This is a genomic window from Pseudomonas sp. McL0111 (assembly GCF_052567255.1).
In genome coordinates, this window is the sequence record NZ_CP199585.1 from 3077710 (window position 1) to 3132384 (window position 54675).

Here is a 54675-nt window from a genome sequence, read left to right on the forward strand (position 1 = left end):
CAAGGATTCCGGCGCCCGGGCGCTGGTGTACCTGAACATGTTCGGGCAGAAAGTCCAGGAAGTGCTGCCCGACACTGACATTCAATACCTGATCGAAGCGAAGATGGGCGACATGATGCCCACCGCCAAGGGCTGGCTGGTCAACACCGTGATCAGCAAGGTCAAAAAACTGGTGCCGGACTATTCACTGCCGCAAGCGATCTCGTTCAAGAGCGCGTTGCGCATGGGCCGTGGTCTGGGCATCAAGCCGCTGAAGGTCAGTCTCGACGACGTCGCCGTGCTGCAATACACCGGCGGCACGACCGGTCTGGCCAAGGGTGCGATGCTGACCCACGGCAATCTGGTGGCGAACATGCAGCAGGTGCGCGCCTGTCTCGGCCAGTTCGGCGACGACGGCCAGCCGCTGATTCGCGAAGGGCAGGAGGTGATGATCGCGCCGCTGCCGCTGTACCACATCTATGCATTCACCGCGAATTGCATGTGCATGATGGTTTCCGGCAACCACAACGTACTGATCAGCAATCCGCGTGATATCGCCGGATTCATCAAGGAACTGAAGAACTGGCGGTTTTCGGCGCTGCTGGGGCTGAACACCTTGTTCGTCGCACTGATGGATCACCCGGACTTCAAGACCCTGGATTTCTCCACCCTCAAGCTCACCAACTCCGGCGGTACCGCGCTGGTGAAGGCGACGGCAGAGCGTTGGGAGCAGATGACCGGTTGCCGCATCACCGAAGGTTACGGCCTCACCGAAACTTCGCCGGTGGCCTGCACCAACCCGTATGGCGCCTTGTCGCGGATCGGCACGGTCGGCCTGCCGGTGCCGGGCACCACGCTGAAAGTGATCAGTGATGACGGCGTCGAGCAACCGGCGGGCGAGCGCGGCGAACTGTGCATCAAGGGTCCGCAGATCATGAAGGGCTACTGGCAGCAACCGGCGGCCACCGCCGACGTGCTGGATGCCGAGGGCTGGTTCAAGTCCGGCGACATCGCGGTGATTGATCCGGACGGTTTTGTACGCATCGTCGATCGCAAGAAGGACATGATCATCGTCTCCGGTTTCAACGTGTACCCGAACGAGATCGAAGACGTGATGATGGCCCACCCGAAAGTCGCCAACTGCGCGGTGATCGGTGTGCCGGACGAGCGTTCGGGCGAGGCGGTGAAGCTGTTTGTGGTGGCGCGGGAAACCGGGGTCAGCCTTGAAGAGCTCAAGGCCTACTGCAAGGAGAACTTCACCGCGTACAAAGTGCCGAAACACATCGTGTTACGAGACTCGTTGCCAATGACGCCGGTGGGCAAGATCCTGCGGCGCGAGTTGCGCGATATCGCCTGATCTGTTGAATGGCCGCGCTTTGCGCAGATCGCGGGCAAGCCACGCTCCCACAGGATTAGCGTAATCTCTGTGGGAGCGGGCTTGCCCGCGATGCTTTTGGAAAGCAAAAAGCCCCGAGTTACGGGGCTTTCAGGGTGTCTTAGGATTTTTGCTCTAAAATGACTGCCAGAAAGTCTTGAGTCATTAAAGTGACCATTCGGGCCTCTTTTGGCTCTAGGCGACCCTCGGCAAAGCTGCTACTCTCGGCGCGCTTTGTGACTTCTCGGCCTATCTAAAAGCCAGATTCACCAATACAAAACACACACCAATAATAATCGCATCAAATGCGGTGAAGAATTCGCGTTGCTGAGGAGTGGGCTTCCATGATCGAAGACTTTTGGAAGGATAAGTACCCCGCTGGAATTGCTGCCGACATCAATCCAGACGAATATCCGAACATTCAGGCAGTGTTGAAGCAATCCTGCCAACGCTTCGCCAACAAACCGGCTTTCAGCAACCTGGGCAAAACAATCACCTACGGTGAACTGTACGAATTGTCCGGTGCCTTTGCCGCGTATCTGCAACAGCATACCGATTTGCAGCCCGGTGATCGAATCGCCGTGCAACTGCCCAACGTTTTGCAGTACCCGGTGGCCGTCTTCGGTGCCATCCGCGCCGGGCTGATCGTGGTCAACACCAACCCGCTGTACACCGCGCGGGAAATGGAACACCAATTCAACGACTCCGGCGCGAAAGCCCTTGTTTGCCTGGCGAACATGGCGCATCTGGCTGAGACCGTGGTGCCGAAAACCGGCGTCAAACACGTTATCGTCACTGAAGTTGCCGACCTGCTGCCGCCGATCAAGCGTCTGCTGATCAACAGCGTGATCAAGTACGTGAAGAAGATGGTGCCGGCCTATCACCTGCCTAAAGCCGTCAAGTTCAACGACGTGCTGAGCAAAGGCCAGGGCCAGCCGGTGGCGGAAGCCAATCCGGACAGCGGCGACGTTGCAGTGCTGCAATACACCGGCGGCACCACTGGCGTGGCCAAGGGCGCGATGCTGACTCACCGCAACCTCGTGGCCAACATGCTGCAGTGCAAGGCGCTGATGGGTTCCAACCTCAATGAAGGTTGCGAGATCCTCATCACGCCGCTGCCGCTGTACCACATCTATGCGTTCACCTTTCATTGCATGGCGATGATGCTGATCGGCAATCACAACATCCTGATCAGCAATCCGCGCGACCTGCCGGCGATGGTCAAGGAACTGTCGAAGTGGAAGTTCAGCGGTTTCGTTGGTCTCAACACACTGTTTGTGGCGCTGTGCAACAACGAAGGCTTCCGCAAGCTGGATTTCTCGGCGTTGAAAGTCACGCTGTCTGGCGGTATGGCCCTGCAACTGGCCGCCGCCGAGCGCTGGAAAGCGGTTACCGGTTGCTCGATCTGTGAAGGTTACGGCATGACCGAAACCAGCCCGGTGGCCACGGTCAACCCGATCCAGAACATCCAGATCGGCACCATCGGCATTCCAGTGCCATCGACCCTGTGCAAAGTCATCGACGATGCTGGCGTTGAACAACCGCTGGGCGAAATCGGCGAACTGTGCGTCAAGGGCCCGCAAGTGATGAAGGGCTATTGGCAGCGTCAGGAAGCCACCGATGAAATGCTCGACAGCGACGGCTGGTTGAAAACCGGTGACATCGCGCTGATTCAGCCGGATGGCTACATGCGCATTGTCGATCGCAAGAAAGACATGATTCTGGTCTCCGGTTTCAACGTCTATCCGAACGAACTGGAAGACGTGCTGGCAACCCTGCCGGGCGTGTTGCAGTGCGCGGCGATTGGCGTGCCGGACGAGAAGTCGGGCGAGGCGATCAAGATTTTCATCGTTGCCAAACCGGGTGTGACGCTGACCAAGGAAACCGTGATGGAGCACATGCGCGCCAACGTCACCGGCTACAAGGTGCCGCGTTCGGTGGAGTTCCGCGATGCACTACCGACGACCAACGTCGGCAAGATCCTGCGCCGCGAACTGCGCGACGAAGAGCTGAAGAAGATCAAGGCGAAGAACGCCGCATAAAAAAAAGCCCCGCAGATGCGGGGCTTTTTGATTCTGGCCTGGAGGTTTTTAGTGTCTGTCAGGCCATCTTCGCGAGCAAGCTCGCTCCCACATTGGAACGCGGTCTAAATGTGGGAGCAAGCTTGCTCGCGAAGCTTTTGCTGTTACTGGCGGAACGGCGCGAAGTTGACGTTGGTGCCCGACGGACGCATGTCCTGCAGATACGAATCCTTGTCCGCACTCAATTCCAGACTCAGCGCAGCCTTGCGCTTGCCTTCGTTGCGAATCACCAGCCCTTCGAGCTTTTCACGCAGGAACACCGTCGGCACTTTCAGGTGCAGCAGTTCGTCGGTGGCTGGAGTGTGCATGAGCAAGTGAATCCACTCGTACTGACCGATTGCCAGGCGCGCGACCGGCAGGTCGAACCACCAGATATTGCGATTACGGTTCAGTTCGGCGAAGTGGCAGTTGTTGACGCCGAGCACGGCACCGCCCAGTTCCTGGTTTCTACGGGCAATGGCGAGCTTTTTATCGAGTTTCATAACATTCCTGCGGGATCGGTTCTCTGGCGCGTGGCGCCGATATGTTGCGCATTCTCGGGGCTTCGCGGACAAACATAAAGCCCAACCTGCACGCTGCGACGAAATGAACCTCTGAAAATAAATGAAACTTGGCGCAAACCGGGCCAGTCAATCTTTAGGTACTGACTTTTCCCCCTTAATGCACCAAGGAGAAACACCATGAGTAGCACAGGCGATAAAGTAAAAGGCATGGCCAACGAAGCTGTCGGCAACGTCAAGCAAGGCGTGGGTAAAGCCACCGACAACACCAAGCTGCAAGCCGAAGGCAAGATTCAAGAGAAAAAAGGTGAAGCCCAGCAAGCTGTCGGCAAAGCCAAGGACGCGGTAAAGAAAGGCGTCGACAAGGCGTAATTCTGCCTTTGAACGAAATACATGAGCGGCCATCCAAGGATGGCCGTTTTTGTATCGATCACAATCTGTGACCGACGAAAGTTTTTCAAAGTCGCCAATTAGGCTACCTTGATGAAACAAACGGCCCCTGAGTCGCCACGACTTCAACCTGTTTTGCGGCGAAAGGAGACGCGAATGATTTTTCCGGACATGAAAGGTCTGCCCCTGCACCGGGTGATGGTGCGCACGGTCACTGAATTCATCGACGACGAAATGTCGACGTACGCCTCGGCACTGGCCTACCAGATGCTGTTCTCGCTGTTCCCGTTCATTCTGTTTTTGATCGCCCTGATTGGTTTCCTGCACCTGCCGGACTTTTTTACCTGGCTGCGTCTGCAATCGGAACTGGTGCTGCCGCCGCAAGCGCTGGAGCAGGTCAATCCGGTGATTGATCAGTTGCAACAGTCCAAGGGCGGCTTGCTCTCGATTGGTATCGTCATCGCGCTCTACACCGCATCTGCCGGCGTGCGGCTGATGATGAGTGCAATGAATGCCGCGTATGACGTGGTTGAAGGCCGGCCGATCTGGAAGCGTTTCCCGCTGTCGGTTTTCTACACCGTGGGCATCGCGGGCATGCTGCTGGTCGCTGCCGCGCTGATGGTGCTCGGGCCGCAGGTGATGGGCTGGATCGCTGCGCAAGTCGGGCTCGAAGAAGTCATCGTCACCGTGTGGACGATTGCGCGCTGGCCGGTGATCGTGATTCTGATGATGGTCGCCGTGGCACTGATCTACTACGTGATGCCAGACGTCAAACAGGAGTTCCGCTTCATCACCCCGGGCTCGGTGCTGGCGGTGGTGGTGTGGATTATTGCCTCGTTAGGCTTTGCGTTTTACGTCAAGACGTTCGCCAACTACAACGCGATGTATGGCAGCATCGGGGCGATCATCGTGCTGTTGCTGTATTTCTACATTTCCGCCGCCGTGCTGTTACTCGGCGCGGAGATGAATGCGGTGATCGAGCACATGTCCAGCGAGGGCAAGGACCCGGGCGAAAAAGTCCCCGGTGAACTCGATGAACAACCCAAACAACACGTCTCGGGCCTGGGCCGCGATCACTCGCTCAAGCCGGACACTGACGAAGCCTGACCATGATTCGTGAAATTCTGAAAATGGGCGACGAACGCCTGCTGCGTATTGCACCACCGGTACCGGCCGAAATGTTCGACAGCCCTGAGCTGTGGCAACTGATCGACGACATGTTCCAGACCATGGAAAGCGTTGGCGGCGTAGGGCTGGCGGCGCCACAGATTGGTGTCGATCTGCAACTGGTGATCTTCGGCTTCGAGCACAGCGAGCGCTACCCGGACGCCGAAGCGGTACCGCAGACGATCCTGATCAATCCGCTGATTACGCCGCTCAGTCCGCAGACGGAAGAGGGTTTTGAAGGTTGTCTCTCGGTGCCAGGTTTGCGCGGCGCGGTGGATCGCTATCAGCAGATTCGCTACGAAGGATTCGATCCGAAAGGCGAGCCGATTGTGCGGGTGGCTTCAGGTTTCCATGCGCGGGTGGTGCAGCATGAATGCGATCACTTGATCGGGCGGCTGTATCCGTCGCGCATCAGCGACTTCAGCAAGTTCGGTTTTACCGAAGTGATGTTCCCGGATCTTGATCCCAACGCAGACGACTGATCCAAATCCAACACATTTCCCATGTGGGAGCCAGCCTGCTGGCGATTACGGTGTGTCAGACAATGAAAATGTCACTGCTATACCGCAATCGCCAGCAAGCTCGCTCCCACAATGGTTTTGCATCAGGCTGAAGGTTTCAGCTCCATCGCAATCATCGGCTTGCTCCGCGCATAACGGCTCAAACGCTCGGACATCGCCTGGGGCAGGGCGGGGTCGAAGCTGAACCCGCGTCGCTCATAAAATCCGCGCAAGTCCGGATGGCAGAACAGCCACACCGGCAATTCCAGCCCCTTCGCCGCCTCGGCAATCAACCCGGCTGCCAGCCCTTGTTCACGACAGGCCGGATCAACCAGCAACCCGGTCAGCCAATGCCCACCGGCCACCGGCCGCAGACACAGCACGGCGACAATCTCCTCTCGGCGCGCCACCCACAACTGTGCATCACGCACGGCTTTCATCGACGATTGATGGCTGCGGTAGAACTTGTTCATCAACGGCCATAACGACTCGTCGAGCAGGGTGTATCGGGTATCGGGCATGGGATCGGACTGTCGGCGTGCAAAGCGCCGATTATAAAAGAACGCGCGCGGCGCGATAGGTGTATACCTGATTTCACATCCCCTGTTAGTGGAGTACGCATCATGTCCAAAGGTATGGATTCAAAGAAAGCTGCGAAGAAGAAGCCAGCCAAGACTGCGATTGAGAAACGCCACGATAAGAAGGCCAAGAAACTCGACGTATTCGGCCACTGATACAGCTCTTCGAGAGCCCGGTTCTCGGGCTCTCAGTTCAAATCAAAAATAATCTGCAAGTTTTCCAGGCGTTGTTGCACAGGAAAGGAACATCTCTGTTCCGAGCAACGCCATGCCGCATTACTTCGACGCCGCCCACCGCCAGCAAATCGACACCCTGCGCCAGCGCTTCACCGCCCGCACCGAGTGGCCGACGTGGCTGCTGCTGATCGGCGTGTATGGCGGCTGGTTCGCCGTTGTCCTCAATAGTCACTGGCTCGGTCGAGCTTTCAGCACGTTGCTGCTGATCCCGTTGCTGGTGTTGTGGCTGTCGGTGCAGCATGAATTACTCCACGGGCATCCGACGCGCTGGAAGCGACTGAACAAAGTCCTCGGCTATGCGCCGCTGGCGGTGTGGTATCCGTACACGCTGTATCGCGACAGCCATTTGCAACATCACCGCGATGAAGACCTGACCGTGCCGGGCATCGATCCCGAAAGCCGTTACCTGAGTGCGGCGGGTTGGCGGGGCATTTCGTTGTTCGAGCGGAGTCTGCACTGGCTGAACAAAACCGTGCTTGGGCGTTTCCTGCTGGGTGCGCCGCTGGCGTTGTTCGCGCTGGCCGGGGAAGAGTTGCAGCGCCTGAAGAATGGCGAGCGTCAGGCCTGGCTGATGTGGCTGACTCACGGCGCGTTCACAATATTGATGCTGTGGTTCATCGCTCGCTACAGCGTGTTGCCGGTTTGGCATTACCTGTTTTTGATCAGCGTGCCGGCGCTGTCGATTGCGATGATTCGCTCCTATTACGAACACCGTCCGCACGCGCAACCGGAGCAACGCACGGTGCTTAACGAAGCCGGATGGCCGTGGCGCTGGCTATTTTTGAATCTGAATTTTCATCTGGTGCATCACGACTTGCCGGGGCTGGCGTGGTACGACTTGCCCACGGTTTACTACACGCGTCGCGAACAATGGCAGGCGCGCAGTGGCGGGTTTCTGGTGCAGGGATATGGGCAGTTGTGGCGGCAGAACGGATTCAGGCCGATCGATAGCCCGCAACATCCATTCCACTAATCTCAAGAACACCTTACTCCCCTGTGGGAGCCAGCCTGCTGGCGATAGCGTTGGATCATTCAGCATGTGCATCAACTGGCAGCCCGCAATCGCCAGCAGGCTGGCTCCTACAGGTTATGTTTCTACGGGAAAGAATGTGTATGACTCAACACCACGCCGAACTGCTGATGTACATCGCCCCCGAGCCGATTCGCCTGGCCAACGAACGCTGGATCACGCGCATCCTCGATCACCTCGGCCACACCCGGCTGAATGCCGAACATCTGTCGCTGCCACAGCTCTGGTTATCGCCCCAACTTCTGCTGACGCAAACCTGCGGTTATCCGTTGATGACCGCGTTGCGTGGCCAGGCGCGAATCATCGGTCGCCCGCGTTATGAGCTGCCCGACAGCAGCGCCGGCAACCATTGCAGCCTGATCCTCGCTCGCGCCAATGATCCCCGTAAAACCCTCGCGGACTTTCGCGACAGTCGCGGGGTGATCAACAGTGAAGACTCCAATAGCGGCATGAATCTGCTGCGCCAGCGTCTGGCGCCGTTGCAGCGTGATGGACAGTTCTTCGGCTCGGTCAGCATCAGTGGCGGCCATCGTGAAAGCTTGCGCTGGCTTCGAGAAAGTCGAGCCGATCTGGCGGCAATCGACAGCGTGACCTACGCCTGTCTCGCGCAATATGCGCCGCAAGAAGTCAGTGGATTACGTGTGGTAGCGCGTAGTGCATTCAGTCCGACGCTGCCTTTCATCACCGTCGCCAGTGCTACGGATCAGCAGATTGAAGGACTGCGAGACGTGATGAATCAGACCCTTGAAGAACTGCCCGAAGTGGCGCAAACCCTCGGTTTGGTAGAAGTGCTGGCGGCCAGCGAAAGCGACTATCAGATCCTGCTCGATTATCGGCGCGAAGCTGAGGAGTCAGGCTACGGTCGCTTGCGGTAAAAGACCTTATATTTCCAAAAAGAATATAAAAATAAAATATTAATATTATTAATGCATAAGGCGCTTTGCTAGGATCGCGCCACCGGACGACCGGACATTCAGCGACCCCTAACCCAGGAGCCCCTATGTCCGGCGCCGACGTATCTCATCGCAACACCGTGGACGGCTTGTTCCGCGTTCACTATCACTGGCTCTGCACCCGCCTGCGTCGGCAACTCAACGATGCCGCCAGCGCCGAAGACATCGCCGCCGAAACCTTCACCCAATTACTCGAAGCCCCAAGTCTGAGCGCGATTCGAGAACCCCGCGCCTTGCTCACCACCATCGCTCAGCGCCTGCTTTATCAGCGCTGGCGCCGTGGCGATCTGGAGCGCAGGCACTTGCTGCAAATCGATGAGCAGTTGGCTGCCTCGCCCGAAGAGCTGGCGCAATTGACCCAGACGCTGGGTCGCCTCGACCAAAGCTTGCAACGACTGCCCGGCAAAGTCCGTTCGACCTTTTTACTCGCTCGGGTCGATGGCCTGACCTACCCGCAAATCGCCGCCGAACTGGGCATCTCCCTGCGTTCGGTCAGCGCCTACATGACTCGCTCCCAAGCCCTGTGCGACCGCCACAGCGCCAACCAATTCCTACAAGACAAGAGGTCTGCATGAGATCGATCAAAACCCTGCTCGGCAGTTCGTTGCTGGCGTTGAGTCTGGCTGTCGGCCACGCCGCCGCGACAGAGAAAACTGCGCCGATTCACTTCGGTGACATTACTTGGGAGAGCGGCAGTTTCATCACGGAAGTGCTGCGCCTGATCGTCGAAAAAGGCTATGGCTACCCAACAGATACGCTGCCGGGCAGCACCGTCAGCCTGGAAGCGGCGTTGGCAAAAAACGATATTCAAGTGATCGGCGAAGAATGGGCCGGGCGCAGTCCGGCGTGGGTCAAGGCGTCGGCCGAAGGCAAAGTGTTCGGCCTCGGCGATACGGTCAAAGGCGCGACTGAAGGTTGGTGGGTGCCGGAATATGTGATCAAGGGCGACCCCGAACGTGGCATCAAGGCACTGGCGCCGGAGTTGAAATCAGTCGCCGATCTGCCGCGCTACAAAGAGGTGTTCCGTGACCCGGAAGACCCGACTCGCGGGCGTTTCCTCAACAGCCCGACCGGCTGGACTTCGGAGATCGTCAACAGCCAGAAGCTCAAGGCGTATGCGCTGAACGACAGCTTCGTCAACTTCCGCACTGGTTCCGGCGCGGCGCTGGATGCCGAGGTCGCCTCGTCGATTCGGCGTGGCAAACCGGTACTGTTTTACTACTGGTCGCCAACGCCGTTGCTCGGTCGTTTCAAACTGGTGAAGCTCGACGAGCCGCCGTTTGATGCTGAAGCGTGGAAGACCCTGGCCGATGCCAACAATCCGAATCCCAAGGGCACACGCTCGATGCCGGCCAGTCTGGCGATTGGCGTTTCCGCGCCGTTCAAGGCGCAGTATCCGGATTTGGTGGCGTTCTTCGAGAAAGTCGATTTGCCGATTGATCTGCTGAATCAGACACTGGCGGCGATGAGTGAAAAACGCCAGCAACCGCGTCAGGTCGCCGAGGCGTTTTTGCGTGATCAGCCGCAGGTGTGGAAGGCTTGGGTGCCGGGGGAGGTGGCGAGCAAGGTGAGCGGGAGTTTGTAGGTTTTCTGAAGGTTTTTTGGTGTTTGGCCCGACGCCATCGCGGGCAAGCCACGCTCCCACAGGTATCGAAGTTGTCTGAAATATATCGGTCAACATCGGTCCCTGTGGGAGCGTGGCTTGCCCGCGATTGGATCTGAGGGCTTACGCCGGTTCTGCCGCCAACGCCGCAATCACTGTCGGGCGCTTGCCGATTCTGTCCTGAAACCGCGCCAACGCCGGCCACTGTTCCAGCGCAATGCCAAACAACCCGGCCCAGCGCAGCACCACAAAGAGCAACGCATCCGCCACGCTGAAACCGCCCGCCAGCAAATATTCCTGGCGCTCCAATACCTCGACCAACACTGTAAAACGCCTGAACAACTTCTCCTTGATCACCTCGGCCGGCATACGCTCGTCAAACAACGCGCCGAGCCCGCCATGGATCTCGCTCGAAACAAAATTCAGCCATTCCTGCAAACGCACCCGCTCGAAACTGCCAGGGGCCGGTGCCAGTCCTGACTCCGGTTGCAGGTCCGCCAGATACTGCAAAATCGCCGGTCCTTCGGTCAGCACTTCGCCGTTCTCCAGTTGCAGCGCCGCAACGTACCCCTTGGGATTGATCGCAAGAAAGTCTTCGCCGCTGGCGGTGCGTTTGCTGCGGTTATCGACACGGATCAGCACAAACGGCAGTTGCAGTTCGCGCAACACAATGTGCGGCGCCAGCGAACAGGCTTGCGGGGCGTAATACAACTTCATCGGGAGCACTCTGGTGAGGGATTGGCGCCAGTGTCATAGTCGCCCGCACCTTCGGTAAAATTAATCTTTCAGACAATCGCCATAAGGACAGCTACTGGCATGATGAACCTGATGCATTGGCGGCTGGTGGTCGCGGTGGCCGATCACGGCAATATCACCCGCGCCGCCGAGCGGATCGGCATGACCCAGTCCGGCGCCAGTCAGGCCCTGGCGTTGATGGAAGAAACCCTCGGCGTGCAATTGTTCAGCCGTGAAAGCCGACAGACCGTACCTACCGCCGTCGGTTTGTCGGTGATCGAGCAGGCGCGGGTGATGCTCGATGCGCTGCAAACCATTCGCCACACCGTCGACACTGTTCGGCCGATGCTGCGCGGGGCGATCCGGCTGGCGAGTTTCCCCATGGTGCTGGCGAGCTTCCTGCCGCCGCTGTTGCGTCAGTTCAATCGGCTCTATCCGGGCATCGAAGTGGTGGCGCTGGAAGTCAGCGATGACGAAGTTGAAACCTTGCTCGCCGCAGGCCTGGTGGATGTCGGCGTGGTGCTCAATCCGTCGTCTGCACGCAACGCCGCACTCTTGGGGCGGGATGCCTGGGTCGCGGTGGTCCCGGCGGGGCATCCCCTGGCTTTGCGTAACGCCGAACAGGGCGTGAGTCTTGAGGAACTGGCGGCATTGCCCTTCGTACTGGCCACTGGCGGATGCTCGACCAATGCCCGCAGCCTGGCCTTGACTGCCGGACTCGAGTTGCAGGACGTGCGCGTCGAAGTTCGCGAATGGAGCAGCGCCTTCACGCTGGTGCGGGAAAACCTCGGCGTGAGCCTGGTGCCAGAGATGACTTTGCCCGCGGATCGACACGGCTTGCGGATGGTCCCGCTGATGCCGCGCATCGAGCGGATATTCTCGTTGGTTCTGCCAGCCGGAGTGATTCCAACGCCAGCGGTGCAGGCCTTGCTCGACCTCCTCGATGATTCAGCGGTGGCGTTTCCGCGCTGAACCGTTTCTTGTGCAAAAAGTGCCAGATACTGGCCGACTAATGGCCTTGCGCACGGCATTGCGCTGTCTATGCTCAGCTGTAACTAACTGTGTCGACCACCGGTAGGCCGGCCCGGATTAGCCTGATCGCAACACGTTGGCAGAGTGCGCAATTGAAGGCACCTATTCGAAATGACAGGGAGCATTTTTTAAATGGAAGTTCTTCGATACGTTAGGGCTGGCCCGCTCGCGGGCTATCAAGAGAGGGATGTCTTGATTAGAGCGTTGCTGCATGGACCCTCCGATTGAACATCATTAATCACCTGACAACTTCCTCTCGTGGAGGAATGCGTGTGCCTGTTCTATGGAACGTAGTGGTGGATCTTGAAAGAACTGAACTTTCATCAAATCAAAAGACCGCGCGGAAGGTGATACAACCATGTTCAACCTACATCACAAGGCTGACCTGCTGGAAATCGAACGCTATAGCTGTGCGCTGACTGAAACCAACGCCAAGCTGGAAGCGATCAGCCGTTCGATGGCAATGATCGAGTTCACCCCCGAAGGCATTGTTCTGGATGCCAACGAAAACTTCTGCAAGACCATGGGCTACGGCGCCGAAGAAGTGCGCGGCAAACATCACCGGATCTTTTGCGAAGAGGCGTTCTATCGCAGCGAGGAATACGCCAAGTTGTGGCGTGACCTGGCCCGTGGTGAGCCGATCAGCGGGACGTTTCTGCGCCTGAATAAAAGCGGTCGCGAGATCTGGCTGGAAGCCAGTTACATGCCGGTTTATGGCCCGGACAAGCAAGTCAGAAGTGTGATCAAGGTTGCCTCGGACATCACCCAGCGAGTCAACAAGGAAAAAGAAGAGGAAAGCATGCTGGCCGCTATTGGCCGCTCGATGGCGGTGATCGAGTTCACCCCCGAAGGCAATGTGATTACTGCCAACGACAACTTTCTACGGACGATGCAGTATTCGCTGCACGAAATTGTCGGCCATCACCACAGCATGTTTTGCCACCGCGCCGAATCCGAGTCGGTGCAATACAAGGCATTCTGGGCCTCGCTCAATCGCGGCGAATATCACTCCCATCGTTTCGAGCGCAAGAACAAGTCCGGGCAGATGGTTTATCTCGAAGCCTCTTACAACCCGTTGTTCGACACCAAGGGCCGCTTGTACAAAGTGGTCAAGTTCGCCAGCGACATCACCCAGCAAATGACCACCCTGCAAAACGCTGCAGAATCGGCCCACAGCACTTCGGTACAAAACGACGCCTGCGCGCAAAAAGGCTCACAGGTCGTGCAGCAAACGGTGCAGATCATTCAGGACATTTCCCGCGACCTCAACGAGGCGGCGCAGAGTATCGACGCGGTCAGCAAGCAGTCGGACATCATCGGCACCATCGTCCAGACCATTCGCGGCATTGCCGATCAGACTAATTTGCTGGCGCTCAACGCGGCCATCGAAGCGGCGCGGGCCGGTGAGCATGGGCGCGGCTTTGCGGTGGTGGCGGACGAAGTTCGCAGTCTGGCGGCACGCACCAGTCAGGCGACGCTGGAAATTGTCGAGGTGGTGCGCAAGAACCACGACTTGTCGCTGAGTGCGGTATCGAGCATGCAATCAAGCCTGAGCCGCACCGGACTCGGTGTGGAACTGGCGAATGAAGCGGGGGAGGTGATTCTGGAGATTCAACAGGGTTCGCGGCATGTGGTGGATGCGATCAGCCAGTTCAACAATACCCTGCAGTTGAACTGACAACGCACAACAACTGCAGGAGCTGCGGCACGCTGCGATCTTTTGATCCTGATCTTTAAAATCAAGATCGAAAGATCGCAGCGTGCCGCAGCTCCTGCATTGGTTTTTTATGCAGCCTTGAAATCAGAGCGATGCAAGGACCTTGTCCGCCAGCTTGTCGCTATCCTTGACTTCATTGATGCCCTTGGCGTTTTCCTTCTCTTGCTGCGCCATCTGCAGTTTGTCCTGCATGCGCTGGGCGATCTCTTTGCCGATAGCTGCCTGACGCTCAGGCGGCAGCGCGTTGAAGCTTTCTTCGGTGAGTCCCATTTCCTGCAGGATGCTGTCGCGCAGACGCTGTTCCGGCGTCTTGCTCATGTATTCCTTGAACGCGTCGGTGGCCGAGGTGCCGGTGGTCTTGGTGGCATCGGAAGTATCAGTGGTTTGCAGGCCGACACGGGTCTTGGCGAACGCTTCATCGACGTTATCGCTGATGCGTGTGGCTTCGCTGACCTGTTGAGTAGCGATCTGCGTAGCCGAATCCTGCACCTGGGAAGTGGCGCTGGTGGCTTGCGACTGTGTCTGGTTTTGCAGCGATTGCAGCATTGCGCCGTGCAGGCCACCTTGCAGACCGGCAGCCACGGTGGCCGTGGTGTCTTCAGTCAGCCGCTTCGGCAGATGAATGATTTGCTGTTGTTTAGCACTGACCAACATGATGAATTGACCTGTAGGTAATGACCGATGGCCATATCGGAGCAATTACCATGCCTTACAGGTAAATCCTTTTATATCAATCGGTTGTCTGTTTGTGGCACATCACGAAGCGGTCATCCGCTGCCGTCTCGCGGCAACGAATGACCGCTGTTCGTCAGCGATGGGCAATGTTCTCCAGTGCCAGATTACGCGTGCGCGGGCCGAAGCAGCCGATGGTCAGCATCACGATCAGCATGCTGCAGGCGATGAACGCGAGGACGCCCGGTGTGCCGAGATGTTCGAGGAACATGCCGATCAACAAACTGCTGAACACCGTCGACAGACGACTGAATGAATAGCAGAAGCCCACGGCACGAGCGCGGATGTTGGTGGGGAACAGTTCGCTCTGGTACGAGTGATAACTGAAGCTCAGCCAAGCGTTGCAGAAGGTGATCATCACCCCGCAAAAAATCAGGCCGAAGGCGCTGGTCTGCAAAGCGAACAAAGTGCCGAAGGTCATGGCGCCGAGGGCCGAGCCGACAATCTGCCACTTGTTCTCGAAACGGTTGGCGAACTTCACGAACAGCAGCGGCCCCAGCGGGTAGGCGAGGGTGATGATGAACGCGTACATCAGGCTGTGGGTGACGCTGACGCCTTGACCGGAAAGCAGCGCCGGTAACCAGTTGCCGAAACCGAAGAAACCGATGGCCTGAAACACGTGAAAGACGATCAGCATCAGCGCACGACGGCGGTAGGGCGGCTGCCAGATATCGGCGAAACGGCCCTTGCCTTCGACGTCCACTGCGACCGGTTCCGGCGTGTCCAGCGGCTGGCCATGATCTTTTTCGCAACGCGCCTCGATGCCATCGAGAATCCGGTTCGCCTCATCGAAACGACCGTGTTGCGCCAGCCAGCGCGGCGACTCCGGCAGGCGTTTGCGCAGCCACCATATGAACAGCGCAAACACCGCGCTGGCCAACACCACGAAGCGCCAGCCGGCAATGCCGAACGGGTCTTGCGGCACCAGCCACCACGACATCAATGCCACGGATGGCACCGATAGGAACTGCACGAAGAACGCGAAGGCAAACGCAGAACTGCGCATGCGTTTGGGCACCAGTTCCGAGAGGTAGGCGTCGATGGTCACCAACTCGATACCGAGGCCGATGCCCACCAGAAAGCGCATGCAGATGATGCCCAGCGCCGAACTCTGCACGCCCATCAACACTGTGGCGACGGTGTACCAGACCAGCGCGAAAGTGAAGATCGCCCGCCGGCCAAAGCGATCCGCCAACGGGCTGAGCATGCTCGCGCCGATGAACAAACCGAGGAATGTCGCCGAGGCGAATGCCGCCTGATCGGAGAAACCGAACACGCCCTGACTGCCGGTGGCGAAGATCCCGTCACGGATCAGCCCGGGACTGATGTACGCGGTCTGGAACAGATCGTACAGCTCGAAAAAACCACCAATCGACAGCAGCGCCACCAGCCGCCAGATCGTTGCGACCGCTGGCAGGCGATCAATGCGGGCGGAAATCTGTGCGGCGCGTATCGGATCGATACCGTCGCTTGGTGTGGCGCTGGGGGCTTGAGCAGTCATGGGCTGATCCATTTTTTATTGATGGAGAAGCTTAGCCTGCTATCGGAAACCGATGCTTGTGAATATCGGCGCCTGACGCCTGAGAATTGCCGGGTTATTGCAATATTCGTTTACGAATTAACGATTTATGCCGCAGGCAGTGGATCAGGCAGCGCCGAGGCTGGCAGGCCGAATAACCGGTCGAACAGCCAGTTGAACGCAAACGTGTAGCAGGGGATGAACACGATCAACGCCAGATCCAGCAGAAACGCCTGCACCAGACTGATGTTCATCCACCAGGCGATCAGTGGAATCAGAAACACGATCAGCGTCAGTTGAAAACCGATGGCGTGGGCGATCCGTCGTTTGACTGTGCGAGTGCGCGACACCTGACGGCTTTCCCAGCGTTCGAACATCGAGGTGTAGATGAAATTCCAGGTCACGGCGATGGTGGTGATGATCACCGCCAACGGCCCGGTGCTGCCCGGCGACGTACCCGACAACAGCGCCAGACCGAGGGCGGAGAAGGTCATGCCGATCACTTCGTAAAGCGACACATAGACCAGTTTGCGTTTGACGCCTTGCATGCAGATTGCCTCTTTGTTGCGACTTGATGCCAGCGGGGGCTGGCGAAGACGGCGAAAGATAGCTTCAATAGAGGTGACAGAAAAAGTCAGTAGCTTTCAGTTTTATTGATAGGTGATGGTTTTGAATTTCAACAGCGACAGCATTGAACTGTTTCTCGCGGTGATCGAACGTGGCTCGTTTTCCGCTGCCGCGCGGGCGCTGGGCAAAGTCCCGTCGGCGGTCAGTATGAGCATCGCCAATCTGGAGGCAGAGCTGGGTTATCCGCTGTTCGACCGCAGTCACCGTGAACCGCAACCCACTGCCATGGCCAATGCATTAGTGCCACATGCGCGGCTGATTGCCGATCAACTCAAGCAACTGCAAGTGCACGCGGTGGAGTTGTCGCTGGGGCTGGAAAGCAAGTTGTCGATTGGCGTGGTGGCGGACATCGATCGGCGGCGCCTGTTGGCGGCGATCAAGGTGATTGCCGAGCGTCATCCGTTCCTCGACATCGAAGTGCTGACCGCGCCGCAGGATGATGTGCTGGCGATGCTGCACAGCGGCAGGGTCAACGTGTGCCTGGCGTTTGCCGGGTTAAGCATGAATGTGCAGGAGCGATTTCAGTTTGTCGGCAGCGAACGCATGATCGCCACGCTGGCGGCGGACAGTCCGTTGTTGCTGGGGCAGGATTTGTTTCTTGAGGATCTGGTGCATGTAAGGCAGATCTTCGTCGCCAGCCGTGATTTGCCGATCAGCGAAACCCGGCCATTGGTGGCTGAATCCTGTTGGCGCACGGACAGCCTTGAAATGGCTATGGAGATGGTCGAGGCGGGATTGGGCTGGGGCAACTTCCCGTTGTCGGTGGTGCAATCGCGGCTGGATTCCGGGCGACTGAAGCGGCTGAATTTCCGCAACATCGACAACGGCCTGGTGATGCCAGTGCATGCGGTGTGGCTGAAGAGCCAGCCACTGCAGAAAGGCGCAGCGGCCCTGGTTGAATTACTCGGCCGAGGTCCATTGTAGGAGTGAGCCTGCTCGCGATAGTGGTGTGTCAGCGACAGGTGCACTGACTGACATGACGCCATCGCTGGCAGGCCAGCTCCCACAGGTATTTGGTTGTTTACAGGTTTTGTGTTCGACCCGGAGCCTGCTCGCGATAGCGGGGTGTCAGCGACAGGTGCACTGACTGACATGACGCCATCGCTGGCAGGCCAGCTCCCACAGTATTTGGTTGTTTACAGGTTTTTTATTCGCCCCGGAGCCTGCTCGCGATAGCGGTGTGTCAGTGACAGGTGCATTGACAGACATGACGCCATCGCTGGCAGGCCAGCTCCCACAGGTATTTGGTTGTTTACAGGTTATGTGTTCGACTCGGAGCCTGCTCGCGATAGCGGTGTGTCAGCGACAGGTGCATTGACTGACATGACGCATTCGCTGGCAAGCCAGCTCCCACAGGGTCCCGGTTGAACACAAAATCTGTAAACAACCAAATACCTGTGGGAGCTGGCTTGCCAGCGATGGCGATTTATGTGCTTTCGCGGACTTTCAGTTCGAAGCCCATGTCTTCGACCGGACGCGCCACGCTGTTGCCCGCCATCAACGTCAGCATCTGCTCCGCCGCACGCCGGCCAATCGCTTCACGCGGGGTGTTGATGCTGCTCAGGCGCGGCACCATGTATTCCGACATCGGCAAGTCGTTGAAGCCGAGAATCGCCACCTGCTGGGGAATCTTGATTCCGTGGCGCAACGCCTCAAGCAATGCACCCTGCGCCAGGTCATCGTTGCCGAAGAAAATCGCATCGACATCCGGGTGCGCGGCCAGCAGTTGCAGGAACAACTCGCCACCCAGTCCCACCGATGAAGCGCGGGGTGTCAGCACTTCCAGATCCGGGTCGTAGCGCCCGGCCTTCTGTAAGGCTTTGCGGAAACCTTCACCGCGCAGCAACGTGCGCTGATCAAGTTGCGCGCCAATGTAAGCCAGGCGCTTGCGGCCACGGGACAGCAAATGTTCGGCAGCTGTTTCACCGGCGCTCAGTTGCGAGAAACCCACGCAGTTCAGGCCGGCAGCGCTGTCCAGTTCCATCATGTACACGCAAGGAATGTTGCTCGCCTCGATCATGCGGCGTGAACTTTCAGTGCGATCAAACCCGGTCAACAAAAAACCGCGCGGCTGATAAGCCATGTAGTTGCGTAGCAGGTTTTCTTCTTCATCACGCGAGTAGTGAAAGTTGCCGATCAGCACTTCGAAGCCCTTGGGCGTCAAAACCCGATGAATGGCTTCCAGCGTATCGATGAACAACAAGTTCGACAGCGACGGCACCAGCACAACGACCGAATGGCTCTGCGCCGAGGCCAGTGCACGGGCGGCGGGATTGACCACGTAGTTGAGTTCGAGGGCGGCTTTCTGCACTTTTTCCACCAGTTCGGTGGCCACGGTGCTGACGCCACGCAAGGCGCGGGAGGCGGTAATCGGGCTGACGCCGGCCAGACGCGCAACTTCATTCAGGGTGGGACGGCCGGTGGTGCGGGTATTTTTATCGTTTTTAGGGGTGGTCATCGGGCGGCTTGCCAAACAAAAATCAAGGCACTAAGGTAGCGCTGTCCTGATGCAGCTGCAAATGCGTAAGCGAGGTCCTGCCTGATCCTCGCTTTTTGGCGTTGGGCGCAAACCTGCTGCAACCCAAAAAAACGACAAGAAGGCGTCGGCAACTTCTGCCTGTGCACTAGAGTCATAGCTAGCAAAGGTAGCGCTGTCTGCGCGCTGAGGTGTTACATGAATCATCCCATCACCGCCCTGGTCATCATGGGCGTTGCCGGTTGCGGCAAGACGTGCGTCAGCGAGGCCCTGTGCCAATTGAGCGGCGCCACTGCCATTGAAGGCGATACTTTCCATCCTGCCGCCAACATCGAAAAGATGAGCGCGGGGATTCCCCTGAACGACGACGACCGTGCCGGCTGGCTCGACAGCCTGTGCGTCGAGTTGCGTCGCGTCGATGCTCTGGGCCAGCGCCCGGTGCTGACCTGTTCTGCACTCAAACACAGTTATCGCGAAGTGTTGCGCAGTGCCTTGCCGGGCCTGGGCTTCGTGTTTCTTGAGCTGACGCCTGAAGTCGCCGCCGAGCGTGTGTCGCACCGCCCGGGCCATTTCATGCCGGCCACGTTGATCGAAAGCCAGTTCGCCACCCTCGAATCGCCTAAAGGCGAGCCGTTGACGCTGGCACTCAATGCCTCGATCCACAGCGTTGAAGAGTTGGCTGCGCAAGCCCACGTCTGGTGGCAGGCCAATGGCCTGAAACAGGCGGTATGAACGTGTTCATGCAAATAGCGTTGTCCTCACGACTTCTGATTAACCCGCTTTAATAACAACAACAACCAGGAGACACCCCCAATGTTTGGCATGTCCCACGACTCGTTCCTGCTGCTCGATGCAGTGGTCACGGTAATCGGGCTGATTGTCCTGATCACCAAGTTCAAGATTCACCCGTTCATCTCGCTGACCATTGCGGCGGCGTTCCTTGGTCTGACCTCCGGTATGCCGATCGGCACCATCATCAAGGCGTTCCAGGACGGCTTCGGTGGCGTCCTCGGTTTTGTCGGCATCATCCTCGCGCTGGGCACCATGCTCGGCAAAATGATGGCCGAATCGGGCGGGGCGGATCAGATTGCCCAGACCCTGATTCGCGCGTTCGGCAAGGACAAAGTGCAGTGGGCAATGATGTTCGCCGCGTTCCTGGTGGGCATTCCGCTGTTCTTCGAAATCGGCTTCGTGCTGCTGATTCCGCTGGTGTTCATCGTGGCTCGTCGCACTGGCGTGTCGATCATCAAGATCGGTATCCCGCTGCTCGCCGGCCTGTCCGCCGTACACGGTCTGGTGCCGCCGCACCCGGGCCCGCTGCTGGCCATCGGCGTGTTCGGTGCCGACATCGGCAAGACCATTCTTTACGGTCTGATCGTTGCGCTGCCGACGGCAATCATTGCCGGCCCGATCTTCGGTACGTTCATCGCCAAGCACATTCCCGGCACGCCGAATCAGGAACTGGTCGATCAACTGGCCCGTGAAACCGATTCGACCAAGCTGCCGAGCTTCGGCATCACCCTGATCACCGTGCTGCTGCCGGTGTTCCTGATGCTGCTGAAAACCTTTGCTGACGTGGCGCTGCCGGACGGCAACTTCTTCCGCACCTGGATGGACATGATCGGTCACCCGATCTCGGCGCTGCTGCTGGCGTTGCTGCTGTCGCTGTACACCTTCGGCCACAAGCAGGGCATCGGTTCCCAACAGATTCTCAAGTGGCTCGACGCGAGCCTGGCGCCGACTGCCGCGATCATCCTGATCATCGGCGCCGGCGGTGGCTTCAAGCAGATGCTGGTGACCAGCGGCGTGGGCGACGTGATCGGCCACATGGCGGTCAGCGCGCAGATCTCACCGATCCTGCTGGCATGGCTGGTGGCGGCGGTGATCCGTATCGCAACCGGTTCGGCGACTGTGGCGACCATCACTGGCGCAGGCATTGTGGTGCCGGTGGTCGGGATGATCCCGGGCGTCAACCGTGAGCTGCTGGTGCTGGCGACCGGCGCAGGTTCGCTGATCCTGTCCCACGTCAACGACGCCGGTTTCTGGCTGGTGAAGCAATACTTCAACATGACCGTGGCCGAGACGTTCAAGACCTGGACCGCGATGGAAACCATCCTGTCGATCGTCGCGCTGGGCTTCATTCTGCTGTTGTCGCTGTTCGTTTAAGCGATCCGCGGACACAAAAAAACCGCAGCGATGCGGTTTTTTTGTGGGTGATGATTTTATGGCTCAACACATCACCAATGTAGGAGTGAGCCTGCTCGCGATAGCGGTTAATCAGTGACATTTACGGTGACTGACACACCGCAATCGCGAGCAGGCTCACTCCTACAGGGTTTGTGTTAGCCAGCAGTTTTCGGAGCGAGGCCATCGGCCCGGAACATCCCGCGAATCCCGCGTACGGCCTGACGAATCCGGTCCTGGTTTTCGATCAGCGCGAAGCGCACGTGATCGTCGCCATACTCGCCAAAACCAACGCCCGGCGAGACACAGACCTTGGCCTCGGCCAGCAGTTTCTTGGCGAACTCCAGCGAACCCATATGTGCGTACGCCTCGGGAATCTTCGCCCAGACATACATTGAAGCTTTCGGATTCTCGACCATCCAGCCCAGTTCATGCAGGCCCTTGACCAGCACGTTACGCCGCTGCCGGTACTGCTCGGCGATGTCGCGCACGCATTGCTGATCGCCTTCCAGTGCAGCAATCGCCGCCACTTGCAGCGGGGTGAAAGTGCCGTAGTCGTGGTAGCTCTTGATCCGCGCCAGGGCGTTGACCAGTTCCGGGTTGCCGACCATGAAACCGATGCGCCAGCCCGCCATGTTGTAGCTCTTGGACAGGGTGAAAAACTCTACCGCGATGTCCTTGGCGCCCGGCACCTGCATGATCGACGGGGCTTTCCAGCCGTCGTAGACGATGTCGGCGTAAGCCAGATCGTGAATTACCAGTACGTCGTACTGCTTGGCGAGGGCGATCACTCGTTCGAAGAAATCCAGCTCAACGCACTGCGCGGTCGGGTTCGACGGGAAGCCGAGGATCATCATTTTCGGCTTCGGAATCGAGCCGCGAATCGCTCGTTCCAGCTCGTCGAAGAAGTCCACACCCGGAATCAGCGGCACCGAGCGCACCTGCGCGCCGGCAATCACTGCGCCGTAGATGTGAATCGGATAGCTCGGATTCGGCACCAGTACCGTGTCGCCCTGATCCAGGGTCGCCAGCATCAAATGCGCCAGGCCTTCCTTGGAACCGATGGTGACAATGGCTTCGCTTTCCGGGTCGATATCGACCTCGTAGCGTTCCTTGTACCAGTTGGAAATCGCCCGGCGCAGACGCGGAATGCCCTTGGACGTGGAGTAACCGTGGGTGTCTTCGCGCTGTGCAACCTGCACCAGTTTTTCGACGATATGCGGTGGCGTGGCCCCGTCAGGGTTGCCCATGCTCAAGTCGATGATGTCTTCACCACGACGTCGCGCGGCCATCTTCAGCTCGGCGGTGATGTTGAAAACGTAAGGGGGGAGTCGATCTATGCGCGCAAAGCGGCGCGGCGAACCTTGTTCAGCCATTGTTGCCTCGGATAACGTAAGCGCCCGGAACCGTCCGAGCGACGCTGGTCACTGCGGTGACCTGTGGCGGAAGATAAGGGCAGTGATGGCATACTGTCCAGAGCGTGCGACAACAATTTTTTCCCAAGGAAAACGGTTAATGGAATTCACCAGCGGCTTTCTGCTGAGCCTTTCGCTGTGCCTGGATATCGGCGTGGCCAACATCGCGATGATCACTCTGGCCATGCAACGCGGCTACTTTCAGGGCTTCGCGCTGGGTCTTGGCACCTGCGTCGGCGATCTGATCTACGCGATTCTGGCGCTGGCCGGGATGACCGTTTTGCTGCAATACGAAACCGTGCGTTGGGTGCTGTGGATCGGCGGCTCGGCGCTGCTGATCTACTTCGCGGCGAAGATGATTTACTCGGCGATCCATCACGAAGCACTGCTGGCCGAGACCGCCGAGGTGGGCAGCAACTCGCATCGCAAGGAGTTCTTCCGAGGAATTTTCCTCGCCATGTCGTCGCCGAGCGCGATCCTGTGGTTTGCCGCAGTCGGCGGCACGCTGATCGCCCGTTCCGGTGGCGGTGGCCCGCTGAGTTCGGCGCTGTTCCTCGGCGGCTTCCTCTGCGCCGGGCTGTTGTGGTCGGCCGGTTTGTGCTTCGCCGCGAGCCATGGCGGCAAGCTGCTGGGCGACAAACTGCTGCGCTATTCGTACATGGCTTCAGCGGCGATCTTCTGCTATTTCGCGGTGTACGTGATTCTATCTGGCTATAACGAGTTCGTTGGCTCCGGGGCTGCCGACCAGTTGCACGCACTGTAACCTTGCGAATCGGGTTTGGCTTCTATACTCCCAGCCGAACCCCTTTTTTTGTTCCAGGAGTCGAGTCATGGATGAGCAAACACGCGTCGAAGTGGCTGAACCTCGCTTCGAACATGGACACTTCCTGCTGATTGCAGGTTTTCGTGGTCGATTTACCCAAGCGACCGCCAAGGACATTCCTGCGCTATGGGAAAAGTTCTTGCCATATCTGGGGAAAGTGCCGGGCCAGAAAGGCGAAGTGACCTATGGGGTCTGCTCAAATTTCGACGGCGAGGGTGGCTTCGACTACATCGCTGGGGTGGAAATCAGCAAACTGGATGACCTGGACCAGAAGGTGTACCAGTGGGTCGAAGTCCTGCCTCGGCAGTACGCCGTGTTCGAGCACAAAGGCTCGCTCGAACATCTGCCGCAGACCCTGCAATACATCTACAAGACCTGGCTGCCGAGCTCGAGTTATGTGGAACTCAACGCCCCGGAAATCGAACGCTACAGCGCCGATTTCAACCCGGCGCGCAAAACCGGCACGCTGGAAATCTGCGTACCGGTTGAAACGAAGCGCTGACCAGACAACGATGAGGCGGATCACTGATCCGCCTCACTGTTTCAACCCTGTTTGCTCTTGTTGTTCCATCGCGCCCGCAACAGGTCGATGCCCAGCGTGATAAAGCCGAAAGTACTGATGCCCAACACCATCAACAGACCGATTTCAACGCTGCTCATAAGCTGTTTCCCCCAAGGGATATCAGTGACAGGCAACAGCAATAGCCCGCCGTGAAACCGAAGAAAAGCACTTATACGCAAGCTTTACGCCGCGTCTGCGGATCGATATGCAGTGCTTATTCCTTTATGCTTTCAGGCCTTTCTCCCGCTGATTCCGAGCTGCCATGACCACCCTCATTCGTAACGCCATTCCTGCCGACCTTGATCGCTGCTACGCCATCGAGACCGTTGCCTATGAAGGCGACGAAGCGGCGACTCGCGAGAAGATCGCCAAGCGCATCGCCACCTGGCCGGACGGTTTCATCGTTGCCGAAGTGGATGGCGTGGTCGCCGGTTTCGTCAACTCTGGCGCGGCGTTCGACGTGCAGATGTCCGACGAAGACTTCAAGGAACTGATCGGCCACGACCCGGCCGGGCCGAACGTGGTGATCATGTCGGTGGTGGTGCACCCGGATTATCAGGGCCAGGGTCTGGCCAAGCGTTTGATGGGCGAATTCATCGAGCGCATGCGCGGTCTGAACAAGGCGACGATTCACCTGATGTGCAAAGAACAGCATGTGCCGCTGTACGCCGGGTTCGGCTTTGCCTACATCAAACCATCCGAATCCGACCACGGCGGCATGGCGTGGCACGAGATGATCCTGACCCTCTGAATCAACGCCGATCAAAACTGTAGGAGTGAGCCTGCTCGCGATAGCGGTAAATCAGCCATCACATCTTGTTGACTGACACGGCCTCATCGCGAGCAGGCTCACTCCTACAGGGGGTCCACTCGGGATCAATAAAGTGTTTCGCGCACCCGGATCGGGGCTTCGCGGTCGTAGGTTTCAGCGTCGAACTGGCCGTCGTTCAGGCGTTTGTGGAAAGCAACGCCTGCGCTCGGCAGGGCTTCGATTGATTCAGAAAAACAGGCCCATGCGCCGTTCGTAACCGATCCGGCCCTTGTACGCCTCGCCGCTGTCGACATAACCATGTTTGGCATACAGCGCGATGGCTGCGTTGTTATCCGCATCCACCGACAATTCCAGTCCCTTGATTTCCGGCCACGCCTGGCGCGCAACTTCCGGCAGTGCCAGCAAACAGGCTTTGCCGTAACCCTTGCCCTGTGCCCGACGATCAACCTGCAACGCATGCAATGTGGCGCTGTGTTCATCGGCCCAGGCCGGCAACACGGGCGGGCGCTTGAGCAACAGAAATGCCACCGGCACATCATCCGCCAACAGCGCAAAACCCTTCACGCCGGGGCCGGGTTTCGACAGCAACGAGTGCAGCGCGCCGTGGATATCACCAGAGAACTTGATCTGCTCGGCGTGGACTTCAATCGCCTCGACCTGCTGCCGCTGTTGAGCATTCAGGACTTCGTACGGGACCAGTCGGGATGACACGGGAATTTCCTTTTTCCTACAGAGATAAGTACGAATTCTATCGACTTTGTTCTCAACGGAAATTTTTTGTTTCGCCTGTCGATTTGCCAATTTGCCGAACGACTAAGGGTGTCTTCACAACAACAATCACGGAGAACACCATGAGCGCACAAAGCGAAATCCAGACCCTGATCGACACTTACCGTCAGGCAGTCATGACCAAGGATGTGGAAAAAGTCATGGCCCTGTACGCCGACGATATCCTTTCGTTCGATGCCATCAAGGCCCTGCAATTCAAGGGCAAAGCGGCCTATCGCAAGCATTGGGTCGATTGCATGGAAATGTGCCCGGGCCCGCACATTTTCGAGTTCCACGAAATTGCCATCGAGACCGCCGATAACCTCGCCTTCGCGCATTGGGTCGCCAATTGCGGCGGCACCAATGACAAGGGCGAAACCCAGAGTTGCTGGATGCGCGCCACCGCGTGTTATCGACAAGTCGGTGGGGTGTGGAAAATCGCCCATGAACACTGGTCGGCTCCGTTCGATCCGATGAGCGGCGCAACCCTGTTTGATGTGCAACCCTGATCTTCAGCCATAGTTGATCCGTTCGATTCAGGAGAAAGCCATGAAGTATTTATGCTTGGTCTACAGCGATGAGCGCCTGCTGCATTCGCTGCCCGACAGCCCGGAAGACGCCGAATGTTGGGCCTACGCCGAGTCGGTGCAGGGCAGTGGCCGGATGGTTGCTGCCGAGGCTTTGGAGTCGGTGCAGACCGCCACCACGGTGCGCATGCGCAACGGCAAACTGTCGATCACCGACGGCCCGTTTGCTGAAACCAAGGAGCAGTTGGCGGGCTTCTACCTGATCGAGGCCAAGGATCTCAATGAAGCGATCCAGGTCGCCGGGGACATTCCAGCGGCACGGGTCGGCAGCGTTGAAGTGCGCCCCGTGCGCCAGTTGAATGTCTGAGGTAAAGGCGCGGGTCGAGCAGGTCTATCGCGAAGACTCGCGGCGGATTCTGGCGACGCTGATTCGTCTGCTCGGTGATTTTGACCTCGCTGAAGAGGCCTTGCATGAGGCGTTCTTCATCGCGGTCGAACGCTGGCAGCGTGACGGCGTGCCGGACAATCCGCGCACCTGGCTGGTGTCCACCGGACGCTTCAAAGCCATTGACGTGTTGCGCCGACGGGCACGATTCAAGGCGTCGCAACCGTTGCTGCTGGCGCAACTCGAAGAGCTGGAACAGGCCGACTGGAGCGACGAGGATCTGGAGGACGATCGTCTGCGGCTGATCTTCACCTGCTGCCACCCGGCGCTGGCGGCGGATGCGCAAGTCCCGCTGACCCTGCGCGAAGTCTGCGACCTGACCACCGAGGAAATCGCCCGTGCATTTCTCTCGGCGCCGGCGGCAATTGCCCAGCGCATCGTCCGCGCCAAGGCGAAAATCCGTGACGCGAAAATCCCTTATCAAGTGCCGAGCCTGAGCGAATTGCCCGAGCGGCTCGACAGTGTGCTGCGGGTGATTTATCTGGTGTTCAACGAAGGTTATTCGGCGTCGATGGGCGACGAGTTGATCCGCGAGGATCTGACCCGCGAGGCGATCCGGCTCGGGCGTTTGCTGATGGAGTTGCTGCCGGAAGCGGAGGTCATGGGCCTGTTGGCGCTGATGTTGTTGCACGAGTCACGGCGCCCGGCGCGCACCTCGGCGGACGGTGAGTTGGTTCTGCTGGATGATCAGGATCGCTCGTTGTGGGATACCGAGTTGATTGCCGAGGGTGGTGCGCTGGTCGAGCGGGCGCTGACCACGCGACGGTTCGGGCCGTACTCGTTGCAGGCGGCGATTGCTGCGGTGCATGCCGAGGCGCCGTCAGCGGCGGAAACGGATTGGGAGCAGATTGTTGGCTTGTATGACGTGCTGCTGCGGGCGATGCCGTCGCCGGTGATCGAGTTGAATCGAGCGGTGGCGGTGGCCAAGCGTGATGGAGCGTTGGCTGGATTGACGCTGATTGAAGCGATTCTCGATCGTGGCGAGTTGCAGGATTACCACTTGGCGCACTCGGCGCGGGCGGAATTTTGTCGGCAGTTGGGGCGGGTGGAGGAGGCGAGGGCTGCTTATCGGCGAGCGCTGGAATTGACCCGGCAGGCGCCGGAGCGGCGGTTTATCGAGGCGCGGTTGAAGGCACTGGTTTGATCCGAAATTGTTACTGGCAGTGATGGCCTCTTCGCGGGCAAGCCCGCTCCCACAGGTATCGTGGTGCTCACAAATGTTGTGAACGACTTCAATCACTCCTACAGGTTTTGTGGCTGTACCTGAATTCTGTGAACGACTTGAATCCCTGTGGGAGCGGGCTTGCCCGCGATGATGCCGGTACATTCAGCATCGTTTCAGCCTGATCCAACGCAATCGCGAGCAGGCTCACTCCTACAGGTTTTGTGGCTGTACCTGAATTCTGTGAACGACTTGAATCCCTGTGGGAGCGGGCTTGCCCGCGATGATGCCGGTACATTCAGCATCGTTTCAGCCTGATCCAGCGCAATCGCGAGCAGGCTCACTCCTACAGGTTCTGTGGCTGTACCTGAATTCTGTGAACGACTTGAATCCCTGTGGGAGCGGGCTTGCCCGCGATGATGCCGGTACATTCAGCATCGTCTCAGCCTGATACAACGCAATCGCGAGCAGGCTCACTCCTACAGGTTCTGTGGCTGTACCTGAATTCTGTGAACGACTTGAATCCCTGTGGGAGCGGGCTTGCCCGCGATGATGCCGGCACATTCAGCATCGTTTCAGCCTGATCCAGCGCAATCGCGAGCAGGCTCACTCCTACAGGTTCTGTGGATGTACCTGGATTCTGTGTACACCATCAATCACTGTGGGAGCGGGCTTGCCCGCGAAGAGGCCCGTCAGGACAACATCGATGAATCAGGCCTGCTGCCGAGTTGCGGCCAGCACAATCTCGCGAATACATACGTTCTGCGGTTGCTCGTACGCATAGGCAATCGCCGTCGCCACATCCTCGGCACTCAATACCGTCCCGCCCATCTCTTGCTTCCAGGCCTGATACCCGGTCTTGATCGACTCATCCGTGGTGTGGCTCAACAGCTCGGTTTCCACCGCGCCCGGGGCAATCGTCGTCACCCGCACGTTGTGCGGCGCCAGCTCTTCCCGCAGGTTTTCCGACAAACCATGCACGGCGAATTTGGTGCCGACGTACGCCACATGGTTGGGGAAAGTCTTGCGCCCGGCCACCGAGCTGACGTTGATGATCGTCCCGTGTTTACGCTCGACCATCCCCGCGACCACCGCGTGTACGCCGTTGAGCAAACCCTTTACGTTGACGTCGAGCATCTGGTCCCACTGCGCCGGGTCCTGTTTGCTCATCTCGCCGAGCAGCATCACTCCGGCGTTGTTGATCAGCGCATCAGCCGGGCCGAATTGCGCTTCGGCTTCAGCGACAGCCTTGAGCAACGTTTCGCGATCAGTGATATCGACCTGACGGCTCAAAGTGTTCGGCAATTCCAGCGCTTCAAGGCGTTCGACACGCCGCGCCAGCAACAGCAACGGATGGCCGGCAGCGCTCAAACGCCGGGCAGTGGCTTCGCCGATACCCGAACTGGCTCCGGTGATGATGATCAATGGCTTGCGCATGGCTGAACTCCTGAAATAAGAATTTCAAATGACTGACTGTTGGGCGCAGTATATTTAGCCCTGTCGAGGCTGAAAAATGCCTTATTCCTCTGTCTGCTATCGGAATTTCCTATGGATATTCGCCATCTCAAAGCCTTCCTTGCTGTGTTCGAGGAGCGCAACATCACCGCCGCCGCGCAACGTCTGTTCATCAGCCAGCCGACGCTGTCGGTGACGATCAAACAGCTGGAAGACGAACTCGGTGTGGCGCTGTTCGTACGTCAGCCACGCGGCGTGGAAGTCAGCGACGAAGCGCGGCTGTTGTATCCGCAGGCGCGGCGCATGGTGGCGGAATCCGAAGCCTTGAGCCGGATGTTTCGCGGGCGCGAAAACCGTGCGCCACTGACCCTTGGTATCGAGGGCGACATTGCGGCCGGGCATATCGAAGCGTTTGTGCGCATGGCGCATCAGGCGTTGCCGAATCTGTTGCTGACGCTGGAGGAGGGCTGCCACGGCGATGGTCGACTGGCGGTCGAGGAGATGTGCTGCGAGGACGAATTGTTCCTGCCGCTGTGGGAAGAACCCTATGTGATGGCGCTGCCGGTCGATCATTCGATGGCTTCGGCGCAGGCCGGTTGGGCGCCGATCGAGGACTGGATCACCTGCCCGAAACATCCGTCGCACCAGCGGTTGATGGCGTTGTACGGGCGCTCGCCGCAAGCGGTGGCGGGGCATGCCGGGTCGTTGCAACAGGCGCTGCACATGGTCGCTGCCGGTGTTGGCGTGGCGATGTTGCCGCAGTCATTGGTCAGCGGGCATGCGCGGGTGCAGGTGCGGGCGCTGCACCTGCCGGCACCGACTCGGCGGGTGGGATTGTGTTATGCGGCGCAGGCGCTGGAGTTGCCGGCAATGCGCGGGTTGCATGAGTTTTTTCAGGTGAATCGGCCAGTGGCAATCGAAGCCGCCTGATTCATTCCAGCATCTTGCTGAGCAACCAGCTCCCCGCCGGCCCCGGCGGATACTGCCGCGACCACAGCGCATCGACAAACACCGGTTTCGGCCAGCCGCGCACGGTCAGTTCCACCAGCGAGCCATTGCCGAAACGTCCCACCAGCCAGCGCGGCAGTGGCGCCCAGCCGAAACCCATTTCCGCCATTTCCATCAACATCAGATAACTCGGCGCCGACCACACCCTGCCCTTGGCCCGGCTGTCGTACGGATTGACGATGGTCGCCAGACGTAATTCCCGATGCAGCTCCAGCATTGACTGGTCGATGTTTTCCGCTGTCGCCAACGAATGCTCACGGCTGGCGAACAGTGCGATATCAGTACGCTCGGCGACGGTCGAAGTCACCAGATCCGCCGGATAGCTGTCCTGCATTTCGGCAAACGCCAGATGCGCCCGGCCACGCTGCACCAACTCGATCAGGTCATCGCATTCGGCAATCAGACATTCGAGTTCCAGGTCGGGATAGCGCTGTTCGAATCCCACCAGCGCCGCTTCGAAACGTGCCGATTGATAAGTGTCGGAAATCGCCACGGTCAGTTTCGGCTCGACGCCCTGGGCCAATTGGCGGGCGGTCATTTCCAGGCGACTGTTGGCCGCCAGAATCGCCTCGGCCCGTTGCAGCATGACGTGTCCGGCCGGGGTCAGGGTCGGTTTGCGGCTGCTGCGGTCGAACAGGATCAGATCGAGATCGATCTCCAGGCTCGCCACTGCCGCACTGATGGTCGACTGACTGCGCCCCAGTTTGCGCGCCGCTGCCGAGAAAGATCCCTGAGTCGCCGCTTGAACGAATGCCAGCAACACTTCTTGCGAGGCCATGAACTATCGCCTTGATCGATGGTTATTGGTTATGAAGTATCGGTGCGAGGGTGGATCATGGCAACCATCTTCACTCAAGGAGTCAGACCATGACTGCCAATAAATCCATCGTTGAACGTATTTTTCAGGCCATCGGTTTCGAACTGCTGGCGATCATTATCTGTACGCCGTTGCTGGCATGGATCATGGACAAACCGATGCTGGAGATGGGCGCGGTGACTGTGCTGATTGCCATGCTCGCACTGGGCTGGAACGTGGTGTTCAACGGCTTTTTCGACCGTGCGTTGAAGCGCCTGAACATCGCACACAACGGCTGGACCCGGGTGGTTCACGCGTTGCTGTTTGAGGGCGGATTGATCGTGATGGGCGTGCCGCTGATTGCCTGGTGGCTGTCGGTCAGCTTGTGGCAGGCGTTCCTGCTGGATATCGGCGTCCTGATGTTCTTCCTGCCGTACACCTACGTGTATCACTGGGGGTATGACGTGGTGCGTGAGCGAGTGTTGATGGCCCGCACCGCCTAAGTTGCAACCTACGACCTGTGGCGAGGGGATTTATCCCCGTCGGGTTGCGCAGCAGCCCCAGAAAATGGGCCTGCTGCGCAGTCCAACGGGGATAAATCCCCTCGCCACAATTACATCATTCAGCCTTGCGATCAGAGGAACATCCCGCCCGACGCTTCAACGCGCTGGCCATTGATCCACTGCGCCCCCGGCGACAGCAACAGCGCCAGCGCCCCGCCAATATCATCCGGCTGACCGGCGCGGCCCAGCGCAGTGTTGTCGGCGACCATCGCATTTACCGCAGCGTTATCGCGCACGGTGCCACCGCCAAAATCAGTCTCGATGGCGCCCGGCGCCAGGGTGTTCACGGTGATCAGCCGTGCGCCCAGCTCCTTGGCCTGATAACGAGTCAGCACTTCAATCGCGCCTTTCATTGCCGCATAGGCGCTGGCGCCGGGGATGCTGAAACGGGCGAGGCCGCTGGAGACGTTGATGATCCGCCCGCCGTCGTTGATCAGCGGCAACAGTTGCTGGGTCAGAAAGAACGGCCCTTTGAAATGCACATTCATCAGCATGTCGAATTGCTCACGAGTGGTCTCGGCGAAACTCACATGCAAACCAACGCCTGCGTTATTGATCAGAAAGTCGAAACGCTGACGTTCAAACGTCTGCTGCAACGCCTGTTCGACCTGCGCACCGAACGCCGCGAAGCTCTCGCTGTTGCCAACATCCAGTTGCAGCATCACGGCTTTGACGCCAATTTTTTCCAGTTCAACGACCAGCGCCAGCGCTTCATCAGAACGGCTGTGATAAGTGCCGATGATGTCCACGCCCTGAGCGGCGAGGTGCAGCGCGGCGTTCTTGCCCAAGCCACGGCTGGCACCGGTGATCAATGCGATTTTGCGATTCATGGGACTTCCTCGATTGCGATGAGTGGTGATGGGACAAAGTTTATTTATCCGCCGTGGGGTGATAAACAGACTGAAAGCGGAATCACTGATCGGATCAGCCGAACAATCAAAAGGTGCGCAAATGAACAAACTGGAACTGCTGCGCACCTTCGTGCGAGTCAGCGAGTTGTCGAGTTTCACGCTGGCTGGCGAGAGTCTTGGCTTGCCGCGTTCGACCGTGTCCGAGCATGTGCAGGCGCTGGAAGCTTTGCTTGGCACGCGTCTGCTGCAACGCACCACGCGCAAGGTGCAGGCGACGCAGGATGGATTGGTGTTGTACGAACGCAGCAAGGATCTGCTGTCGCACATGGACGAGATCGAAGGGCTGTTTCGTCAGGACGCAGCCTCGCTGACCGGGCGGGTGCGCATCGACATGCCGAACATTCTGTCGCGGCGTCTGGTGATGCCGCGGCTGCCGGAGTTCATGGCGCGGCACCCGAATCTGGAGCTGGAAATCAGCAGCACGGATCGCCGTGTCGATCTGCTCAGCGAGGGTTTTGACTGTGTGGTGCGCATTGGCGCGCAACCGGACCAATCGGTGGTGGCGCGCCACTTGGGTGACTTTACCATGATCAACTGCGCCAGCCCTGCTTATTTGGCGCGCTATGGCGTGCCGCAGACCGTGGGGGATCTCGCGCAGCATCGGCTGGTGCATTACGTCGGCGTGCTGGGTTCGCGTTCGGAAGGGTTTGTCTACGAGGAAGCGGGGCAGATTCACCGGGTGGCGATGGCGGGTAGCGTGACGGTCAACAGCACCGATGCTTATGAGTCGGCGTGTCTGGGTGGTTTCGGCCTGATTCAGGTGCCGCGTACTGGACTGAATGCGCATCTTGAGAGCGGTGAACTGGTGACGGTGCTGCCGCAATTCACTGCGCCGGCGATGAGCATTTCACTGCTGTATGCGCGGCAACGACATCTGCCGTTGCGGGTGCGGGTGTTCATGGATTGGCTGGGGAACCTGATCCAGTCAACCCTTTGAGCGACACCATAAACCACTGTGGGAGCGGGCTTGCCCGCGATAGGGCCATCACATCCGACATCAATGTTGACTGTCAGGCCGTCATCGCTGGCAAGCCAGCTCCCACAGGTTTTTCTGGCGATCTAAAAGATCTGGGTGAACAGCCAATAGAGGCTGCCTGACAGCAAAATAGCCGCCGGCAGGGTCAGCACCCACGCCATCAGCAGATTGCGGATGGTCTTCATCTGCAAGCCACCACCGTTGGCGACCATGGTCCCGGCCACACCCGACGACAACACATGCGTGGTCGACACTGGCAAGCCGAACATGTCCGCAGCGCCGATGGTCAGCATCGCCACGGTTTCCGCTGATGCGCCTTGAGCGTAAGTCAGGTGCGTTTTGCCGATCTTCTCACCGACCGTGACCACGATGCGTTTCCAGCCAACCATGGTGCCCAGCCCCAACGCAATCGCCACGGCGATCTTCACCCACAGCGGAATGAACCGCGTGGCATTGTCGATCTGTTGCTTGAACAATTGCAGCTTGCCGCTGGTATCGGCGTCGAAGTTGCCGACCTTGTTCTTGTCCATCAGGCGAATCGATTCGCTGGCCAGGTACATGTCGTTGCGCACGTTGCCCATCGCCTCAGCGGGGACTTTCGACAGTGAACCGTAACCTTTGACCTCTTCGCCAATGTGCCCGGCGAGGGCGGCGAGAGCGGGGATCAGTTGCGGGGTGACTTCCTTGCTGCGCACGTAATCCGAGAGGATCGGACGCGGATCGGCCGGCGCTGGCAGCGGCGCACTTTTCACCAGCGCTTGCTGAGTGACCTCGGCGACGGCGGCGAACTGCAACGCCTGATCGGCGGGCATGGTGCGGTTCAGCGCATACGCCATCGGCAGGGTGCCGACCAGAATCAGCATGATCAAACCCATGCCTTTCTGACCGTCGTTGGAACCGTGGGCAAACGACACGCCAGTGCAGGTCAGAATCAGCAAACCACGAATCCACCACGGTGGCGGAGTGTTGCCTTCGGGCGCCTTGTACAGCGCACGATTCTTGACGAACGCGCGCAGCGCCAGCAGCAACAGCGCAGCAAAACCGAAACCCACCAGCGGCGACAACAGCAAGGCGTAACCGATCTTGGTCGCCTGCGCCCAGTCCACGCCGCTGGTGCCGTCGCGGCCATGCATCAAGGCGTTGGCCACGCCGACGCCGATGATCGAACCGATCAACGTGTGCGACGAGGACGCCGGCAAACCCAGCCACCAGGTGCCGAGGTTCCACAGAATTGCCGCGATCAGCAGGGCGAAGATCATCGCGAAACCGGCGGACGAACCGACTTGCAGAATCAACTCCACCGGCAGCAGCGCGATGATGCCAAACGCTACTGCACCACTCGAAAGCAGCACGCCGAGGAAGTTGAAGAACCCCGACCAGACCACCGCAAAATGTGGCGGCAGCGAGTGGGTGTAAATCACCGTCGCCACTGCGTTGGCGGTGTCATGGAAACCGTTGACGAACTCGAAACCCAGCGCGATCAACAGCGCCACACCGAGCAGCAGAAACGGCGTCCAGGTCGTCACTACCGTGCCGAGTTCGTGCATGTCGTGCATCAGGCTGTAGGCGGTAAACAGCAACCCCATCGCCAGTACCGCGAAAAAGATCACGTAGGTGAACGGGCCGGATTTTTTATCGAGAGCCGGTCTGCCGCTGGGGGCAGACGCTTGGCTGGCGGTCAGGGAAGGAGTAGCCATGAGCGGACAATCCTGAGCGAGGGAAGGAGTGTCGCCCATGATCGTTGCAGAATGTTACAGAGAGACTGCGTCAGATCAGTGTTTGGCCGATTAGTCTGACCACAGATCCGAAGGAGAACGCAGAGCCAGTGTGGGAGCGAGCTTGCTCGCGAAGACGGAGTGTCAGACACCATCATTGTTAATGACACACCGCTTTCGCGAGCAAGCTCGCTCCCACAGGGGAACTGTAGTGAGGCATCCATTGTGGAGTCAGTAATCCCCTCTTTTACGAAACGCCCAACGCCCCGCTATCACCGTAAACGTCGCCACCAGCGCAACCAATATCCAGAACCCCTCCGGGTCCTGCGATAACGGCACACCCCCAACGTTCATCCCGAAAAAACCGGCAATGATGTTGATCGGCAACGCCAGTACCGTCACCACGGTCAAGGTAAACAGCGTGCGGTTGCTCTGTTCGTTGAGGTTGGCGGCGATCTCTTCCTGCAACAGCTTGATCCGCTCACCGAGCGCGGTGAGGTCGTTGATGATCAGCGCAAACTCTTCGGTGGATTTGCGCAGTTCCTTGACGTCCTCCTTCTGCAACCAGGCTGGTGGGCGATTGAGCAGGCGCAGCAGAGAGCCCGGTTCCAGCGCCAGCAACCGTTGCAGGCGCACCAGCACCCGGCGATTGGCACCCAGTTCGGCGCGATTGGTCGAGGGCCGCGAGGAGAGCAATTCGTCCTCGACCTGATCGACGCTGAGGCTGGTCTTGCGCACGATCTGCGTCAGCACTTCGCCCTGATCGCGCAGCAGGTGCACGAGCAATTCCAGCGGTGAACGAAAGCGCTCGCCGGCCTTCACCGACGAGCGCAGCTTGTCCACCGAGTGCAGCGGTTGCAGGCGTGCGCTGACGATCAGTTTGCTGCGCGCACAAACCCACAGCGTCGACACGTCCGAAGAAACCATGCTGCTGAGGTTGAACACCACATCGTTAACCACCGCCAGCAGCGCCGAATCGACATGCTCGATACGCGTCGAACGCGAACCTTCGTGCAACGCCTCGAAAAACTCATCGGGCAATTGCAGATGACTTTTCATCCAGCGCTCGCAGGCAGCGTGAGCCAGGTTGAGGTGCAGCCAGAGGAATTCTTCGCTGTCGCTGTCGTCCTGCAAGCAGCGCAACGCGGTCGCCGAATCGACTTCACGGCCACGTTCACCGGGCAGAAAACGAAAGCCGTAGAGCAGGCCAAACAGATCAGGATCGCGATGACTTTGGTCGAGGCTGTGGTTCATGGAGGCTCGCTGCGAAGAGGGGCGCCGGTCGCGGGAATGGCAGGTTCACTGAGCCGCATCATCGCAAGCGGATATGACGCTTATGTGACAGCAAAATGACGTCAAATCAGCGGCTTGCCGACGGTCGGATAGTTTCTCAAGAAGCGCTCTGGCGCGCCGATTACAGGTGCATTAGGTTGCGCGCCATTGGTCAGAAGCCAAGGTTCGCCGACAGGGAAGTCCGGCCACTTTTCACGCCTTATCCGGGCGTGCCTCATCCCTGTCATGAGTACCTGCGATGCTGCAAAAATCCCTGAGAGCGCAAATTCTCGCCCTGCTGAGCGGTAGCCTGTTGGCGATGCTGTTGATCGCGCTGGCCTGTTTTCATTTCCTGTCCAACGGCGTGCAAAGCTACAGCCAGTTGATCGCCGGCCCGTTACACACTTCGCAGTTGATTGATGAAGCCAACCTGCAATTCAAGGTGCAGGTGCAGGAATGGAAAAACGTTCTGTTGCGCGGCAAGCAGCCGGCAGACCTGGCCAAATACTGGAGCCAGTTCGAAGAGCGTCAGCGCGATGTGCAGAATATCCTCGGTGAACTGGCCAGCCAGAAAGGCATCGAGCCAGCGCTGAAAACCCGCATCGAACGTCTGCGTGACGAACACCGCCAACTCGGTGCCGCCTACCAGAAGGGCCGTGACGCCTACGTGGCCGCCGGTGGCGATCCGACCGCTGGCGACAATGCCGTCAAAGGCGTGGACCGCGCGACCAGCGATCAAATGAGCGAACTGGTTGCCCAACTGCGCCAGCAAGGTAACGAACAATCGACGCTGATCAGCGCCAGTGCTGATCGCACCGTATTGCTCGGGTTGCTGGTGATGCTCGGTTCCGGGCTGCTGATCGGTCTGCTCAGCCTGTGGCTGGTCAACCGCAATCTGGTCGAGCCGATTCGCAAATTGATCGACTATGTCAGTCAGTTGAGCCGAGGTCGTCTGGCCGAGCGTGTGGTCAGCGAGCGTCAGGACGAATTGGGCAACCTCGCCGCTGCGGCCAATACCCTGCGTGATTTCCTCGCTGAAACCTTCACCCGTTTGCAGCGCAGCGCCAGCGATCTGGACAGCGCCAGCGGGGAGCTGAATGCCATTGCCACCACCATGGCCGGCGGCACCAACGAACAGTTCAACCGCACCGATCAGGTGGCCACGGCAATGAACGAAATGTCCGCCACTGCCCAGGAAGTCGCCCGTCACGCCGCCGATGCCGCACGTGCCGCCGACGACGCTGATCAGAACGCCCAGCAGGGTGAAAAGGTCATGCAGAGCACCATCCACACCATCACCCAGATGCGCAGCGAAATCACCAACACCGCCACGGTCATCCGTCGTCTGGAAGCTGACAGCGGCCGCATTGGCAAAGTGCTGGAAGTGATTCGCGGGATCGCCGAACAGACCAACCTGCTGGCGCTCAACGCGGCCATCGAAGCGGCGCGGGCTGGTGAGGCCGGGCGTGGTTTTGCGGTGGTTGCCGATGAAGTGCGCAGCCTTGCGCAACGTACGGCAGCGTCGATCATCGAGATCAATCAGATCATCCAGACCGTGCAAACCGGTGCCGTGGACGCCGCACAAGCCATCGAAAGCGGCCAAACGCGTAGCGATGAAAGTGTCGAGCAAGTGACCCAGGCCGGCGCAATGCTGGAGCGCATCACCCACGCCGTGGAAGCGATTCGCGACATGAACCGCCAGATCGCCACCGCCGCCGAAGAGCAGACCTCGGTAGCGGAAGACATCTCGCGCAACCTGACCGAGATCACCTCGATTGCCAGCACCAACCTCGACAACGTGCAGCGCACCGAAGCGGCGAGCCAGAACCTGCATGGCCTGTCCGGGCAACTCAACGAGGTCACCGCTCGCCTGAGCGCCTGACCCGTCGACTGTGTACCGACGCCGATACCGAGTCGGTACACAGTCGATCTCAAATTGCGGCGACCATGGTCGATGACCGGTTATCTATAACCGGCATTGGAGCCATTCCATGGTCAGCATCACTTCAGTTTCGATCAACCAGACCCTCAGCACACCGACCAGCAAAACCGCGATCAGCGATGTCGGTGACGACACGTCCACCACCAGCGCGACGGCGAGCAGCGGCACCACGGCTGATACCGGCAAAGCCGCAGCGGGCGGCGCGGCGCCTGCGGGTGGTGGCAGCTCCAGCACTAGCGAAGAGTCGGATTCGGTCAAGGAACTGCGCAAGCAGATCGCCGAGCTGCAAAAGCAATTGCAGGAAGAACAGCAAGCGCTGCAAGCGGCCCAGGCAAAGCAGGAAAGCTCTGACGCCAAGGCGACCGAAGTAGCCGCCGCCGAGTCGCAGATCACCGCCACCTCAGCTTCGCTGCAAACCGCTACGGCGTCGTTGCTTCAGGCCTTGCAGGACTCCGGCAGCAGCAGCTCGGGCTCGTTGGTGAGCACGTCAGCCTGACATCCAAAAAACACCACAATCCCAATGTGGGAGCGAGCTTGCTCGCGAAAGCGTCGTGTCAGTCGCCATCATCGTTTAATGACACAGCGTCTTCGCGAGCAAGCTCGCTCCCACACGGGTATTGGGTTGATCAGGGAATAATTGGCAGGCTAAAGGTGAACGTCGTGCCGTGCTCGGTGTTCGAGGTTACGTCCATCCGCCCGCCGTGGGATTTGGCGATCTGGCTGACGATATACAAGCCCAGTCCAAGGCCGGCTTGCGGCGTGTTGCCGACCGGGCGCCGGCGTCGTTGCTTCAGGCCTTGCAGGATTCCGGCAGCAGCTCCGCCTGATAATCCTAGGAACACCACAATCCCAATGTGGGAGCGAGCTTGCTCGCGAAGGCGTCGTGTCAGTCGCCATCATCGTTTAATGACACACCGCTTTCGCGAGCAAGCTCGCTCCCACAAGGGTATTGGGTTGATCAGGGGATGATTGGCAGGCTGAAGGTGAACGTCGTGCCGTGCTCGGTGTTCGAGGTTACGTCCATCCGCCCGCCGTGGGATTTGGCGATCTGGCTGACGATATACAAGCCCAGTCCAAGGCCGGCTTGCGGCGTGTTGCCGACCGGGCGCGAGTAGGGGTGGAACAGGTGCGGCAGTGCCTTGTCATCGACGGTGCCGGTGTTCTTCACGGTCAGCAGAAACTGCCCGGCATCGATCCGCGCGCAGACTTCGATGGCGCCGTTCGGATCGCCATGGGCCACCGCATTGGCCAGCAGGTTCGATAACAACTGGCCGAGCCGCTCGCGGTCGCAATCGAGCGCTGGCAACTCGTCGAAAGTCGCCAGAATGCGGCGCCCGGGATGCACATTGTGAATTTCGCTGATCACATGTTCCAGCAGCGGACGCAGGTCGGCGCAGTGCTGGCGTTGCAGCGGAATACCGCCGCCCAGACGCCCACGGGCAAAGTCGAGCACGTCATCCACCAGCCGTGTCGCACGCTGGGCGCTGGTCAAAATCTGCCGCAGCCGCGTGGCAATCGCCGGTTCCGGTTGTTTGCGCAGAAGCATTTCGGTGCCGGCGCTGATGGCGAACAATGGATTGCGTAAGTCATGGCCGAGCACGGCGATGAATTGCTCGCGCAACTCGCTGGATTCGCGTTCATCCTGCAAGGCGATTTCAGTCAGTTGCAGGTTTTCCTCGGCCTCGATCTGCAACGCGAGCATCCGTGCAAAGGATTCCATGGTGCTCTGGATGTTGCTGGATTTGAGCTGCGCCGGAACCGGATCGAGGGCGCAGATCGTGCCGAAGAATCGTCCGTCAGTGCGGAATACCGGCACTGAAATGTAGCTTTCGAATTTGTACAGGCGTGGGGTGTGATGATCGCGGTAGAGCAGGTCTTCACTGGCCTTGTCGATCACCACCGACACATGCGACTGGCGGATTTCATGGCACAAGGTGGTGACCACATCCAGCTCACCGCCGACCTGCAAGCCAAATTCCAGCTGATCGAGCACCGCGCAGGTCGTCCACGAGTTCTCGGTCACCCGCGCCACTGCCGCGAAGCGCATGCCGGTCAGTTCGCGAATGACCTGCAAGATCGCCGGAACCGCGCTGATCCGTCCGATCGTCGCGATATCTGCCGCCGCTGTTTGCTCCATCCCCATCGCTTTCTTCTACCGTTGTGTCATCAGTCCACGGCAATACTAGCGGGCTGATCGGAGCTTGGCGCGCATTGATTGCAGGGCTGAAGCGATTCGCCTGATGCCAGACGCAAAAAAGCCGCACGATTCGAAAATCATGCGGCTTGGTGGCCAGCGCTATCTATCAAGTGTCTTGCTTGTTGCTCAGGACTTTGCCGGTGGTGGCATCGAAGTCCACGTCGAATTCCTTGCCATCCGGAGTACGCAGTTCAACTTCGTACTCATAACCGTTGAAGTGGTTGTCCAGGTCGGTGTCGGTGATGGTTGCACCCGGGTGCAGTTTCAGCGCTTCGGCGTTCATCGACTCCAGCGACTTGATTTTGCCGGACTTGATCAGTTCAGGGATCTGGTCGACGCGGACATCAGCCTGAGCCAGACCAGCAGTAAGAGTCAGGGCGGCAGCGGTAAACAGGGCAGTCAAAGTTTTCATCGGTTCGTTCCTTGGTGTCGAATGGGGTTGTGCTGTTTCAGTGGGGCCAGATTAACCAGCGCAACTTAATTCACCCTTAAAACCCCATTTCGATTGCGTCGTTTGTTCAATTGTTGCTGGTTGAACATTCGCATGCTGTGTCCTCGATCAATGGAGGTACACATGAAACGAATGATTGCCGGGTTATACGCGCCGCTGTTCTGGGGCGGATTTATTGGGGGCGCGCTGTGGTTGGCCGACGTTTCGACTTTGTGGTTGTTGCCGTTGTTTGGTGTCGCGCTGGCCGTTTCGTTTGTCGCGGAATGGGCGCTGCCCTATGAACCGTGCTGGAACCGGCCAGCCGGAGATCGGCGCCGCGACATCCTGCATGCACTGGTTAACGAAGCGTTGAACGCCGTGGGCTTGTTGGCATTGCCGGGACTGGCGGCACTGTTGGCAATCGACGGTGCGTGGCCGCGTGAATGGCCGCTGTGGCTGCAACTGGGGCTGGCGATTGTCATTGCCGATGCCGGTATCAGCCTGATGCATTACGCCAGTCATCGCGTGTCTTGGCTGTGGCGGTTACACGCGGTGCATCACAGTGTTGAACGTTTATATGGCTTCAACGGCTTGATGAAGCATCCGTTGCATCAACTGCTGGAGGCAACTTCCGGGCTGCTGCCATTGCTAATGCTGGGCATCCCGTCGCAGGTCGCGGCGCTGCTGGCGTTTGCCATCGCCATTCAACTGCTGTTGCAGCATTCGAACGTCGACATCCGCATGGGGCCATTGCGCTGGATTTTCGCCTGGGCGCCGCTGCATCGCTTTCATCACATGAAGTACGGGCGGGCAGGGGACGTCAATTTCGCGCTGTTCTTCAACGTGTGGGATTGGCTGTTGGGGACGGGGTTTTACACCCGCGAATATCAGATTCGCCAAGGCGATCTGGGGATTGGCAGTCGTGTGGATTTCCCTCGGGACTATTTGGCGCAACTGTTTGATCCGTTTGTAGCAGTGACGTTAAACCGCGAACCACCAGTGCCACCCGAACTGCGTCGGTGAATCAGACCAGCAACTGCAATTCGATTTGCTGCAAAGCCTGACGGGCGGTGACACCAAATAGCTTTTTCAGACTGCGCGAGAAGTGCGCCGAATCAGCGAACCCGGCAGCGTGTGCCGCTTCGGTGGCCGAGCTGCCCGCAAGGATCGATGCCATCGCCAGACGCAAACGACGCCAGAGCACCAGTCGGCGCACCGGCAAACCAACCTGAGTGACGAACAAACGCTGCAACTGACTCAGCGATAAATGCGCAGAGTCGGCAACCGCACGGGCCGCGACTTTGTCGGTCAGTGAGGCGTCGACAGCGGCGAGTGCGCGCTCGATACGTGGGTCGTCCAGCGTCCGGCGCGGACATTGGCGCAACGCCAGATCCAGTGCCGGGAGCGACAGTTCACACGCGAACACCGCATCGCGCAAAGCGTGCTCGGCAAACAGCAACGGTTCGGCATAAACGGTAAACAGCGGATCAGGCGCATCGATGATCGCGTGGCGCGTGTGCGAAGCAATCATCAGCCGGGAAGCGCTAATCGTCGCGCCATCGAGCAACACCGTGGCCGGACGTTGAGGGGCGAGGATGATCTGGTGCGCATAGTGGGAATGGGGCGCAGTGCGCCCCGACACTCCGTGGATCAGGCCATAGTCGCGCCCCAGCCAGAGGCGGCCTGTCCACTCGGTGTTTGTTGTCACTCAGTAGCCGTTTTTCTTCAGCAACTGATCAACAGTTTCTGCCGCAGGGCGTTTGTAGAACTTCAGCAGTTCGCTGGCGCGGTTGGTGAAGATTCCGTCAACCCCGGCTGCCATGACTTTCTGGAAATCGACTGGTTCGTCGATGGTGTAGACGTGGACCAGCATGCCCTTGTCGTGGGTGTACTTGTTCATCCACGGTTGCACCAGGTCCGAATAGCTTTGATCGCCGCCATGGGTCAGCGCTGCCGAAGGGCCAGTGCCGATTGCGCCTTGGGCCTTGGCGTAGTCGATCCATTGCTTGAATTCAGCTTCGGATTTCGGCTGTTGCCTGGCGTAGTAAGTGGATTTGTCCTTGTCGCCGGAATCAGCGAATGACACTTTCGATTGCGGCTCCATGCCACCTTCGCCGACCCACAGCAGCAGGATTTTCGGCACTTGCGGCATTTCTTTCTGCAGCAATTCGAGGCTGTTTTTCTCGAAGGTTTGCAGGATCACCTTGCCTTTGCCTTCACCGACAGCCAGTTGGTTTTTCGCCGGTTTCGAATCCGCCGGGTTCAGCCAGCCACGAGTCTGGAGCTTTTCTTTCAGGTCGTGTTCGATGCCCGGGAACAGTTGCGGCTCTTTGGTTTCGATGTACAGGCCCGGTTTGTGTTGCGGGTTGGCCTGGGCGATGTCGATGATTTCATCGAGGGTGAGGATTTTCAGGCCTGCATAGGCCGGGCGCGCACGGTCCGGGTACTTGGTGTTGTACCAGCTACCGGCGTCGAGGGTTTTCAGTTCGGCCATGGTGAAGGCGTTGGCCGGGCTGTCCTTGCGATCCGGGAACTTGCTGGCGACGTCGGTGGTGCGTTGCAGGTTGTTGTCGTGCAGGGCGAACAGCACGCCGTCCTTGCTGCGTTGCAGGTCCATTTCCAGGTAATCGGCGCCAAGGTCGCGGGCCAGTTTGTACGAGGCAGCGGTGGATTCCGGGGCATCGAACGAGGCGCCACGGTGGGCGATCACCGCCGGGTGCGGAATGCCGTGCGCGGCTGCGAGGGCATCGGTAGCCGATTGGCTGGCGGCGTGAGCCTGACCGAGACCGAGCATGAGGCTCAGCAGCAGGGCGCTTTTGGTGAAAGTGGCGGGCATGGTCGAGGTCCTTTCGCAGGGATTTTCAAAGACGTCCCTTTTAACAACTGAATCGTTTGCGTGCTATCGCGAGACCGACATAAACGTACTAAAAGCGATTTTTTCTGCGCTTTTGTGTGGTTGTTTGCAGTACGCTTGCCCACGGCAGCCGCCCCGGCAGAGGGCGCGCCCTGTATTTGCCTTGCGTGTAAACCATCGATGACTTTTTCGTGAGGTTTACCATGCGCATCACTTCCCAGCTTATCTGCCAGGCCGCCGACGATCTCAAAGGCTTTGTCGGCCTCAACCGCAAGACCGGCCAGTACATCGTGCGTTTCAGCGAAGATTCGTTCGGCATGGACGTGGCCGATGACGGGATTATTCCCACCAGCGAGTTCGTCTGGACAGCGGTCTCTGATACGACCATGACCTTGAAGCGTGAGCTGATTCAGCTGTTGCTGGATCAGAACATTGATGACCGGATCAACATTACCGAGCCGTTGCGGGTTTATATGGATAAACGTGAAGTGCCGGAGATTGTGGCGGTGCGCAGTCTGGTCAGGGGGTGAGGTTTGCGGTGACTGTTTGGGCCTCTTCGCGGGCAAGCCCGCTCCCACAGTACAGCGTGATTTTTAGAACGACGCATTAACCTGTGGGAGCGGGCTTGCCCGCGAAGAGGCCAGTAGTCACACCACAAAATCACAGCCCAAACCGATAATCCCGCTCCACCCGACACACCCGCGTATGAAACGCCGAATACCACTCCGACCGCCCCCGCGCCTGTATAACCCGATGCTCGGGGTGTCCCCGCCACGCCAGAATCGCTGCCTCACTGTCCCAGTACGACACCGTGATCCCGACCCCGTCCGCGCCACGAATCGAATCAATCCCGAGAAACCCCGGCTGCTCGCTGACCAGTTCCATCATTCGCTCGGACGCCTCGGCATAGCCGTTGTCACCCTCGGTGCGGGTCGAAGTGAAAATCACCGCGTAACACTCTTTGCCCGCTGTCATTGACGATGCTCCGCGCAGGCTTCGACAAACGCCCGCACCAGCGGCGGCACTTGTCCTTTGAGCGCGGCGCGTTCCGGCTGGAACAGCGTTGCGACGAAAAACCGGTGATCTTTCAATTCAATCACCCGCAGATCACCTGCCGTATCGTGTCCGGTGGCCTGTAGGTGATGGGTCAGCAAGTCGCGTTCGAACTGCGGATTCACACCGTAGCGGCAGCGATAGCCTTCACGAATTTCCGAAGTTTCGTACGCCTTGGCGATCAACGAACCGGACACCAGATGAATGCTGTCCACGGCTTCCACCAGCGAACAGGTCAAAGGCGTGAGCACTGCGCGGGCGGATTCGGGCGAAGTCTCGCCATGTTGCGCATCAGCCCAGCCCAGCACATTGCGGGAAAATTCCAGCACCGCATGCTGAAAACCGCCGCAGGTGCCGAGGAAAGGTCGCTGTTGCTCGCGGGCAAAACGGATCGCCCGCAGTGCGCCTTCTTCACTTTTGTAGGGGCTGGCAGGTACACACCAGATGCCGTCGAAGCGCTCCAGCGCGGTGTCGGCGTGGATCTGATCGGTGGGCAGCCATTCGAATTTCACGGTGAGGCCGGTGTGTTCGGCCACCAGACCGAGGGCGACAGGAATCGCCTGGTGCGCGGTGACTTGCGGGTCGTAGTCGCCGATCAGGGCGATGGAAACAGCGTCCATGGGATTTCCTTTTTGTGTGGGCGATGACTTCTTTGTGGTGAGGGGATAAATCCCCTCACCACAGGAATATTGGGTTATCAGAATCAAAGTTGTTCATTGACGGTGCTCACTATAGATTGGCGTTCACGCACTCAATATTGGCGTTATCCCAATTGATCAATGCAACCGCGCACTATCGACTCGACTACCCGGATCTGGCGCTGATCCTCGCACTGGTGCGTGGCGGCTCTCTGGCCCGCGCCTCGCAGCTGTTGAAGGTCGATGTGTCGACGGTGTTCCGCGCCGTGCGCCGACTCGAAGCCGCACTCGGTCAGCAACTGTTCGAAAAGAGCCGCGCCGGTTACCTGCCGACCACCCTCGCACAAACATTGGCCGAACAGGCTGAACGCGCCGAACAGGCACTGGAAGCGGCGCGAATCGGGGTCGAGCAGGGCGGGGAAGTGATCAGCGGCACCGTGCGGCTGACCTGCACCGATTCAGTGTTGCAAGGTTTGTTGCTGCCGGCACTGGCGCAGTTCATGCCGTCCTACCCGGCGCTGACCATCGAACTCAGCACCTCCAACGATTTCGCCAACCTCAGCCGACGTGATGCCGACATTGCCCTGCGCCTGACACGCACACCGCCGGAGCATCTGGTCGGACGGCAATTGGCGAAGATTTCCTACCGGGTCTGCGCCAGTTCCCGTTACCTGCAAAACGTTGATGCCACGGATCTGGCTGCTCTGACCTGGATCGCCCCGGACGACTTTCTGCCGGATCATCCGACCATCGCCTGGCGCCGCCAGCACTTGCCCGGCGTCACTCCGGGTTATCGCTGCAACAGCATGTTGTCGGTGACGGAACTGGTACGGGCCGGGCTGGGCGTGGCAGCGTTGCCGGATTTTCTGATCACTGATGGCCTGCAAGCCCTGAGCGAACCGTTGCACGGGTACGACACCGCGCTGTGGTTGCTGACCCGCCCGGACTGCCGGGCGTTACGCTCGGTGGTCACGCTGTTCGATGAGCTCGGGCGGGCATTGCGCTTGCCATGATCAGCGCTGCGGGTTCTGGCTCATGTGCTGGTGCATCTCGCTGGTGAGGTTCTCGATGCGTTCGGTCAGGTTCTTGGTCATTTCGGTGAGGCGGGTGTTCTGTTCCAGCAGCTCGAGCAATTGCGCGGTGTTCTTCTCGGCCTGAGCCTGACGCTCGGTGTTGGCGATTGCTATGGCCTCACGGTGTTGCGCGTCGGCATCCGATTGCGCCTTGTCGCGCGCGGCCTGACGGGTTTGCGCCAGCAGAATCAACGGCGCGGCGTAGGCCGATTGCAGGCTGAACGCGAGGTTGAGCAGGATGAACGGGTAAACGTCGAACGTAGTCACGCCAAACACGTTGAGGCAAACCCACAACACCACGATCAGGGTTTGCGCACCGAGAAATGTCGGCGTGCCGAAGAATCGCGCAAACGCTTCGGCGCGCAGGGCGAAGGTGTCGTTGCCGAAGGTGGTTGCCAGATGGGCATGGGGGCGATGAAAACGCAGATGATCGACGGGAGCGGTGGCAGGGGTTTCAGTTTTTTCTGTGGTCATGATCTGCTCGGCAGGGCTTGGGACTGAAGGTCACTATAGCCCTGCTTTGCAGCGCTCTCAGCCCGGCGAGCGCTCATTGGCAAACATACTCACGGCCTGTTCCGCTTCACTGGCACCGTCGCGGATCTGCAGAATGACCGTTCCCGCCTGATTCGCCAGCTCGACGCCCTCGGCCGCGCGATCACGGGTGCCGTCCATGCTCTTGATCGCCTGGCGCGTTTCGCTCTGAATCAACCCGATCATGCTGGAAATCTCCGCCGTCGAGCCGCTGGTTCGCGCCGCCAGTTGCCGCACCTCATCGGCCACCACGGCAAATCCGCGACCTTGCTCGCCGGCACGTGCGGCTTCAATCGCGGCATTGAGCGCCAGCAGATTGGTCTGGTCGGCAATCGCGCGGATGGTATTGACGATGGCTGTGATCTGCTCGGAGCGCTCGCCCAGTTGTGCGATCAGCGTGGAGGACTGCGCAATGTCTTCAGCAATTTCGCGCATCTCGCTGGCGGCTTGTTGAATCACTTGCGTGCCCTGTTCGGCGACTTTTCGGGTCGCGACCGAGATGTGATAGGCCGCGCTGGCGCTGCGTGCATCCTGCTCGTGCTGCTGGACTCGCGCGGTGACGTCCGAGGCGAACTTGACCACTTTGCACAGACGGCCAGCGGCGTCGTAGACCGGGTTGTAATTGGCCTCCAGCCACACGGTCTGCCCACGTTTATCAACGCGTTCGAATTGACCGTGGAAGAACTCGCCCTGATTCAACCGACGCCAGAAATCCTGGTAGGTGCTGCTGTTGGCCAGTTGTGGTGTGCAGAACATCCGGTGATGTTTGCCCTTGAGCTCGGCGAAGGTGTAACCCATGCGTGTCAGAAAATTCTGATTGGCCGAAAGAATACTGCCGTCGAGGTTGAACTCGATCACCGCCATCGCCCGATCGATCGCCTGCAACTTGGCATTGGCTTCGCTTTCCTGTTGCACCTTGGCGGTGACATTCATGGCGTACTTCACCACCTTGACCACGCGTCCCGAAGCGTCCTTGATCGGGTTGTAACTGGCTTCGAGCCAGATTGGCTGACCCTGACTGTCGACCCGCTCGAACGTGCCGGACTGCAACTGACCGTTTTTCAGCCGTGACCACAACTCCGTGTATTGAGCGCTGCGGCCAAACTCGGGCGTGCAGAAACGTCGATGGGGCTGGCCGATCACTTGTTCGGAGGTGTAGCCGGTGGTCTTCAGAAAGTTTTCGTTGGCACGCAACACCACGCCATCGAGATCGAATTCGATGACGGCCATGGAGCGTTCAATCGCATCAAGCAGGCCGGATTGTTCGGTGAGGGTGCGCTGGAGATCGTCGAGGGCGGACTTGTGGCGATTGAAAAACATGCTGGCGGTACTCTGGAAACAGGAAGGATCGAGGATTCAGTCCTTATTCCCACGCTGGCACGCCGAAAGCCCGGGCGGCTTTCGGCGTTGACTGCTCAATGCCAGCGTTCCTTGACTGACAGCCGGATACTTATACAAAACTTCATAAAGTTGTACAAGAATGTGTTTTGTATGAGTTTTGTATAGGTTTTAAGCGCTGGAGTGATTGGCGTCGGTTGCCTGCGGGTGGGGCCGTGCCACGCTGATAGTGTTGCGGCCCGTGTGTTTGGCGGTGTAGAGCGCCTTGTCGGCGTCGTCCAGCCAGTCGAGTGCGTCCTTGTACATAGGTTGAAAGCGTGCCAGACCAATGCTCAGGCTGACCCGCAATTGCGGCACATCGGGATGACGGTATTGCAGCAGGGCCGCGCGCAGCTGCTCCATCAAGGCTTCGGCTTTATTCAGCGGCAGATTCGGCAGAATCACGCAGAACTCATCGCCGCCATATCGCCCGGCCAGTTCGCTTTCATCGAGCAGGAATTTCAACTCACGACTTAGCTGGCGCAACACCGCGTCGCCGACGATATGCCCGTAGCTGTCGTTGATGATTTTGAAGTGATCGATATCGATCAGCGCCAGCGTCGCCTGAGTGTTGTATTGGCGACATTGCTGGTACTTCAAATGCAGTAAATCTTTCCAGGCGCCGTGGTTGAGCAGGCCGGTGAGGCTGTCGGTACGGCTGAGGGCACTCAGTGCGCGTTTGTGCTGGGACAGTTTGATCGCCAGCCGGTAATAGACCATGCCCAGCGCCAAGGGATACAGGGTCAGCATCGGCAGGCAGGCCCAGACCTGTGCCTGGGTCATCGTCAGATTGAGGTTAAATCCGAAAATCGCACAACCGAGCAACATGCCGCCGAGTTGGGCGAGGGCGCCAAGCAGCGACAGACGTTGCCCGCCGGCAGCAACGTTGTTCATGGTCATCATCGACAGAATGGTCACAGTGGTCAGCGGATTGAACTGCACACACGCAGCCCAGAAACCGCCAAGCAACGAGTCATACAACAAGTTGCGGCGTTCCGCCTGATAGGGAAAAGCTGATCGGCTCGAGATCTGATAGGCCAGATGCGGCCAGACAAAACCATTGAACAGCAACAGTGCCCAAAGCCATGACGGTGTATTCAATGAATACAGCGCTGCACCGACACTGAAAAAGCCGAAGCTCAGACCGATGACTCTCGGCACATAAATACGTCTGGCGAATGACAAGCCCTTGCCGCGTTGGTTTTCCATGATCTTCTGCGCCAGATCCAATCTGAAACACTTTGTCGTGTTTTTTCAGACTTACCGGTCATCGGTAATTTGCCGGACATTGTCATTTATTCCAACCGGAATAATCAGTGTCCTTCCGAGCCATTTAACCGTGGGCAGGTGCTGGAAAGCGGCTAATCAGCGCTCGTAGCAAGCCAGAAACATGTCGAGTGCCGATTCCGCCACAGTGTTTTGCGTGGCGGAGTCGAGCGGTGGACGGCCCATGGAAATCTGCGGCCAGAAGCCGAACGACTTCAGCAGCCCTTGCATCTGGTGGGCGGCGAACTCCGGGTCCACGGCTTTCAATCGACCGTCAGCCTGGGCGGCGCGAATCCAAACGGTCAGACCTTCTTCGCGTTCGCCCATGCGCGCCACCATGTCCTGCGCACGCTCCGGGGAATGGATGGTCGCGGCAATCGCCACTCGCGCCAGACCGAGGAAGTTGTCATCCGCCATCATTTGCAGTTTCGCCAACAGCATCTGCCGCAATTGCTCGCGCAGGGGCTGATCGGCGCTGTAGGTGACCGTCAGTTCCTCACTGATGCGTGTCCACAACTGGCCAAGAATCTCGGCAAACAACTCTTCTTTACTGGGGAAGTGGTTGTACACCGTGCGCTTCGACACCCCGGCGGTGGCCGCGATCTTGTCCATGCTGGTGACCTCGAATCCGTTGGCACGGAATTCGGCAATCGCCGCCAGGATGATGGCTTCGCGTTTGCGGTCAGTGAGTCGCTGTGGAGCTGTCATAAATACGCTTCGGTAGGAAAAGGTCGAAATTACACTTGGTAGTTTACTTGTCATCAGCTTTGATGCAACCTACGAAACTACACCGACCAGTGTAATGTTGCGTTAATCCTCGCAACTTAAAAAACAGAAAGTTCGGCTGATGCGTGCGTGCTTTGGCCATTTATCGTCCCACCGTGGAAAACCGTGAATTGTGCGGTTTTTCTGGAGTCACTCAGTCATGGCCAAGTCAATTTCCCCTGCGGATAACGTCTCAATGAACGCTGCGTCCACGCCTGAAGCCTCTCGACAGGATCAAGGGTTGTTCCGCAATCACGCGCCGGTACAACGTGAAGGCGTACGCAAAATGCTGCGCATCATGTGGAACATGATCTTCCACAAACCGCGCAACACCCGGCCGGCCTCGCCGATCCCGGTACAGGCCCTGACACTCGCCGATCTGATGGCAGCGCCGAACCACAGCGTCTACCGTCTAGGCCACTCGACTCTGCTGTTGAAAATGCAGGGCAAATTCTGGATCACTGACCCGGTGTTCGCCGAGCGCGCCTCGCCGGTGCAATGGGCCGGCCCGAAACGCTTTCACCAGCCGCCGATCAGCATCGACGAGCTGCCGCCGATTGAAGCGGTGATCCTGTCCCACAACCATTACGACCACCTCGATTACCAGGCGGTACTCAAACTGGCCGACAAAACCAACGTCTTCCTGACGCCACTGGGCGTTGGCGACACCCTGATCAAATGGGGCATCGACGCCAGCAAGGTGCGCCAGTTCGACTGGTGGCAAGGCACCGAAGTCGCCGGCATTCGCTTCGTCGCCACCCCGTCGCAACACTTCTCGGGGCGCGGTCTGTTTGACGGCAACAGCAGCCTCTGGGCCTCATGGGTGATGATCGACGGCGACACCCGGATCTTCTTCAGCGGCGACAGCGGCTATTTCGATGGCTTCAAACGCATCGGCGAACAGTACGGCCCCTTCGACCTGACCCTGATGGAAACCGGCGCCTACAACGTCGAATGGCCGCATGTGCACATGCAACCCGAAGAAACCCTGCAGGCCCACATCGACCTCAAGGGCCGCTGGCTATTCCCCATCCACAACGGCACGTTCGACCTGGCAATGCACGCCTGGCATGAACCGTTTGACCGCATCCTCGCACTGGCGTGGGAGCGCAGCGTTTCGATCACCACACCGCAAATGGGTGAGGTGTTTAACCTGACGCAGCCGCAACGCGGGAGCGCGTGGTGGTTGGGGGTTGAAGGGGAGCGGGAAGCGGTGGTGCAGAACGCCTGATGTTATCTAGTTCATGCTGATGCAGATTTAGTGGTGAGGGGATAAATCCCCTCGCTACAGATCATTATTCAGCCATCGCATAATCCCCACGCCCCACAGATTCCGGCACCGCTCCCTGTGCACTCGAACTACGGCCCGGCGCAAACCCGGGAAAGAACACCAGCCCCTGCGCTTCAAACCGGTACGCAATCGCCAGACGCGCTGCATCCGCTACGTCTTGCTGCGTTTCAAATCGGTGAATGTCGTCCACAGAAACCCCGGCTTCTCGCGACAGTTGATCCACGCTCCAGCCCAGCATTGCTCGTGCCTGGACGCAATGGGTCGGGGTGAACTGGAAAAGGGCGATACGTTCGAGGATGTGGTTCATCGCAAGAGAGGCCATGGTGTGCTCCGGGCTCAAGAGTGCTGATTGAAAATGTACTGTGTTTTTGTACAGTTGTTTTCGGCCGGGATCAAACGCATTTTTTGATTTGCCCTAATTCGCCGCCTCCAACCAGACGGACGGTGCCTGACCGAGGATGCGCCGGAACATCGTCGAGAACGCTGCCGGGCTTTCATAACCAAAGTCCACGGCGATTCGCGTCACGGGCTCACCCGCCGCCAGGCGGGCGAGGGCGAGCACCACGCAGGCGCGCTGCCGCCACTGGCTGAAGCTCATTCCGGTCTGATGGCGAAACAATCGGTTGAAGGTGCGCAAGCTTACGTGCAACTGATCCGCCCACTGTTGCGGTGTTTGATGCGCGTTCGGCTGATGCAGAAAACTCTGACACAGCGCGAGCAACTTTCCTTCAGCCGGCAGCGGAATATGCAGCGGCAGCGGCGCACTGCGAACGAGTTCGTGCAGCAGCAGGTCGATCAGAGCGGCGTCGCGCCCGATCAGGTCATACGTCAGCGGTATCTCTACTGCTTCCATCAACAAGTGCCGCATCAATGGCGACACGCTGATGACCTGACAACAATCGCCCAAATCCACCGCATCCGGCTCGATGTACAGACTGCGGGTGCTGACCCCGAGCATCAGCACTTCATGCGCCACTCCCGGTGGAATCCATACAGCCCGTTGCGGCGGCACCACCCAGTTGCCATCGTGTGTGCTGACCTGCATTACACCGGTCGCGCCGTAGAGCAATTGCGCCCGTCGATGCGTATGACCCGGTAACCGATGGCCGTGGGAATAATCCGTACCGATCGCCACCACCTGGCGCGGCGTGTCATCCAGCAGATTGATCGAAACATTGCGCATCGAGCGATTCCCGGCAGTTGGCGTAAACGCAAACATTATTGGCTGAGTTGCTGAAGCAGGCCAAGACGTCCCGCTCTATCTTCGTGAGCCTTCCCTAAAAGGACGCCGCGAAATGTTCTACCTCTTGCTCACATGCTTCGGCTGCATGACCGGCATCACCGCCGTACTGTTCGGCTTCGGCGGCGGCTTCGTCGTTGTGCCGCTGCTTTACAGCCTGCTCAGCGCCAGCCACGGCGCCGACGACCCGATCGGCCAATCGGCAATGCACATCGCCGTCGCCACCTCGACCTGTGTGATGATCGTCAATGCCCTGATCGCCACCGACAAACATCGCCGCGTCGGCAATCTCATCCGCCATTACCTGTGGCCATTGGGCGGGTTTATTGCCGTGGGCTCAGTGATCGGCGCGATAGCGGCGGTGTGGGTCAGTGGCGAGGTGATTCGCTACGCGTTCATCGCCTACCTCGGCGTGACCATTGTCGACTGCGTGCTCAGGCGCGGATTTCTCACCCAGAACGCAGACGTCATCCCACGCCGACTTGGCAGCACGGAAACTTCCGCAGGCGGTGTAGGCATTGGCGCCATCGCGACGTTTCTCGGTGTAGGAGGCAGCGTCATGACCGTGCCGCTGTTGCGCCGTTGTGGCTTGAGCATGTCGCAAGCGACGTCCATGGCCAACCCGCTGAGCGTGCCGGTGGCGTTGGCTGGAACGCTCACGTACATGGCGCTGGCCGGGTTCAGTCAGGCTGATTTGGGCGCTTGGTTTGTCGGGTACGTGGATTTGCTGGCGTTTGCACTGCTGACGTTGGGTTCGTTGTTTGGGATCAGATTGGCCACGCCGTGGATCGGGCGGATTCCGGATCGGGTGCATGCGCGGGTGTACATTGGGCTGTTGCTGATGGTGATGATCAGCATGTGCTTGAGTTGAAGGCGACAGCGCTCGTTTCCACCACGTAACCTCGACATAATCCGCAACGCTTTCCACCGGGCAAACGCCCTGTCACTCAAGGATGAAATGATGTATCGCGGATTGTTACGAATCTCCGCCATTTTGCTGCTCGTCGGTTCGCTTCTCTCGACCCGGGCATGGGCCGACGACGACAAGCAGGTGTACACCGGCACCCTGGGCAAAGCCGCGATCGTTGTGGAAATCGACACCCGCTACAACCAGGGCCGTTACTTCTACAAAAAGTACCGCACAGACCTGGCGCTGGACATCAGCAAAGAAGGCGACGCACTGGTGATGATCGAAGGCGCGGTAATGGATGGCGATTCGCGCCCGACGCTGCGCCTGCAGCCGAAACTCAACGGCTGGAGCGGCGAGTGGAGCAACCCGGCGGGGAAAGTCCTGAAGGTCGAATTGCAGCCCGCCACGCTTCCCGATGTTCCTGCCGGTACCTTGCCGTATCTCGCCAACCTGCATGACAAATTCCCCTACGAGTACTTGCGGCTGCAAGGTCTGCGACTGGTAAAAGGCAAAACCGATAACT

General features: G+C 58.9%; 56 protein-coding genes and 4 pseudogenes (2 of these 60 cut by a window edge). 32 read left to right on the forward strand and 28 right to left on the reverse strand.

The features are described 5' to 3' along the window. Together fadD2 and fadD1 are read left to right on the forward strand one after the other, a co-directional pair. Positions 1-1336 carry the 3' portion of a long-chain-fatty-acid--CoA ligase FadD2 gene (gene fadD2 / locus ACTWLJ_RS14025; protein WP_401215278.1) on the forward strand. 353 nt of this gene lie to the left of the window's left edge, so only the last 1336 of its 1689 coding nucleotides appear in the window; its start codon lies off the left edge, out of view; it ends in the stop codon at positions 1334-1336. A 362-nt stretch (positions 1337-1698) separates the two neighbouring features. Further along, positions 1699-3396, forward strand: coding sequence for a long-chain-fatty-acid--CoA ligase FadD1 (gene fadD1, locus ACTWLJ_RS14030; RefSeq protein ID WP_445181233.1), 1698 nt, complete (start codon positions 1699-1701; stop codon positions 3394-3396). 143 nt (positions 3397-3539) lie between these two features. On the opposite strand, the gene ACTWLJ_RS14035 is transcribed toward fadD1, so the two are convergent. Then, entirely contained in the window at positions 3540-3917 is a 378-nt protein-coding gene (locus tag ACTWLJ_RS14035; RefSeq protein ID WP_401215284.1) for a hypothetical protein, read from the reverse strand. Positions 3918-4115: 198 nt separating this feature from the next. Here ACTWLJ_RS14035 and ACTWLJ_RS14040 point away from each other — a divergent pair, with 198 nt between their 5' ends. From ACTWLJ_RS14040 to def, 3 genes are all read left to right on the forward strand, one after another. Further along, entirely contained in the window at positions 4116-4307 is a 192-nt protein-coding gene (locus tag ACTWLJ_RS14040; RefSeq protein WP_008082339.1) for a CsbD family protein, read from the forward strand. A gap of 174 nt (positions 4308-4481) precedes the next feature. Continuing rightward, the gene (locus ACTWLJ_RS14045) at positions 4482-5432 is read left to right on the forward strand and encodes a YihY/virulence factor BrkB family protein (RefSeq protein ID WP_445181234.1); all 951 of its coding nucleotides are present in this window, start codon (positions 4482-4484) and stop codon (positions 5430-5432) included. A gap of 2 nt (positions 5433-5434) precedes the next feature. Then, positions 5435-5974 (forward strand): peptide deformylase, encoded by a 540-nt coding sequence (def, locus tag ACTWLJ_RS14050; RefSeq protein ID WP_445181235.1) that lies wholly within the window; start codon positions 5435-5437, stop codon positions 5972-5974. 122 nt (positions 5975-6096) lie between these two features. On the opposite strand, the gene ACTWLJ_RS14055 is transcribed toward def, so the two are convergent. Beyond that, positions 6097-6513: a GNAT family N-acetyltransferase gene (locus ACTWLJ_RS14055; protein ID WP_445181236.1), complete on the reverse strand. Its 417-nt coding sequence runs from the start codon at positions 6511-6513 to the stop codon at positions 6097-6099. Between the two features lie 325 nt (positions 6514-6838). On the opposite strand from ACTWLJ_RS14055, the gene ACTWLJ_RS14060 reads away from it, so the two are divergent. The 4 genes from ACTWLJ_RS14060 to ACTWLJ_RS14075 all read left to right on the forward strand — a co-directional run bounded on the left by ACTWLJ_RS14060 (position 6839) and on the right by ACTWLJ_RS14075 (position 10375). Then, positions 6839-7780, forward strand: a complete 942-nt coding sequence (locus tag ACTWLJ_RS14060; protein ID WP_445181237.1) for a fatty acid desaturase — start codon at positions 6839-6841, stop codon at positions 7778-7780. 140 nt (positions 7781-7920) lie between these two features. Next, the gene (locus ACTWLJ_RS14065) at positions 7921-8712 is read left to right on the forward strand and encodes a phosphate/phosphite/phosphonate ABC transporter substrate-binding protein (protein WP_445181238.1); all 792 of its coding nucleotides are present in this window, start codon (positions 7921-7923) and stop codon (positions 8710-8712) included. 125 nt (positions 8713-8837) lie between these two features. Beyond that, positions 8838-9365: a sigma-70 family RNA polymerase sigma factor gene (locus ACTWLJ_RS14070; protein WP_445181239.1), complete on the forward strand. Its 528-nt coding sequence runs from the start codon at positions 8838-8840 to the stop codon at positions 9363-9365. After that, on the forward strand, positions 9362-10375 hold the full coding sequence (locus ACTWLJ_RS14075; protein WP_445181240.1) for an ABC transporter substrate-binding protein: 1014 nt from the start codon (positions 9362-9364) through the stop codon (positions 10373-10375). Before ACTWLJ_RS14070 ends, ACTWLJ_RS14075 begins: the two co-directional genes overlap by 4 nt. Positions 10376-10516: 141 nt before the next feature. Here the strand turns inward: ACTWLJ_RS14075 and gstA are convergent, their stop codons facing one another. Further along, entirely contained in the window at positions 10517-11110 is a 594-nt protein-coding gene (gene gstA / locus ACTWLJ_RS14080) for a glutathione transferase GstA (RefSeq protein WP_445181241.1), read from the reverse strand. 99 nt (positions 11111-11209) lie between these two features. On the opposite strand from gstA, the gene ACTWLJ_RS14085 reads away from it, so the two are divergent. From ACTWLJ_RS14085 to ACTWLJ_RS14095, 3 genes and pseudogenes are all read left to right on the forward strand, one after another. Then, entirely contained in the window at positions 11210-12100 is an 891-nt protein-coding gene (locus tag ACTWLJ_RS14085; RefSeq protein ID WP_445181242.1) for a LysR family transcriptional regulator, read from the forward strand. A gap of 418 nt (positions 12101-12518) precedes the next feature. Continuing rightward, positions 12519-13295, forward strand: a pseudogene (locus ACTWLJ_RS14090) (PAS domain-containing protein); the annotation flags it as partial. A 120-nt stretch (positions 13296-13415) separates the two neighbouring features. Then, positions 13416-13838 (forward strand): annotated as a pseudogene (locus ACTWLJ_RS14095) (methyl-accepting chemotaxis protein); the annotation flags it as partial. A 123-nt stretch (positions 13839-13961) separates the two neighbouring features. Here the strand turns inward: ACTWLJ_RS14095 and ACTWLJ_RS14100 are convergent. From ACTWLJ_RS14100 to ACTWLJ_RS14110, 3 genes are all read right to left on the reverse strand, one after another. Beyond that, a complete protein-coding gene (locus tag ACTWLJ_RS14100; RefSeq protein WP_445181243.1) occupies positions 13962-14531 on the reverse strand; it encodes a hypothetical protein in 570 nt (189 codons plus the stop codon). Between the two features lie 154 nt (positions 14532-14685). Further along, positions 14686-16110, reverse strand: a complete 1425-nt coding sequence (locus ACTWLJ_RS14105) for an MFS transporter (RefSeq protein ID WP_445181244.1) — start codon at positions 16108-16110, stop codon at positions 14686-14688. A gap of 125 nt (positions 16111-16235) precedes the next feature. Continuing rightward, complete coding sequence (locus ACTWLJ_RS14110) at positions 16236-16676, reverse strand: PACE efflux transporter (RefSeq protein ID WP_445181245.1); 441 nt, start codon at positions 16674-16676, stop codon at positions 16236-16238. Positions 16677-16797: 121 nt separating this feature from the next. On the opposite strand from ACTWLJ_RS14110, the gene ACTWLJ_RS14115 reads away from it, so the two are divergent. Next, entirely contained in the window at positions 16798-17679 is an 882-nt protein-coding gene (locus ACTWLJ_RS14115) for a LysR family transcriptional regulator (RefSeq protein WP_445181246.1), read from the forward strand. Between the two features lie 502 nt (positions 17680-18181). Here ACTWLJ_RS14115 and ACTWLJ_RS14120 read toward each other — a convergent pair. Beyond that, positions 18182-19213 (reverse strand): LacI family DNA-binding transcriptional regulator, encoded by a 1032-nt coding sequence (locus tag ACTWLJ_RS14120; RefSeq protein ID WP_445181247.1) that lies wholly within the window; start codon positions 19211-19213, stop codon positions 18182-18184. A 216-nt stretch (positions 19214-19429) separates the two neighbouring features. On the opposite strand from ACTWLJ_RS14120, the gene ACTWLJ_RS14125 reads away from it, so the two are divergent. Together ACTWLJ_RS14125 and ACTWLJ_RS14130 are read left to right on the forward strand one after the other, a co-directional pair. Beyond that, complete coding sequence (locus ACTWLJ_RS14125) at positions 19430-19963, forward strand: gluconokinase (RefSeq protein WP_445181248.1); 534 nt, start codon at positions 19430-19432, stop codon at positions 19961-19963. An 81-nt stretch (positions 19964-20044) separates the two neighbouring features. Continuing rightward, positions 20045-21397: a GntP family permease gene (locus ACTWLJ_RS14130; protein ID WP_401219695.1), complete on the forward strand. Its 1353-nt coding sequence runs from the start codon at positions 20045-20047 to the stop codon at positions 21395-21397. A 176-nt stretch (positions 21398-21573) separates the two neighbouring features. Here ACTWLJ_RS14130 and alaC read toward each other — a convergent pair whose 3' ends face one another. After that, positions 21574-22791 carry an alanine transaminase gene (alaC, locus tag ACTWLJ_RS14135; protein ID WP_401219698.1) on the reverse strand — a complete coding sequence of 406 codons (1218 nt, stop codon included), beginning with the start codon at positions 22789-22791 and terminating at the stop codon, positions 21574-21576. Positions 22792-22930: 139 nt separating this feature from the next. Here alaC and ACTWLJ_RS14140 point away from each other — a divergent pair, with 139 nt between their 5' ends. The 3 genes from ACTWLJ_RS14140 to ACTWLJ_RS14150 all read left to right on the forward strand — a co-directional run bounded on the left by ACTWLJ_RS14140 (position 22931) and on the right by ACTWLJ_RS14150 (position 24966). Next, entirely contained in the window at positions 22931-23593 is a 663-nt protein-coding gene (locus tag ACTWLJ_RS14140) for a LysE family translocator (protein WP_401219701.1), read from the forward strand. A gap of 67 nt (positions 23594-23660) precedes the next feature. Next, positions 23661-24155, forward strand: a complete 495-nt coding sequence (locus ACTWLJ_RS14145) for a GyrI-like domain-containing protein (protein WP_445181249.1) — start codon at positions 23661-23663, stop codon at positions 24153-24155. Positions 24156-24477: 322 nt separating this feature from the next. Then, positions 24478-24966 carry a GNAT family N-acetyltransferase gene (locus tag ACTWLJ_RS14150; protein WP_445181250.1) on the forward strand — a complete coding sequence of 163 codons (489 nt, stop codon included), beginning with the start codon at positions 24478-24480 and terminating at the stop codon, positions 24964-24966. A 125-nt stretch (positions 24967-25091) separates the two neighbouring features. Here ACTWLJ_RS14150 and ACTWLJ_RS14155 read toward each other — a convergent pair. After that, positions 25092-25202, reverse strand: a pseudogene (locus ACTWLJ_RS14155) (pyridoxamine 5'-phosphate oxidase family protein); the annotation flags it as partial. A 10-nt stretch (positions 25203-25212) separates the two neighbouring features. Then, positions 25213-25698 carry a GNAT family N-acetyltransferase gene (locus ACTWLJ_RS14160; RefSeq protein ID WP_445181251.1) on the reverse strand — a complete coding sequence of 162 codons (486 nt, stop codon included), beginning with the start codon at positions 25696-25698 and terminating at the stop codon, positions 25213-25215. Positions 25699-25838: 140 nt separating this feature from the next. On the opposite strand from ACTWLJ_RS14160, the gene ACTWLJ_RS14165 reads away from it, so the two are divergent. From ACTWLJ_RS14165 to ACTWLJ_RS14175, 3 genes are read left to right on the forward strand one after another with little or no spacing between them, the layout of a single operon-like run. Beyond that, complete coding sequence (locus tag ACTWLJ_RS14165; protein WP_445181252.1) at positions 25839-26264, forward strand: YybH family protein; 426 nt, start codon at positions 25839-25841, stop codon at positions 26262-26264. A 40-nt stretch (positions 26265-26304) separates the two neighbouring features. Next, the gene (locus tag ACTWLJ_RS14170; RefSeq protein ID WP_401219715.1) at positions 26305-26649 is read left to right on the forward strand and encodes a YciI family protein; all 345 of its coding nucleotides are present in this window, start codon (positions 26305-26307) and stop codon (positions 26647-26649) included. After that, the gene (locus ACTWLJ_RS14175) at positions 26642-27871 is read left to right on the forward strand and encodes an RNA polymerase sigma factor (protein WP_445181253.1); all 1230 of its coding nucleotides are present in this window, start codon (positions 26642-26644) and stop codon (positions 27869-27871) included. The genes ACTWLJ_RS14170 and ACTWLJ_RS14175 overlap by 8 nt, the downstream gene beginning before the upstream one ends. Before the next feature lie 729 nt (positions 27872-28600). On the opposite strand, the gene ACTWLJ_RS14180 is transcribed toward ACTWLJ_RS14175, so the two are convergent. Further along, positions 28601-29326 carry an SDR family oxidoreductase gene (locus ACTWLJ_RS14180; RefSeq protein ID WP_445181254.1) on the reverse strand — a complete coding sequence of 242 codons (726 nt, stop codon included), beginning with the start codon at positions 29324-29326 and terminating at the stop codon, positions 28601-28603. 111 nt (positions 29327-29437) lie between these two features. Here ACTWLJ_RS14180 and ACTWLJ_RS14185 point away from each other — a divergent pair, with 111 nt between their 5' ends. Continuing rightward, positions 29438-30274 (forward strand): LysR family transcriptional regulator, encoded by an 837-nt coding sequence (locus ACTWLJ_RS14185; RefSeq protein WP_445181255.1) that lies wholly within the window; start codon positions 29438-29440, stop codon positions 30272-30274. A gap of 1 nt (position 30275) precedes the next feature. On the opposite strand, the gene ACTWLJ_RS14190 is transcribed toward ACTWLJ_RS14185, so the two are convergent. Continuing rightward, positions 30276-31130 (reverse strand): LysR family transcriptional regulator, encoded by an 855-nt coding sequence (locus ACTWLJ_RS14190; RefSeq protein WP_401219727.1) that lies wholly within the window; start codon positions 31128-31130, stop codon positions 30276-30278. Between the two features lie 89 nt (positions 31131-31219). Between ACTWLJ_RS14190 and ACTWLJ_RS14195 the strand changes: the two genes are divergently transcribed. After that, positions 31220-31651 (forward strand): multidrug/biocide efflux PACE transporter, encoded by a 432-nt coding sequence (locus tag ACTWLJ_RS14195; RefSeq protein ID WP_445181256.1) that lies wholly within the window; start codon positions 31220-31222, stop codon positions 31649-31651. A gap of 131 nt (positions 31652-31782) precedes the next feature. Here the strand turns inward: ACTWLJ_RS14195 and ACTWLJ_RS14200 are convergent, their stop codons facing one another. Further along, positions 31783-32541, reverse strand: coding sequence for an SDR family NAD(P)-dependent oxidoreductase (locus tag ACTWLJ_RS14200; RefSeq protein WP_445181257.1), 759 nt, complete (start codon positions 32539-32541; stop codon positions 31783-31785). 121 nt (positions 32542-32662) lie between these two features. Between ACTWLJ_RS14200 and ACTWLJ_RS14205 the strand changes: the two genes are divergently transcribed. Beyond that, positions 32663-33559, forward strand: a complete 897-nt coding sequence (locus ACTWLJ_RS14205) for a LysR family transcriptional regulator (protein ID WP_445181258.1) — start codon at positions 32663-32665, stop codon at positions 33557-33559. 122 nt (positions 33560-33681) lie between these two features. Here the strand turns inward: ACTWLJ_RS14205 and ACTWLJ_RS14210 are convergent, their stop codons facing one another. Together ACTWLJ_RS14210 and ACTWLJ_RS14215 are read right to left on the reverse strand one after the other, a co-directional pair. Beyond that, entirely contained in the window at positions 33682-35295 is a 1614-nt protein-coding gene (locus ACTWLJ_RS14210; RefSeq protein ID WP_445181259.1) for an inorganic phosphate transporter, read from the reverse strand. A gap of 249 nt (positions 35296-35544) precedes the next feature. After that, a complete protein-coding gene (locus tag ACTWLJ_RS14215; RefSeq protein WP_401219739.1) occupies positions 35545-36567 on the reverse strand; it encodes a transporter in 1023 nt (340 codons plus the stop codon). A 277-nt stretch (positions 36568-36844) separates the two neighbouring features. Between ACTWLJ_RS14215 and ACTWLJ_RS14220 the strand changes: the two genes are divergently transcribed. Continuing rightward, positions 36845-38467: a methyl-accepting chemotaxis protein gene (locus ACTWLJ_RS14220; protein WP_445181260.1), complete on the forward strand. Its 1623-nt coding sequence runs from the start codon at positions 36845-36847 to the stop codon at positions 38465-38467. 109 nt (positions 38468-38576) lie between these two features. Then, positions 38577-39023: a hypothetical protein gene (locus ACTWLJ_RS14225; RefSeq protein ID WP_445181261.1), complete on the forward strand. Its 447-nt coding sequence runs from the start codon at positions 38577-38579 to the stop codon at positions 39021-39023. Positions 39024-39153: 130 nt separating this feature from the next. Here the strand turns inward: ACTWLJ_RS14225 and ACTWLJ_RS14230 are convergent. The 3 genes and pseudogenes from ACTWLJ_RS14230 to ACTWLJ_RS14240 form a co-directional block, all read right to left on the reverse strand. Beyond that, positions 39154-39303: pseudogene (locus ACTWLJ_RS14230) on the reverse strand (ATP-binding protein); the annotation flags it as partial. Positions 39304-39485: 182 nt separating this feature from the next. Then, positions 39486-40664, reverse strand: a complete 1179-nt coding sequence (locus tag ACTWLJ_RS14235) for a GAF domain-containing sensor histidine kinase (RefSeq protein WP_445181262.1) — start codon at positions 40662-40664, stop codon at positions 39486-39488. 166 nt (positions 40665-40830) lie between these two features. Next, positions 40831-41136 carry a PepSY domain-containing protein gene (locus ACTWLJ_RS14240; RefSeq protein WP_445181263.1) on the reverse strand — a complete coding sequence of 102 codons (306 nt, stop codon included), beginning with the start codon at positions 41134-41136 and terminating at the stop codon, positions 40831-40833. Positions 41137-41298: 162 nt separating this feature from the next. Between ACTWLJ_RS14240 and ACTWLJ_RS14245 the strand changes: the two genes are divergently transcribed. Continuing rightward, positions 41299-42177, forward strand: coding sequence for a sterol desaturase family protein (locus tag ACTWLJ_RS14245; protein WP_445181264.1), 879 nt, complete (start codon positions 41299-41301; stop codon positions 42175-42177). Between the two features lies 1 nt (position 42178). Here ACTWLJ_RS14245 and ACTWLJ_RS14250 read toward each other — a convergent pair whose 3' ends face one another. Then, positions 42179-42862 (reverse strand): helix-turn-helix domain-containing protein, encoded by a 684-nt coding sequence (locus ACTWLJ_RS14250; RefSeq protein ID WP_445181265.1) that lies wholly within the window; start codon positions 42860-42862, stop codon positions 42179-42181. Further along, the gene (locus ACTWLJ_RS14255) at positions 42863-43990 is read right to left on the reverse strand and encodes a glycerophosphodiester phosphodiesterase (RefSeq protein ID WP_445181266.1); all 1128 of its coding nucleotides are present in this window, start codon (positions 43988-43990) and stop codon (positions 42863-42865) included. 221 nt (positions 43991-44211) lie between these two features. Between ACTWLJ_RS14255 and ACTWLJ_RS14260 the strand changes: the two genes are divergently transcribed. Beyond that, complete coding sequence (locus tag ACTWLJ_RS14260) at positions 44212-44538, forward strand: DUF2025 family protein (protein ID WP_445181267.1); 327 nt, start codon at positions 44212-44214, stop codon at positions 44536-44538. A 130-nt stretch (positions 44539-44668) separates the two neighbouring features. Here the strand turns inward: ACTWLJ_RS14260 and ACTWLJ_RS14265 are convergent, their stop codons facing one another. After that, the gene (locus ACTWLJ_RS14265; RefSeq protein ID WP_445181268.1) at positions 44669-44983 is read right to left on the reverse strand and encodes an antibiotic biosynthesis monooxygenase family protein; all 315 of its coding nucleotides are present in this window, start codon (positions 44981-44983) and stop codon (positions 44669-44671) included. Next, positions 44980-45681 carry a CTP synthase C-terminal region-related (seleno)protein gene (locus tag ACTWLJ_RS14270; protein WP_445181269.1) on the reverse strand — a complete coding sequence of 234 codons (702 nt, stop codon included), beginning with the start codon at positions 45679-45681 and terminating at the stop codon, positions 44980-44982. The genes ACTWLJ_RS14265 and ACTWLJ_RS14270 overlap by 4 nt, the downstream gene beginning before the upstream one ends. An 89-nt stretch (positions 45682-45770) precedes the next feature. On the opposite strand from ACTWLJ_RS14270, the gene ACTWLJ_RS14275 reads away from it, so the two are divergent. Further along, complete coding sequence (locus ACTWLJ_RS14275; RefSeq protein WP_445181270.1) at positions 45771-46712, forward strand: LysR family transcriptional regulator; 942 nt, start codon at positions 45771-45773, stop codon at positions 46710-46712. On the opposite strand, the gene ACTWLJ_RS14280 is transcribed toward ACTWLJ_RS14275, so the two are convergent. The 4 genes from ACTWLJ_RS14280 to ACTWLJ_RS14295 all read right to left on the reverse strand — a co-directional run bounded on the left by ACTWLJ_RS14280 (position 46713) and on the right by ACTWLJ_RS14295 (position 50654). Continuing rightward, entirely contained in the window at positions 46713-47246 is a 534-nt protein-coding gene (locus ACTWLJ_RS14280) for a DUF1003 domain-containing protein (RefSeq protein WP_401220523.1), read from the reverse strand. 57 nt (positions 47247-47303) lie between these two features. Further along, positions 47304-48623 carry a methyl-accepting chemotaxis protein gene (locus ACTWLJ_RS14285; RefSeq protein ID WP_445181271.1) on the reverse strand — a complete coding sequence of 440 codons (1320 nt, stop codon included), beginning with the start codon at positions 48621-48623 and terminating at the stop codon, positions 47304-47306. 189 nt (positions 48624-48812) lie between these two features. Beyond that, a complete protein-coding gene (locus ACTWLJ_RS14290; protein ID WP_445181272.1) occupies positions 48813-49889 on the reverse strand; it encodes a diguanylate cyclase in 1077 nt (358 codons plus the stop codon). A gap of 156 nt (positions 49890-50045) precedes the next feature. Continuing rightward, complete coding sequence (locus ACTWLJ_RS14295) at positions 50046-50654, reverse strand: TetR/AcrR family transcriptional regulator (protein ID WP_445181273.1); 609 nt, start codon at positions 50652-50654, stop codon at positions 50046-50048. 217 nt (positions 50655-50871) lie between these two features. Between ACTWLJ_RS14295 and ACTWLJ_RS14300 the strand changes: the two genes are divergently transcribed. Continuing rightward, the gene (locus ACTWLJ_RS14300) at positions 50872-51942 is read left to right on the forward strand and encodes an MBL fold metallo-hydrolase (RefSeq protein ID WP_445181274.1); all 1071 of its coding nucleotides are present in this window, start codon (positions 50872-50874) and stop codon (positions 51940-51942) included. A gap of 64 nt (positions 51943-52006) precedes the next feature. Here the strand turns inward: ACTWLJ_RS14300 and ACTWLJ_RS14305 are convergent, their stop codons facing one another. Further along, complete coding sequence (locus tag ACTWLJ_RS14305; RefSeq protein ID WP_445181275.1) at positions 52007-52324, reverse strand: XRE family transcriptional regulator; 318 nt, start codon at positions 52322-52324, stop codon at positions 52007-52009. A gap of 93 nt (positions 52325-52417) precedes the next feature. Beyond that, complete coding sequence (locus ACTWLJ_RS14310) at positions 52418-53185, reverse strand: AraC family transcriptional regulator (protein ID WP_445181276.1); 768 nt, start codon at positions 53183-53185, stop codon at positions 52418-52420. 112 nt (positions 53186-53297) lie between these two features. On the opposite strand from ACTWLJ_RS14310, the gene ACTWLJ_RS14315 reads away from it, so the two are divergent. Both ACTWLJ_RS14315 and ACTWLJ_RS14320 read left to right on the forward strand, forming a co-directional pair. After that, positions 53298-54113: a sulfite exporter TauE/SafE family protein gene (locus ACTWLJ_RS14315; protein WP_445181277.1), complete on the forward strand. Its 816-nt coding sequence runs from the start codon at positions 53298-53300 to the stop codon at positions 54111-54113. A 90-nt stretch (positions 54114-54203) separates the two neighbouring features. Next, a protein-coding gene (locus ACTWLJ_RS14320; protein ID WP_445181278.1) for a hypothetical protein crosses the window boundary here: on the forward strand, positions 54204-54675 show its 5' portion. It continues 677 nt past the right edge of the window; 472 of the gene's 1149 nt are visible here — the first part of the coding sequence; it begins with the start codon at positions 54204-54206; the stop codon falls past the right edge of the window.

Excerpts from the sequence above, each read along its gene's own strand:
- ACTWLJ_RS14295 (WP_445181273.1), bottom strand. The coding sequence starts at position 50,654 with ATGACAGCTCCACAGCGACTCACTGACCGCAAACGCGAAGCCATCATC.
- ACTWLJ_RS14140 (WP_401219701.1), top strand. The coding sequence starts at position 22,931 with ATGGAATTCACCAGCGGCTTTCTGCTGAGCCTTTCGCTGTGCCTGGAT.
- ACTWLJ_RS14245 (WP_445181264.1), top strand. The coding sequence starts at position 41,299 with ATGAAACGAATGATTGCCGGGTTATACGCGCCGCTGTTCTGGGGCGGA.
- ACTWLJ_RS14190 (WP_401219727.1), bottom strand. The coding sequence starts at position 31,130 with ATGGCCTCGCAAGAAGTGTTGCTGGCATTCGTTCAAGCGGCGACTCAG.
- ACTWLJ_RS14225 (WP_445181261.1), top strand. The coding sequence starts at position 38,577 with ATGGTCAGCATCACTTCAGTTTCGATCAACCAGACCCTCAGCACACCG.
- ACTWLJ_RS14110 (WP_445181245.1), bottom strand. The coding sequence starts at position 16,676 with ATGCAAGGCGTCAAACGCAAACTGGTCTATGTGTCGCTTTACGAAGTG.
- ACTWLJ_RS14035 (WP_401215284.1), bottom strand. The coding sequence starts at position 3,917 with ATGAAACTCGATAAAAAGCTCGCCATTGCCCGTAGAAACCAGGAACTG.
- ACTWLJ_RS14215 (WP_401219739.1), bottom strand. The coding sequence starts at position 36,567 with ATGAACCACAGCCTCGACCAAAGTCATCGCGATCCTGATCTGTTTGGC.
- ACTWLJ_RS14255 (WP_445181266.1), bottom strand. The coding sequence starts at position 43,990 with ATGCCCGCCACTTTCACCAAAAGCGCCCTGCTGCTGAGCCTCATGCTC.
- ACTWLJ_RS14310 (WP_445181276.1), bottom strand. The coding sequence starts at position 53,185 with ATGCGCAATGTTTCGATCAATCTGCTGGATGACACGCCGCGCCAGGTG.
- ACTWLJ_RS14120 (WP_445181247.1), bottom strand. The coding sequence starts at position 19,213 with ATGACCACCCCTAAAAACGATAAAAATACCCGCACCACCGGCCGTCCC.
- ACTWLJ_RS14075 (WP_445181240.1), top strand. The coding sequence starts at position 9,362 with ATGAGATCGATCAAAACCCTGCTCGGCAGTTCGTTGCTGGCGTTGAGT.
- ACTWLJ_RS14305 (WP_445181275.1), bottom strand. The coding sequence starts at position 52,324 with ATGGCCTCTCTTGCGATGAACCACATCCTCGAACGTATCGCCCTTTTC.
- ACTWLJ_RS14300 (WP_445181274.1), top strand. The coding sequence starts at position 50,872 with ATGGCCAAGTCAATTTCCCCTGCGGATAACGTCTCAATGAACGCTGCG.
- ACTWLJ_RS14235 (WP_445181262.1), bottom strand. The coding sequence starts at position 40,664 with ATGGAGCAAACAGCGGCGGCAGATATCGCGACGATCGGACGGATCAGC.
- ACTWLJ_RS14055 (WP_445181236.1), bottom strand. The coding sequence starts at position 6,513 with ATGCCCGATACCCGATACACCCTGCTCGACGAGTCGTTATGGCCGTTG.
- ACTWLJ_RS14175 (WP_445181253.1), top strand. The coding sequence starts at position 26,642 with ATGTCTGAGGTAAAGGCGCGGGTCGAGCAGGTCTATCGCGAAGACTCG.
- ACTWLJ_RS14045 (WP_445181234.1), top strand. The coding sequence starts at position 4,482 with ATGATTTTTCCGGACATGAAAGGTCTGCCCCTGCACCGGGTGATGGTG.
- ACTWLJ_RS14170 (WP_401219715.1), top strand. The coding sequence starts at position 26,305 with ATGAAGTATTTATGCTTGGTCTACAGCGATGAGCGCCTGCTGCATTCG.
- ACTWLJ_RS14210 (WP_445181259.1), bottom strand. The coding sequence starts at position 35,295 with ATGGCTACTCCTTCCCTGACCGCCAGCCAAGCGTCTGCCCCCAGCGGC.
- ACTWLJ_RS14240 (WP_445181263.1), bottom strand. The coding sequence starts at position 41,136 with ATGAAAACTTTGACTGCCCTGTTTACCGCTGCCGCCCTGACTCTTACT.
- ACTWLJ_RS14065 (WP_445181238.1), top strand. The coding sequence starts at position 7,921 with ATGACTCAACACCACGCCGAACTGCTGATGTACATCGCCCCCGAGCCG.
- ACTWLJ_RS14205 (WP_445181258.1), top strand. The coding sequence starts at position 32,663 with ATGAACAAACTGGAACTGCTGCGCACCTTCGTGCGAGTCAGCGAGTTG.
- fadD1 (WP_445181233.1), top strand. The coding sequence starts at position 1,699 with ATGATCGAAGACTTTTGGAAGGATAAGTACCCCGCTGGAATTGCTGCC.
- ACTWLJ_RS14265 (WP_445181268.1), bottom strand. The coding sequence starts at position 44,983 with ATGACAGCGGGCAAAGAGTGTTACGCGGTGATTTTCACTTCGACCCGC.
- gstA (WP_445181241.1), bottom strand. The coding sequence starts at position 11,110 with ATGAAGTTGTATTACGCCCCGCAAGCCTGTTCGCTGGCGCCGCACATT.
- ACTWLJ_RS14280 (WP_401220523.1), bottom strand. The coding sequence starts at position 47,246 with ATGACCACAGAAAAAACTGAAACCCCTGCCACCGCTCCCGTCGATCAT.
- def (WP_445181235.1), top strand. The coding sequence starts at position 5,435 with ATGATTCGTGAAATTCTGAAAATGGGCGACGAACGCCTGCTGCGTATT.
- ACTWLJ_RS14040 (WP_008082339.1), top strand. The coding sequence starts at position 4,116 with ATGAGTAGCACAGGCGATAAAGTAAAAGGCATGGCCAACGAAGCTGTC.
- ACTWLJ_RS14125 (WP_445181248.1), top strand. The coding sequence starts at position 19,430 with ATGAATCATCCCATCACCGCCCTGGTCATCATGGGCGTTGCCGGTTGC.
- ACTWLJ_RS14185 (WP_445181255.1), top strand. The coding sequence starts at position 29,438 with ATGGATATTCGCCATCTCAAAGCCTTCCTTGCTGTGTTCGAGGAGCGC.
- ACTWLJ_RS14105 (WP_445181244.1), bottom strand. The coding sequence starts at position 16,110 with ATGACTGCTCAAGCCCCCAGCGCCACACCAAGCGACGGTATCGATCCG.
- ACTWLJ_RS14150 (WP_445181250.1), top strand. The coding sequence starts at position 24,478 with ATGACCACCCTCATTCGTAACGCCATTCCTGCCGACCTTGATCGCTGC.
- ACTWLJ_RS14285 (WP_445181271.1), bottom strand. The coding sequence starts at position 48,623 with ATGTTTTTCAATCGCCACAAGTCCGCCCTCGACGATCTCCAGCGCACC.
- ACTWLJ_RS14060 (WP_445181237.1), top strand. The coding sequence starts at position 6,839 with ATGCCGCATTACTTCGACGCCGCCCACCGCCAGCAAATCGACACCCTG.
- ACTWLJ_RS14195 (WP_445181256.1), top strand. The coding sequence starts at position 31,220 with ATGACTGCCAATAAATCCATCGTTGAACGTATTTTTCAGGCCATCGGT.
- ACTWLJ_RS14220 (WP_445181260.1), top strand. The coding sequence starts at position 36,845 with ATGCTGCAAAAATCCCTGAGAGCGCAAATTCTCGCCCTGCTGAGCGGT.
- ACTWLJ_RS14130 (WP_401219695.1), top strand. The coding sequence starts at position 20,045 with ATGTTTGGCATGTCCCACGACTCGTTCCTGCTGCTCGATGCAGTGGTC.
- ACTWLJ_RS14100 (WP_445181243.1), bottom strand. The coding sequence starts at position 14,531 with ATGTTGGTCAGTGCTAAACAACAGCAAATCATTCATCTGCCGAAGCGG.
- ACTWLJ_RS14070 (WP_445181239.1), top strand. The coding sequence starts at position 8,838 with ATGTCCGGCGCCGACGTATCTCATCGCAACACCGTGGACGGCTTGTTC.
- ACTWLJ_RS14200 (WP_445181257.1), bottom strand. The coding sequence starts at position 32,541 with ATGAATCGCAAAATCGCATTGATCACCGGTGCCAGCCGTGGCTTGGGC.
- ACTWLJ_RS14085 (WP_445181242.1), top strand. The coding sequence starts at position 11,210 with ATGATGAACCTGATGCATTGGCGGCTGGTGGTCGCGGTGGCCGATCAC.
- ACTWLJ_RS14165 (WP_445181252.1), top strand. The coding sequence starts at position 25,839 with ATGAGCGCACAAAGCGAAATCCAGACCCTGATCGACACTTACCGTCAG.
- ACTWLJ_RS14315 (WP_445181277.1), top strand. The coding sequence starts at position 53,298 with ATGTTCTACCTCTTGCTCACATGCTTCGGCTGCATGACCGGCATCACC.
- ACTWLJ_RS14270 (WP_445181269.1), bottom strand. The coding sequence starts at position 45,681 with ATGGACGCTGTTTCCATCGCCCTGATCGGCGACTACGACCCGCAAGTC.
- ACTWLJ_RS14260 (WP_445181267.1), top strand. The coding sequence starts at position 44,212 with ATGCGCATCACTTCCCAGCTTATCTGCCAGGCCGCCGACGATCTCAAA.
- ACTWLJ_RS14145 (WP_445181249.1), top strand. The coding sequence starts at position 23,661 with ATGGATGAGCAAACACGCGTCGAAGTGGCTGAACCTCGCTTCGAACAT.
- alaC (WP_401219698.1), bottom strand. The coding sequence starts at position 22,791 with ATGGCTGAACAAGGTTCGCCGCGCCGCTTTGCGCGCATAGATCGACTC.
- ACTWLJ_RS14290 (WP_445181272.1), bottom strand. The coding sequence starts at position 49,889 with ATGGAAAACCAACGCGGCAAGGGCTTGTCATTCGCCAGACGTATTTAT.
- ACTWLJ_RS14180 (WP_445181254.1), bottom strand. The coding sequence starts at position 29,326 with ATGCGCAAGCCATTGATCATCATCACCGGAGCCAGTTCGGGTATCGGC.